General features: G+C 64.6%; 55 protein-coding genes and 2 pseudogenes (2 of these 57 cut by a window edge). 20 read left to right on the forward strand and 37 right to left on the reverse strand.

All coding sequences use genetic code 11. The annotated features are described in order from the left end of the window. Together ACSQ9A_RS36605 and ACSQ9A_RS36610 are read right to left on the reverse strand one after the other, a co-directional pair. A protein-coding gene (locus tag ACSQ9A_RS36605) for a TIGR04325 family methyltransferase (RefSeq protein ID WP_436307606.1) crosses the window boundary here: on the reverse strand, window positions 1-12 show its 5' end (the start). Its footprint begins 756 nt before the window's first position; only the first 12 of its 768 coding nucleotides appear in the window; its start codon is at window positions 10-12; its stop codon lies off the left edge, out of view. 55 nt (window positions 13-67) lie between these two features. Beyond that, entirely contained in the window at window positions 68-205 is a 138-nt protein-coding gene (locus ACSQ9A_RS36610; RefSeq protein ID WP_436307607.1) for a hypothetical protein, read from the reverse strand. 268 nt (window positions 206-473) lie between these two features. Here ACSQ9A_RS36610 and ACSQ9A_RS36615 point away from each other — a divergent pair, with 268 nt between their 5' ends. The 9 genes from ACSQ9A_RS36615 to ACSQ9A_RS36655 all read left to right on the forward strand — a co-directional run bounded on the left by ACSQ9A_RS36615 (window position 474) and on the right by ACSQ9A_RS36655 (window position 9,327). Continuing rightward, window positions 474-599, forward strand: a complete 126-nt coding sequence (locus tag ACSQ9A_RS36615; protein ID WP_436307608.1) for a YHYH domain-containing protein — start codon at window positions 474-476, stop codon at window positions 597-599. Between the two features lie 76 nt (window positions 600-675). Beyond that, entirely contained in the window at window positions 676-1,029 is a 354-nt protein-coding gene (locus ACSQ9A_RS36620; protein WP_436307609.1) for a hypothetical protein, read from the forward strand. A gap of 245 nt (window positions 1,030-1,274) precedes the next feature. After that, the gene (locus tag ACSQ9A_RS36625) at window positions 1,275-2,420 is read left to right on the forward strand and encodes a TolC family protein (protein ID WP_436307610.1); all 1,146 of its coding nucleotides are present in this window, start codon (window positions 1,275-1,277) and stop codon (window positions 2,418-2,420) included. Window positions 2,421-2,488: 68 nt separating this feature from the next. Continuing rightward, window positions 2,489-3,055, forward strand: a complete 567-nt coding sequence (locus ACSQ9A_RS36630) for a hypothetical protein (protein WP_436307611.1) — start codon at window positions 2,489-2,491, stop codon at window positions 3,053-3,055. 44 nt (window positions 3,056-3,099) lie between these two features. Further along, window positions 3,100-4,224 carry an efflux RND transporter periplasmic adaptor subunit gene (locus ACSQ9A_RS36635; protein ID WP_436307775.1) on the forward strand — a complete coding sequence of 375 codons (1,125 nt, stop codon included), beginning with the start codon at window positions 3,100-3,102 and terminating at the stop codon, window positions 4,222-4,224. 13 nt (window positions 4,225-4,237) lie between these two features. Continuing rightward, complete coding sequence (locus ACSQ9A_RS36640; RefSeq protein WP_436307612.1) at window positions 4,238-7,381, forward strand: efflux RND transporter permease subunit; 3,144 nt, start codon at window positions 4,238-4,240, stop codon at window positions 7,379-7,381. 90 nt (window positions 7,382-7,471) lie between these two features. Continuing rightward, window positions 7,472-7,867 carry a hypothetical protein gene (locus ACSQ9A_RS36645; RefSeq protein ID WP_436307613.1) on the forward strand — a complete coding sequence of 132 codons (396 nt, stop codon included), beginning with the start codon at window positions 7,472-7,474 and terminating at the stop codon, window positions 7,865-7,867. Next, entirely contained in the window at window positions 7,864-8,241 is a 378-nt protein-coding gene (locus ACSQ9A_RS36650; RefSeq protein WP_436307614.1) for a hypothetical protein, read from the forward strand. The genes ACSQ9A_RS36645 and ACSQ9A_RS36650 overlap by 4 nt, the downstream gene beginning before the upstream one ends. A 30-nt stretch (window positions 8,242-8,271) precedes the next feature. After that, the gene (locus ACSQ9A_RS36655) at window positions 8,272-9,327 is read left to right on the forward strand and encodes an EamA family transporter (RefSeq protein ID WP_436307615.1); all 1,056 of its coding nucleotides are present in this window, start codon (window positions 8,272-8,274) and stop codon (window positions 9,325-9,327) included. Window positions 9,328-9,403: 76 nt separating this feature from the next. Here the strand turns inward: ACSQ9A_RS36655 and ACSQ9A_RS36660 are convergent, their stop codons facing one another. From ACSQ9A_RS36660 to ACSQ9A_RS36670, 3 genes are all read right to left on the reverse strand, one after another. Then, complete coding sequence (locus tag ACSQ9A_RS36660) at window positions 9,404-9,568, reverse strand: hypothetical protein (protein ID WP_436307616.1); 165 nt, start codon at window positions 9,566-9,568, stop codon at window positions 9,404-9,406. A gap of 308 nt (window positions 9,569-9,876) precedes the next feature. Next, window positions 9,877-11,076, reverse strand: coding sequence for an MFS transporter (locus ACSQ9A_RS36665; RefSeq protein WP_436307776.1), 1,200 nt, complete (start codon window positions 11,074-11,076; stop codon window positions 9,877-9,879). Between the two features lie 60 nt (window positions 11,077-11,136). After that, a complete protein-coding gene (locus ACSQ9A_RS36670; RefSeq protein WP_436307617.1) occupies window positions 11,137-11,763 on the reverse strand; it encodes a Chromate resistance protein ChrB in 627 nt (208 codons plus the stop codon). Between the two features lie 180 nt (window positions 11,764-11,943). Here ACSQ9A_RS36670 and ACSQ9A_RS36675 point away from each other — a divergent pair, with 180 nt between their 5' ends. Both ACSQ9A_RS36675 and ACSQ9A_RS36680 read left to right on the forward strand, forming a co-directional pair. Beyond that, window positions 11,944-12,270, forward strand: coding sequence for a YkvA family protein (locus tag ACSQ9A_RS36675; protein WP_436307777.1), 327 nt, complete (start codon window positions 11,944-11,946; stop codon window positions 12,268-12,270). A 19-nt stretch (window positions 12,271-12,289) separates the two neighbouring features. Further along, on the forward strand, window positions 12,290-12,673 hold the full coding sequence (locus tag ACSQ9A_RS36680; protein ID WP_436307618.1) for a YkvA family protein: 384 nt from the start codon (window positions 12,290-12,292) through the stop codon (window positions 12,671-12,673). Between the two features lie 697 nt (window positions 12,674-13,370). Here the strand turns inward: ACSQ9A_RS36680 and ACSQ9A_RS36685 are convergent. The 8 genes from ACSQ9A_RS36685 to ACSQ9A_RS36720 form a co-directional block, all read right to left on the reverse strand. Then, complete coding sequence (locus tag ACSQ9A_RS36685; RefSeq protein WP_436307619.1) at window positions 13,371-14,471, reverse strand: hypothetical protein; 1,101 nt, start codon at window positions 14,469-14,471, stop codon at window positions 13,371-13,373. 403 nt (window positions 14,472-14,874) lie between these two features. Beyond that, entirely contained in the window at window positions 14,875-15,123 is a 249-nt protein-coding gene (locus ACSQ9A_RS36690) for a hypothetical protein (RefSeq protein ID WP_436307620.1), read from the reverse strand. A 108-nt stretch (window positions 15,124-15,231) separates the two neighbouring features. Beyond that, on the reverse strand, window positions 15,232-15,513 hold the full coding sequence (locus ACSQ9A_RS36695; RefSeq protein ID WP_436307621.1) for a hypothetical protein: 282 nt from the start codon (window positions 15,511-15,513) through the stop codon (window positions 15,232-15,234). Window positions 15,514-15,601: 88 nt separating this feature from the next. Further along, window positions 15,602-15,922 carry a high-potential iron-sulfur protein gene (locus ACSQ9A_RS36700; protein ID WP_436307622.1) on the reverse strand — a complete coding sequence of 107 codons (321 nt, stop codon included), beginning with the start codon at window positions 15,920-15,922 and terminating at the stop codon, window positions 15,602-15,604. Between the two features lie 244 nt (window positions 15,923-16,166). Further along, window positions 16,167-16,862, reverse strand: a complete 696-nt coding sequence (locus tag ACSQ9A_RS36705; protein WP_436307623.1) for a fused MFS/spermidine synthase — start codon at window positions 16,860-16,862, stop codon at window positions 16,167-16,169. A 127-nt stretch (window positions 16,863-16,989) separates the two neighbouring features. Beyond that, window positions 16,990-19,275, reverse strand: a complete 2,286-nt coding sequence (locus ACSQ9A_RS36710) for an NADP-dependent malic enzyme (RefSeq protein ID WP_436307624.1) — start codon at window positions 19,273-19,275, stop codon at window positions 16,990-16,992. A gap of 87 nt (window positions 19,276-19,362) precedes the next feature. After that, complete coding sequence (locus ACSQ9A_RS36715; protein ID WP_436307625.1) at window positions 19,363-20,148, reverse strand: hypothetical protein; 786 nt, start codon at window positions 20,146-20,148, stop codon at window positions 19,363-19,365. Further along, window positions 20,145-20,699 carry a YoaK family protein gene (locus ACSQ9A_RS36720; protein WP_436307626.1) on the reverse strand — a complete coding sequence of 185 codons (555 nt, stop codon included), beginning with the start codon at window positions 20,697-20,699 and terminating at the stop codon, window positions 20,145-20,147. The genes ACSQ9A_RS36715 and ACSQ9A_RS36720 overlap by 4 nt, the downstream gene beginning before the upstream one ends. A gap of 523 nt (window positions 20,700-21,222) precedes the next feature. Here ACSQ9A_RS36720 and fabZ point away from each other — a divergent pair. Further along, a complete protein-coding gene (gene fabZ / locus ACSQ9A_RS36725) occupies window positions 21,223-21,660 on the forward strand; it encodes a 3-hydroxyacyl-ACP dehydratase FabZ (RefSeq protein ID WP_436307627.1) in 438 nt (145 codons plus the stop codon). Window positions 21,661-21,667: 7 nt separating this feature from the next. Further along, a complete protein-coding gene (locus ACSQ9A_RS36730) occupies window positions 21,668-22,033 on the forward strand; it encodes a DUF167 domain-containing protein (RefSeq protein WP_436307628.1) in 366 nt (121 codons plus the stop codon). 45 nt (window positions 22,034-22,078) lie between these two features. Here the strand turns inward: ACSQ9A_RS36730 and ACSQ9A_RS36735 are convergent, their stop codons facing one another. From ACSQ9A_RS36735 to ACSQ9A_RS36805, 15 genes are all read right to left on the reverse strand, one after another. Next, window positions 22,079-22,351 (reverse strand): FAD-binding protein, encoded by a 273-nt coding sequence (locus ACSQ9A_RS36735; RefSeq protein ID WP_436307629.1) that lies wholly within the window; start codon window positions 22,349-22,351, stop codon window positions 22,079-22,081. Beyond that, window positions 22,348-24,099, reverse strand: coding sequence for an alpha/beta fold hydrolase (locus tag ACSQ9A_RS36740; RefSeq protein ID WP_436307630.1), 1,752 nt, complete (start codon window positions 24,097-24,099; stop codon window positions 22,348-22,350). The genes ACSQ9A_RS36735 and ACSQ9A_RS36740 overlap by 4 nt, the downstream gene beginning before the upstream one ends. A gap of 118 nt (window positions 24,100-24,217) precedes the next feature. Beyond that, window positions 24,218-25,891, reverse strand: coding sequence for a LuxR C-terminal-related transcriptional regulator (locus ACSQ9A_RS36745; protein WP_436307631.1), 1,674 nt, complete (start codon window positions 25,889-25,891; stop codon window positions 24,218-24,220). A 69-nt stretch (window positions 25,892-25,960) separates the two neighbouring features. Then, on the reverse strand, window positions 25,961-26,146 hold the full coding sequence (locus ACSQ9A_RS36750; protein ID WP_436307632.1) for a hypothetical protein: 186 nt from the start codon (window positions 26,144-26,146) through the stop codon (window positions 25,961-25,963). After that, window positions 26,143-26,385: a hypothetical protein gene (locus ACSQ9A_RS36755; RefSeq protein WP_436307633.1), complete on the reverse strand. Its 243-nt coding sequence runs from the start codon at window positions 26,383-26,385 to the stop codon at window positions 26,143-26,145. The genes ACSQ9A_RS36750 and ACSQ9A_RS36755 overlap by 4 nt, the downstream gene beginning before the upstream one ends. A 2-nt stretch (window positions 26,386-26,387) precedes the next feature. After that, a complete protein-coding gene (locus tag ACSQ9A_RS36760) occupies window positions 26,388-26,918 on the reverse strand; it encodes an NADH-quinone oxidoreductase subunit B family protein (RefSeq protein ID WP_436307634.1) in 531 nt (176 codons plus the stop codon). Beyond that, window positions 26,918-28,471, reverse strand: coding sequence for an NADH-quinone oxidoreductase subunit C (locus ACSQ9A_RS36765; RefSeq protein WP_436307635.1), 1,554 nt, complete (start codon window positions 28,469-28,471; stop codon window positions 26,918-26,920). Before ACSQ9A_RS36765 ends, ACSQ9A_RS36760 begins: the two co-directional genes overlap by 1 nt. Window positions 28,472-28,475: 4 nt before the next feature. Beyond that, window positions 28,476-29,930: a hydrogenase 4 subunit F gene (locus ACSQ9A_RS36770; RefSeq protein WP_436294337.1), complete on the reverse strand. Its 1,455-nt coding sequence runs from the start codon at window positions 29,928-29,930 to the stop codon at window positions 28,476-28,478. A 1-nt stretch (window position 29,931) separates the two neighbouring features. Next, window positions 29,932-30,594 (reverse strand): formate hydrogenlyase, encoded by a 663-nt coding sequence (locus ACSQ9A_RS36775; protein WP_436307636.1) that lies wholly within the window; start codon window positions 30,592-30,594, stop codon window positions 29,932-29,934. Window position 30,595: 1 nt separating this feature from the next. Beyond that, the gene (locus tag ACSQ9A_RS36780; RefSeq protein ID WP_093110235.1) at window positions 30,596-31,543 is read right to left on the reverse strand and encodes a respiratory chain complex I subunit 1 family protein; all 948 of its coding nucleotides are present in this window, start codon (window positions 31,541-31,543) and stop codon (window positions 30,596-30,598) included. A 7-nt stretch (window positions 31,544-31,550) separates the two neighbouring features. Further along, entirely contained in the window at window positions 31,551-33,575 is a 2,025-nt protein-coding gene (gene hyfB / locus ACSQ9A_RS36785) for a hydrogenase 4 subunit B (RefSeq protein WP_436307637.1), read from the reverse strand. Between the two features lie 3 nt (window positions 33,576-33,578). Beyond that, window positions 33,579-33,857: a ribbon-helix-helix protein, CopG family gene (locus tag ACSQ9A_RS36790; protein WP_436307638.1), complete on the reverse strand. Its 279-nt coding sequence runs from the start codon at window positions 33,855-33,857 to the stop codon at window positions 33,579-33,581. Between the two features lie 71 nt (window positions 33,858-33,928). Beyond that, entirely contained in the window at window positions 33,929-34,684 is a 756-nt protein-coding gene (locus ACSQ9A_RS36795) for a fused MFS/spermidine synthase (protein WP_436307639.1), read from the reverse strand. A 43-nt stretch (window positions 34,685-34,727) separates the two neighbouring features. Further along, entirely contained in the window at window positions 34,728-35,513 is a 786-nt protein-coding gene (locus ACSQ9A_RS36800) for a hypothetical protein (protein ID WP_436307640.1), read from the reverse strand. Window positions 35,514-36,098: 585 nt separating this feature from the next. After that, window positions 36,099-37,319, reverse strand: a complete 1,221-nt coding sequence (locus ACSQ9A_RS36805) for an IS110 family transposase (RefSeq protein WP_436307641.1) — start codon at window positions 37,317-37,319, stop codon at window positions 36,099-36,101. A gap of 224 nt (window positions 37,320-37,543) precedes the next feature. Between ACSQ9A_RS36805 and ACSQ9A_RS36810 the strand changes: the two genes are divergently transcribed. The 3 genes from ACSQ9A_RS36810 to ACSQ9A_RS36820 all read left to right on the forward strand — a co-directional run bounded on the left by ACSQ9A_RS36810 (window position 37,544) and on the right by ACSQ9A_RS36820 (window position 39,607). After that, window positions 37,544-38,038 (forward strand): TerC family protein, encoded by a 495-nt coding sequence (locus tag ACSQ9A_RS36810; protein ID WP_436307642.1) that lies wholly within the window; start codon window positions 37,544-37,546, stop codon window positions 38,036-38,038. A gap of 756 nt (window positions 38,039-38,794) precedes the next feature. Beyond that, a complete protein-coding gene (locus ACSQ9A_RS36815) occupies window positions 38,795-38,992 on the forward strand; it encodes a ribbon-helix-helix protein, CopG family (RefSeq protein WP_436307643.1) in 198 nt (65 codons plus the stop codon). Window positions 38,993-39,346: 354 nt separating this feature from the next. Next, entirely contained in the window at window positions 39,347-39,607 is a 261-nt protein-coding gene (locus ACSQ9A_RS36820) for a hypothetical protein (RefSeq protein ID WP_436307644.1), read from the forward strand. A 243-nt stretch (window positions 39,608-39,850) separates the two neighbouring features. Here ACSQ9A_RS36820 and ACSQ9A_RS36825 read toward each other — a convergent pair whose 3' ends face one another. After that, complete coding sequence (locus ACSQ9A_RS36825; RefSeq protein ID WP_093110230.1) at window positions 39,851-40,273, reverse strand: ACT domain-containing protein; 423 nt, start codon at window positions 40,271-40,273, stop codon at window positions 39,851-39,853. A 135-nt stretch (window positions 40,274-40,408) separates the two neighbouring features. On the opposite strand from ACSQ9A_RS36825, the gene acs reads away from it, so the two are divergent. Next, window positions 40,409-42,466, forward strand: coding sequence for an acetate--CoA ligase (acs, locus tag ACSQ9A_RS36830; protein WP_436307645.1), 2,058 nt, complete (start codon window positions 40,409-40,411; stop codon window positions 42,464-42,466). Between the two features lie 466 nt (window positions 42,467-42,932). Here the strand turns inward: acs and ACSQ9A_RS36835 are convergent, their stop codons facing one another. Further along, complete coding sequence (locus ACSQ9A_RS36835; RefSeq protein WP_436307646.1) at window positions 42,933-44,549, reverse strand: DUF2254 family protein; 1,617 nt, start codon at window positions 44,547-44,549, stop codon at window positions 42,933-42,935. A gap of 91 nt (window positions 44,550-44,640) precedes the next feature. Between ACSQ9A_RS36835 and ACSQ9A_RS36840 the strand changes: the two genes are divergently transcribed. Further along, complete coding sequence (locus tag ACSQ9A_RS36840; RefSeq protein ID WP_436307647.1) at window positions 44,641-45,090, forward strand: universal stress protein; 450 nt, start codon at window positions 44,641-44,643, stop codon at window positions 45,088-45,090. Window positions 45,091-45,602: 512 nt separating this feature from the next. Continuing rightward, window positions 45,603-45,734, forward strand: a pseudogene (locus ACSQ9A_RS36845) (hypothetical protein); the annotation flags it as partial. 53 nt (window positions 45,735-45,787) lie between these two features. Here the strand turns inward: ACSQ9A_RS36845 and ACSQ9A_RS36850 are convergent. The 7 genes and pseudogenes from ACSQ9A_RS36850 to ACSQ9A_RS36880 all read right to left on the reverse strand — a co-directional run bounded on the left by ACSQ9A_RS36850 (window position 45,788) and on the right by ACSQ9A_RS36880 (window position 53,635). Further along, complete coding sequence (locus tag ACSQ9A_RS36850; RefSeq protein ID WP_436307648.1) at window positions 45,788-46,450, reverse strand: ABC transporter ATP-binding protein; 663 nt, start codon at window positions 46,448-46,450, stop codon at window positions 45,788-45,790. Window positions 46,451-46,494: 44 nt separating this feature from the next. Further along, on the reverse strand, window positions 46,495-47,739 hold the full coding sequence (locus ACSQ9A_RS36855; RefSeq protein WP_093110224.1) for an ABC transporter permease: 1,245 nt from the start codon (window positions 47,737-47,739) through the stop codon (window positions 46,495-46,497). A gap of 4 nt (window positions 47,740-47,743) precedes the next feature. Next, on the reverse strand, window positions 47,744-48,790 hold the full coding sequence (locus tag ACSQ9A_RS36860) for an efflux RND transporter periplasmic adaptor subunit (RefSeq protein WP_436307649.1): 1,047 nt from the start codon (window positions 48,788-48,790) through the stop codon (window positions 47,744-47,746). A gap of 279 nt (window positions 48,791-49,069) precedes the next feature. Continuing rightward, entirely contained in the window at window positions 49,070-51,862 is a 2,793-nt protein-coding gene (locus tag ACSQ9A_RS36865; protein ID WP_436307650.1) for a cation-translocating P-type ATPase, read from the reverse strand. A gap of 220 nt (window positions 51,863-52,082) precedes the next feature. Further along, window positions 52,083-52,169, reverse strand: a pseudogene (locus tag ACSQ9A_RS36870) (hypothetical protein); the annotation flags it as partial. Window positions 52,170-53,016: 847 nt separating this feature from the next. Next, the gene (locus ACSQ9A_RS36875; RefSeq protein WP_436307651.1) at window positions 53,017-53,175 is read right to left on the reverse strand and encodes a hypothetical protein; all 159 of its coding nucleotides are present in this window, start codon (window positions 53,173-53,175) and stop codon (window positions 53,017-53,019) included. A 16-nt stretch (window positions 53,176-53,191) separates the two neighbouring features. After that, window positions 53,192-53,635, reverse strand: coding sequence for a universal stress protein (locus tag ACSQ9A_RS36880; protein ID WP_436307652.1), 444 nt, complete (start codon window positions 53,633-53,635; stop codon window positions 53,192-53,194). A gap of 105 nt (window positions 53,636-53,740) precedes the next feature. Between ACSQ9A_RS36880 and ACSQ9A_RS36885 the strand changes: the two genes are divergently transcribed. Continuing rightward, on the forward strand, window positions 53,741-55,698 hold the 5' portion of the coding sequence (locus ACSQ9A_RS36885) for a heavy metal translocating P-type ATPase (protein ID WP_436307653.1). The gene runs 373 nt beyond the window's last position; 1,958 of the gene's 2,331 nt are visible here — the first part of the coding sequence; its start codon is at window positions 53,741-53,743; its stop codon lies beyond the right edge, outside the window.

The following is a 55,698-nucleotide window of genomic DNA, read 5'->3' on the forward strand; positions in this document are numbered from 1 at the left end:
ACTCAAGTGCATTCTTCCTCCTGTGTATGCGCAACGGAGCCGGGTGTAAAAACTGATGCAAACCCACTCAATAGGAGCCCGGCGGCGGTGTCGTCACCGGCTTGAAGCGCCGCGCCGATGCGGTCATGTCGACGAGGCAGGATCGCGTCACACCGACCAGTTGGTCAAGCGCCTTCTTCTCTGCCACATCGAAAGCTGTGGTCATCGCTGGCACCGCGAGATTGCGAAGGTTCGGATTCGCGCCTGCGCAAGCGCCCGTATCGCGTCGCCCCTCTCTTGCGATCGATCACCTGCCACTCCGGATAGGCGAACCGTTCCGAGTCGATGGCGCGTTCATGCAACGAGGTCAAGCTTGCGGGCTTGGGAACGGCAGGAGCGAACTAATGTCACGACGGCATGGGCAAACCCTCAAGAAACAATTGGTGACATTCGGGGATGCTTCATCTCGCCTGCTTTTGGGCAAGGAGATCGATATGAAGAAACTGATGGTCGCCCTCGTCGCGCTGATGATGAGCGTTGGGGTTTGGGCGCACTCCGGCGGCACGGACAAGAATGGCTGCCACCACGATCGGAAGAGCGGCGGATACCACTGCCATTGAGATAGATCGGCGCGTATGCCCGCCAAAATTGCGGGCATGCATCTGGGCGGCGACGACCCTCGGCTAGACTTGCGCGATGCGCCGCAGGCTAGCCCTCGTCCTCCTCCTACTTTCTGCGTTCTGGCAGGCCATCGCCATCGGCGGGCAGGCCACCGCGTTCGCAGAAGTAGAGGAAATGGCCCACGCCGTCCTGCACTGGCAGGACGAGGCGCATCACCATCACGATGACGGGTCCGTGGCGCAGGACGACTCGGACGAGTCTGTCCAACACGTCGTTGCCGATGGCTGCCTGGGCGCGTCCGCGGTCTGGCTCACGGCTTCCTTTTCCTTTGCACCTGCCGAAGCGCCCCGACCGATGATGGTCAACGAGGCGGCCGGACCCTGGCCGCATCTCGACGGTCCTCGACGACCTCCAAGACTGACGACCTGAAAACGCCACTGCTCACCCCGCGTTCGCGCGCGTGGGCCGTTTTCATGTTGGCGACCCTCGCAGGCTGATCCGCATCGCGCGTGCGCGGCCGGCTCGCCGATGTCGCCGTCCCGTCAGTCAGGAGTCTTGTGAAATCCGTTCCATGGCTTGTGTCCTGCACGATCGCAGGAAGCGTGCTCCTTGGGGTCACAGCGCCCGCAGCCGCGCAACCATCCACTTCATCCGTCAGCGCAGTGTCGGCCAGCGTGAGCATCGCCCAGGCCTTCGAAGCGGCCTGGCAGCGCGCCGTCCAATCGCGAGAGACTGAATCCCAGACTCGGCGCGCACGCGCAGAGCAGACGGCGGCGTCCAGCCTCTGGGCGGCGCCGCCTGCCGCCGAGCTCAACCACATCAACGACCGTTGGCATTCGAACGCCGGGCGTCGCGAGACGGAGGTGGGCCTCGTGTGGCCACTCTGGTTGCCGGGCCAGCGCGACGCGCGCGCTGCAGCCGCCGATGCCGAACTGAAGCTCTCGGACCTTGGCCTCGAGGCGGCGCGATTGCGCGTGGCCGGACAGGTCCGCGAAGCCGCCTGGAAGCTGTCGGCAGCCCAGGCCGAAGCAATGTCGGTCGCAGCTCAGACGCGCTATCTGCAAGGCATCGTCGACGACGTGCAGCGTCGTGTCCAGGCAGGCGACCTGGCACGGGCTGATGCCTTGGCGGCCCGTGCCGAGTTCCTGGAGGCCAAGGCTGTCCAGAGCGAAGCCGATCAGCGATTGCAGGCGGCTCGCGCGCAGTGGCGAACACTCACCGGCATCGACGCGATGTCGCAAATGCCGAGCCCGCCGGCGCCGGCTGCTGGAGAGCAGCCGTCGACGACCGGCGAGCATCCCGAACTGCGGCTCGCCACGCAGGCCGTCGAGCGGGCGCGCAAACGCCTGGACGCCGTCAACGTATCGCGGCGCGACCCGCCGGAACTATCGCTTCGGTACCGCGAGGAGGCACCCGGCATGGGTGAGGCGACACTACGTGGCATCGGCATCGGCCTGCGGATACCGTTCGGCACCGACGGCCGCAATGCGCCTCTGCAGGCCGCTGCCTTCGGCGACCTCGATGTGGCGGAGACGACCGAGCAACGCCTGCGCGAGCGGCAAGACACCGAACTCGCGGTGGCGCGTGCGGCCGTGCAAAGCGCCGCGCTGCAAGTCGACAGCACACGCACCCGCGCCGGTCTGCTGCGCGAACGTGCGCAACTCGTCGACGCCTCGTTCAAGGCAGGTGAAACCTCTCTGCCAGACCTGCTGCGCGCAGCAAATGCCGCCGCACAGGCCGACGCCGCGCTCGCGCGCCAGCAAGCGGCGCTGGGCCTGGCCCATGCCCAACTCCAACAAGCACTTGGACTGTTTCCATGATTCATCTCACACACACCTCCAGCCTCAGGCACCGCTGCTGCCTGCTGCTGGCCGTCGCCCTTTCGCTGATGCTGCTGCTGGGCGCCCGCGCCTGGGCCAGCCCGGGGGCCCATGGCCCGAACGGTGAGCACCTCGATGCCCCCGGCCAGACCGTCAGCGGCGGCAACAGCGCTCCGCGCATGGAGGCCAAGTCGGAAACGTTCGAACTGGTCGGCCACCTGCGCGAGGACGAGCTTTCGATGCTCATCAACCGGTTCGAAACCAATGAGCCGGTCCTCGATGCGAAGGTGGAAGTCGAGTCCGGCGCGCTCAAGGCAATCGCCAAATTCCATTCCGATCTGGGCGACTACGCCGTCGACGATGCCGCCTTCCTCAAGGCCCTGAAAGCGCCCGGCGAGCATGCGGTCGTGATCACCGTGCTGGCCGGTGCAGACACGGACCTGCTGGACGCAACCATCAAAAGCGAAGGAGCCGCCGCGGGCTCCCACGGGCACTCCCATGACGACGAACACGGCCACGGCGTCCCCTTGACCGTCTGGCTCGCACTGGCGCTGCTGGCTGCCGGTGCCGTCATCTATTTCCTCAATCGCCATGCCGGCAGCCGCCCCGGCCTTCCGACCGGAGGTGCCCAATGACGCAGCGACTTCAACTTGCATCCTGCAAACCGGCGCCGTATCGCATGGCGGTGATCGCCGCGCTCGCGGTGCTGCTAAGCCTCGTCGCACCCAGTGCAACGCTTGCAGCGGCCGGCGCGCACGGACCTAACGGAGAGCACCTTGACGCACCGAGCAGCAACAATACATCGGGCCTTGCTCGCCTGCCGGACGGCAGCGTTCAGGTGCCAATGCTGGCCCAGCGCCGCATGGCCATCAGGACCCTTGTGGCCACCGAGGGCGAGGCGGCCGCCACCTTGGAGCTGCCGGGGCGGATCGTGATGGATCCCAACGCCGGCGGCCGCGTGCAAGCTGTGCACGGCGGGCGTATCGAGCCGGGCCCGCGCGGCTTGCCGGTGGCCGGCCAATCGGTACGCCAAGGCGAGCTGTTGGCCTATGTGAAGCACCATGCCGAGCCCTATGCGCTGGCGAACCAGCAATCGCAGCTGGCCGAGCTGCGAAGCAGCCGGGAACTGGCGGCGCAGCGGGTGCAGCGCCTGCAGTCGCTGGAAGGCACGGTGCCTCGCAAAGACATCGAAGCCGCGCGCGCGGAACTGCAAAGTCTTTCGGCGCGTGAGAAGAGCATCGGTGCGAGCCTCGGCGCGCGCGAAGCGCTCGTGGCGCCCGTGGCCGGTGTGATCGCGAGGGCCGATGCAGTCTCCGGCCAGATCGTGGAAGCGCGCGACGTGCTGTTCGAGGTAGTCGACCCGAGCCGGGTGCTGGTCGAGGCCACGACCGCCGATCCTGGCTTGCCTGCTCGTCTCGGAGACGCTTACCTGCAAGCCACTCCTGGCGTGAAGCTGAAGCTGCTGGGTGCCGCACGCAGCCTGCGCGACGGCGTGCTTCCACTCACGTTCCGGGCGCAGCCGGACAAGCCTGGCGCAGCCATGCCCTTGGCCATCGGCCAGCCGGTCACCGTCGTGGCGACGCTCACGGAACGCATCAAGGGCTTCGTGCTGCCGGCGCAGGCGGTGGTGCGCAACAGCGCCAACGAGCCCATCGTCTGGATCAAATCCGGCGCCGAGCGCTACATCCCGCAGCCGGTGCAGTACCGTCCGCTGGACGCATCGACCGTGATCATCACCCAGGGACTGGGTGCCGACAATCGCGTGGTGGTGCAAGGTGCTCCGCTGATCGCGCAGATCCGCTGAACGGAGCCTCTGCATGTTCAACTGGATCGTTCACCACAGCCTGCGCGGGCGTCTCTTCGTGCTGGCCGTCGCGGCGCTGCTGCTGGTCTATGGCGCCATCACCGCGTGGCGCACGCCGGTCGACGTCTTTCCGGACCTCAACAAGCCGCTGGTCACCGTGCTCACGGAAGCCGGCGGCATGGCGCCCGAAGAGGTCGAGCAGCTTGTCACCTTTCCCTTGGAGACGGCGCTCAATGGCATGCCGGGCGTGACGCGCGTGCGTTCGACCTCCGGGGTCGGCCTGTCCATCCTCTATGCCGAGTTCGACTGGGACACCGACATCTATCGCAACCGCCAGCTCGTGGCCGAGCGCTTGGCGCTGGTGCGCGAGCAACTGCCAGGTGGCATCACGCCCGCCATGGGGCCGGTGTCCTCGATCATGGGCGAGGTGATGCTGATCGCGCTGCCCCTGGCGGAAGGAAACGGCAAGACGGCCGCGGACCCGATGCGCGCGCGTGAGTACGCCGACTTCGTCCTGCGCCCGCGCTTGCTGTCCATCGCCGGCGTTTCCCAGGTCATTCCGATTGGCGGTGACGTGCGGCAACTGCGCGTCGAACCCGACACGGCCCGCATGGCCCAGTACGGTGTCTCGCTGACCCAGGTCGAGCAGGCGCTGCGCGGCTTCGCGAGCAACGCGGGCGGCGGCTTCATCGACCTCAACAGCCGCGAGTTCCTCATCCGCCATCTCGGCCGCACCAACCGGGTAGAGGATCTGCGCGGAATTGCGGTTGCCTGGAAGGAGGGCCGTCCCGTCCTGCTGGACCAGGTGGCCAATGTGCGTTTCGCAGCCAGCATGAAACGGGGCGACGCCGGCTACAACGGCCTGCCGGCGGTGATCGTCAGCGTGCAAAAGCAGCCCGCCGCGGACACCGTGAAGCTGACGGGCGCCATCGAGACCGCCCTGGGCGAGCTCCAGCAAGGCTTGCCGCCGGGCCTGGCGGCACCCAAGGTGCTGTTCCGCCAGGCCGACTTCATCCAGGCATCGATCAGCAACGTCAGCGAGGCATTGCGAGATGGGGCCATCATGGTTGCGATCGTGCTGTTTGCCTTCCTGCTCTCGGCGCGCACAACTCTGATTTCCCTGGTGGCGATCCCGTTGTCGCTGGCGGTCACCGCGCTGGTGTTCAAGCTGCTGGGCCAGTCCATCAACGTGATGACGCTGGGTGGCCTGGCGATCGCAATCGGCGAGCTGGTCGACGACGCCGTGGTGGATGTGGAAAACATCCTGCGCCGACTCAAGCAGAACCGTGCGGCCGGCAATCCCCTGTCCACGATGGAGGTCGTGCGAAGGGCCAGCGTGGAGGTTCGTTCCGGCATCGTCTATGCGACCGCCATCGTCGTGCTGGTGTTCGTGCCCTTGTTCGCGCTGCCGGGCATCGAGGGACGGCTGTTCTCGCCGCTGGGCATCGCCTACATTGTCTCCATCCTGGCTTCCATGCTGGTGTCGATGACGGTGACTCCAGTGCTGTGCCTCTACCTGCTGCCAACAATGAAGCGCCTGGATCACGGCGACAGCCCGCTGGTCATCCGCCTCAAGCGCTGGGACGAGAAGGTATTGGGCTGGTCTTTCGAGCGCGCCAAGCTGCTGATCGCCATCGCCGCCGTGGCGGTAGCCGCTGCGGCGACCAGCGTGCCGTTCTTCCCGCGCGCCTTCTTGCCGGCCTTCAACGAAGGGTCGTTGGTGCTTGGGATGGTCTTCAATCCCGGCACTGCGCTGGCCGAGGCCAACCGCATGGGATCGCTCGCGGAAACGCTGATCGCCGAGGTGCCCGAAGTCACCCAGGTCGGGCGTCGAACCGGGCGCGCCGAGCTCGACGAGCATGCCGAAGGCGTGCACGCCGCCGAGATCGACGTGGACCTGAAGCGATCCGCGCGCGACCGCGAGACCGTGATGGCGGATATCCGGGCGCGGTTGTCGGTGCTGCCGGCACAGGTGGCAATCGGCCAGCCCATCTCGCACCGCCTGGACCACCTGCTGTCGGGTGTACGCGCGCAAATTGCGCTGAAGATCTTCGGCGACGACACCGATACGTTGCGCGGCCTCGGCGAGCAGATGCGCCAAGGGCTGTCAGGCGTACCCGGCCTGGTCGACCTGACGGTGGAGAAGCAGGTGCTGATTCCCCAGATCACGGTGCGCCTCGATCAGCGCAAGCTGGCGCAGACGGGCTTGTCGCCGGGCGAAGCTGTGCGGGTGCTGCAGGCCTTGACGGACGGGGCACACGGCGCCCAGATCGTGGACGGCCAGCGTCGCTATGACCTGGTGCTGCGCCTGCCGGACGGTCGGCGCAGCCCGCAGGACCTTGCCGCCACGTTGATCGACACCCCGGCCGGCCGCTTGCCGGTCTCGGCGATCGCCACGGTGGAGGAAACCGATGGCCCGAACCAGATCGGACGCGAGAACGGGCGCCGGCGCATCGTGGTCTACGCCAACACCGACGGCTCGGACATGGGACGGGTGATCCAAGATATCCGCAATGTGATCGCCAAGACGCCATTGCCGCCGGGCACCTTCGTGAGCCTGGAGGGGCAGTTCCAGGCCCAGGAGCAGGCGATGAAGCTGATCGTGGGTCTGTCGCTGGTCTCGCTGGCGATGATCTTCCTGGTGCTCTATGCGCGCTACAAGTCCGCGGTGCTGGCCGGAATCATCATGGCCAACATTCCACTCGCCCTCATTGGCAGCGTGGTGGCCATGTGGCTCGCCGGTGTGAGCCTGTCGGTGGCCTCGATGGTGGGTTTCATCACGCTGGCGGGCATCGCGACGCGCAACGGCATCTTGAAGGTCAGCCACTACATCAACCTGTGCCGCTTCGAAGGCGAGAGCTTCGGCATTCCGATGATCGTGCGCGGCTCGCTTGAGCGTCTGACGCCGGTGCTGATGACCGCGCTGGTGGCCGCCTTCGCGCTGACGCCGCTGCTGCTGGCCGCCGATGCGCCGGGCAAGGAAATCCTGCACCCGGTCGCCGTGGTGATCTTCGGCGGCCTGGTCAGCTCGACCGTTCTCGACACGCTGCTCACGCCGGTCCTGTTCTGGCTGCTTGGCCGCCGCGCCGCCGAGCGTTTGCTCGAAGTGGAGGTGCCCGGACCTGGCCTCCGGCCGGTCCCGCAGGAGTCGTACTGAGGTGAGCTGCACGATTCTTGTTTCCATTCCCCAAGGCTTTGCGGCGCCGCCTTGTCAAAGCGCGCCATCCCCTGACCAAAGGACGATCCGATGATCCTGAAAAACTCTCCCTTGCGCCTTCTCGCCGCCGCTGTGGTGCTGACGGCATCGACGCTGAGCGTGAACAACGCGTTTGCGCACGGTGCTGCGAAGCCGCAGTACGGCGGCATCGTGCAAAGCGCGAGCGACCTGTCTTTCGAACTGGTCGCAGCCGGCGACGGCGCCACGATCTACGTCCTCGACCACGAAGACGAGTTCGATACGGCCGGTACGAGCGGCAAACTCACGGTGCTCAACGGCGCAGAAAAATCGGAAGCCGCTCTGAAGCCGGCGGGCGGCAACAAGCTCGAAGCGAAGGGTGTCAAGCTGGGCAAGGGGTCCAAGGTGGTGGCCGCGCTGAAGACGGCGGACAAGAAGACCATCACCCTGCGATTCACGCTGAAGTGATCAGCAGCACGCGGCGGCGCCCTCCAGAAGGCGGCGTGGCGTTGGCACTCGTCGTGCTCAACGGCCTGTTGCAAGGCTGCGCCGGTCTGCTGGACGAGCGTGCCCGCTTCCTGGAAGGCTGGCGGCCGGGCAGGGTCGTGCAGATCGATCAAGGGGCCGCCATCCACGTGCGGATCGCCAAGGATTGCCGCAAGATGGTGGCGCCCGACGCCGCGGCGCGAGATCGCTACGTGCTGGTTCGCTACTCCGAGACGCCCAGCCGCTGTGCGTATCGAGTCGCACCGTTGTCCGGCGCTGAAACGATCGAAGTTGGTGATCGGGTTCAAGTCAACATTCAGCACTGTCATGCTCCGCTGGCAATGATCGGTGGCTGAGGGAAATAATCTTTCGAAGGTGGTCGGCGCATGAAGCAACCCCATGCTCATCTACCCGCATTGCGCGGAGGCCTCCTGGCTCTGGTGGCGGCGGCGCTGTTCGGCATCAGCACCCCGCTGGTTCAGCGATTCGGGGCAGGTCTCGGGGCATTCACGACAGCGGCTTTGCTCTATGCGGGTGCTGCTGTCGTGGGAGCGTTTTCGCGACAGCATGTTGAAAAGGAAGCTCGGCTCAAGCGTGGCGACCTTCCACGCCTGCTGTCGATGGCGGCCTTCGGCGCCGTGCTGGGGCCCGTCGCGTTGGCATGGGGCCTGCAACACACCAGCGGTACCGGTGCTTCGCTGATGCTCACCCTCGAAGCCTTGTTCACCGCCTTGCTGGCGCGCGGCTTGTACGGCGAGACCATGGATCGACGCGTCTGGGCCGCCATGCTGCTCCTGCTCGCCGGCGGCATCGCGCTGGTGCTGGACCAGGGCCGCCAGGGCGGAAATCAGCTCTGGGGAGTGCTGGCGGTGCTGCTGGCCACCGTGGCCTGGGGCGCAGACAACACGCTCTCGCGTGCGCTGGCCGAGCGCGACCCGGCACAGGTGGTGCTTGGCAAGGCGGTCCTCGGGGCTGCCGCCACGACAGCGCTGGCGATGCTGTTCGGTGATCCGCTGCCCACGCTCGGCGCGGCGATCGGGCTGCTGGTAGTAGGCGCGACCGGCTACGGACTGAGCCTGCGTTTTTATCTGCTGGCCCAGCGGGCCTTCGGCGCGGCGCGCACGGGTTCTGTGTTTGCGTTCGCGCCATTCATAGGCGCCGCGCTCGCGATGGCGTTGGGGGACCGCAGCGGTAGTTGGATCATGGCGGTGGGCGGTCTGCTAATGGTGCTGGGGGTGGCGCTGCACTTGGCGGAATCGCATGGGCATGCGCACGCGCACGAGGCGTTGGAACACGAGCATGCGCACCGGCATGACGACGGGCACCATAACCACGCGCACGAGGTGATGCCGGCGGGCCCGCACAGCCATCGACACGTGCACGAACCGATGAGCCATGCGCATCCGCATGTGCCGGATGCGCACCATCGGCACGAGCATTGACGGCGAATAGGAACAAGCTGGTCACACGTTTGTCTGATCTGGTTGACCAGCAAGCGGGTGCATCGAGGCCTGCGGCTCAGTCGAGCGTCACCACTGCGACGTACAGTTCCACCACCAGCCAGCCGATCAACGCCGCAGCGCCGATGGCCAGGAGCACTGAAGCAGCTCTGCCCTCAATGCGTCGAAATGCACTGCTTGCCATTGGGCGACCGGTCCAAGAATTACCTGATAGGCGCTTCATGGAACGATTGTTGATCGCTTGGCGCGCAATGTAAAAGGCACGCTGGGCGCGAGGTTTCGCCGCGCAATGAGAGGAGCTTCGCATAGAGCGTGTCAACCGTCAGCACGCTCGGATGCACCCATTGCGCCGGAAAGAAGGCGCTGCTATGGCCACATCTGGGCGACTCTTGCGGGTCTTGTTCATTCAGCTGTACCCGCCGATCAGCAGTAGTGCGGTAGTGCGCGTGCTCCAGGTAGGGCCTCGCACAGGGGGTTTTTGTGGTGTGAGCCGGCTACCAGACACTTCGCGGGCCGGCTCGGCGCATTGACTCAAGCGCCCAAAGGACGCTGGCATGGACGCCACAACAGTCCGCAGAGTGCAATCAGGCAGAAGGCCGCCCCGGCATAGAAGGTGGCAGACGCCCCGAGCCGATCCCACAACAGCCCGGCAACCACGCTGGCGACCAGCATCGCCGCTCCGCTCACCAAGTTGAAGAACCCGTAGGCGGTGCCGCGCAGATCTGCGGGCGTGGTATCCGCCACCATGGTGGCTAGCAAGCCTTGCGTGATGCCCATGTGCACACCCCACAGGGCGACGCCTGCCAACACGACCCACCAATGATCGCTGGTGGCGAGCACGACGTCGGCCGCGATCAACACGGCCAGGCCGAGCGCCAGCAGTTTGGTGTGGCTCATGCGGTCGGAGAGCTTGCCAAAAGGATAGGCCGACAGCGCGTAGATCAGGTTCATCGCTACCATCACGAGGGGCACCAGAGCGACCGCAATGCCGCCTTGCTGTGCTCGCAGCACCAGGAATGCCTCGCTGAACCGCGCCAGCGTGAACACGGCACCGATTCCCACCACCCACCAATACGGCGGGCCAAGCCGCTTCAGGTTTTCTCGGCGGATTGGATTGGTCCGCTTCTCAACCTGATGATGTTTCGGCTCCCGAAGGCCGAACAAGAGCAGTGCGACAGCCATCAAGCCCGGGACCACTGCCACCCCGAAGACGGCCCGGAAATCATTGGCCCAGAGCAGCATCAAGCCCACCGCCAGCAGCGGACCGAGGAAGGCCCCCACGGTGTCGATCGACTGGCGCAGCCCGAAGGCGGCGCCGCGCAAGTGCGGCGGCGCAATGTCGGCGACCAAGGCATCACGGGGTGCACCGCGTACCCCCTTGCCGACCCGATCCAGCAGCCGGGCCGTCAGCACAATGCCGATCGTAGGGGCCAGCGCGAACAGCGGTTTGGACAGTGCCCCCAAGGCGTAGCCAAACACGGCCAGCCCTTTTCGCTTGCCGAGATAGTCGCTAAGCGCCCCCGAGAAGACCTTGACGATCAGCGCCGTGGACTCGGCCAGCCCTTCGATCAGACCGACCGCCGAAGCGCTGGCGCCCAAGGTCGAGACCATGAACATCGGCAGCAGGCTGTGGATCATTTCCGACGAGATGTCCATCAGCATGCTGACAAAGCCGAGCACCCAAATGCCGGCCGGAATTTGATGCAGGGTGCTGCTGCTTCTTGTGGTCATGGGTTCCGGCGCAGCATTGCTGTCAAAGAGCATGTCAGGCGTGATGGGGGTTGGACCCACTCAGGGCTTGGCATCTCGTTTGGCAGGCCGCTTTGCGGTCGCTTTCTTTGCCGTTGCGGGCCGTCTCGTCGGTGCGGTTTTCGTGTTCTGCTCCCGCTCGAAAACCTCATTGGCATAGCTCTCCAGCAAGGCCTCGCACTCGACCAGCTGCTGTTCGGCCGTCGCGCGCGCCGGCGCGCCATAGAAATCGACGACCTTGATTCGCTCGAGCCAGTTCTTGAGCTTCTTCAGGTCTTCGTCGTTCTCCTTGATCTCGGCGAAGCTGTAGTGGCCAGCCTTGACCTCCTTCTCGATCTCCTTCTTGTAGTCGTCACACTTTTCGAGAAACTCCTCGTAGTCCTGCTCGCGGTCGCGCTTGAAATAGGCCACGACACGCTCCTCCTGCTTGGCGTCGAGCGCGTGCGTTTCGAAGATCACCGCTTCGCCGCCCGCTTGCTCGATATCGCTTTGCACCGTGCGCAGCTGACGCTGGTGCTCGCTGCTGGTGGGCAGTACACAGATGCTGTTCTGCAGGTAGACGGCGCCCATGCCGCGGATGCGCCTCCAGATGCCGACCCGCAATTTGCTCGGCTCGGCGGGCACCTTGTAGGTCAGGAGAAGCCAGGACGAGTACTTGTTCGGATTCATTGCTAATGTAGCGGTGGTTACATCACAACTGTAGCAGATTAGAATCGAATCTGTGATTTCGACGAAGGTGATGCATGAACCGTGAGGACGGACGCGTTCAGGCGCGCGAGAAAGACAACCCGAGCCTGTTTCAGGTTCTAGCTAGGTGCCTGGGCCACACGCCTCAAGCGTGACGCCGTGATGCTCTGGTTCGCTTGCAGACATCAACGCACGCCCTGGGCCGCAAAGGCCCTTGGTGCGTTCGTCGTCGCCTACGCCTTGATTCCCATCGACCTGATCCCGGACTTCATCCCCATCCTCGGCTATGTGGACGATGCGCTGTTGCTGCCCGCGTTGATCTGGGTGGCGATCCGCATGCTGCCCCCGGACGTTGTCGAGGATTGCCGCGCACAAGCGGCGGCGTGGATGAGCCGGGACAACGGCAAACCGCGCAGCGTATGGGGCGCCGTGCTCATCGTCGCGATCTGGATCGGCTTCGCAGTGGCCCTTTGGCAGTGGCTGCGGTAACGCGCAAAATGCGGCGGCGATGAACATCGAGCGCATCAGAACATGGGCCTTCCGCTCGGCACGCAATCTCATTGCGCTGTGGCCGGCAGGATTTCATCGAGGGACACCGCGATCGGCCAAGACCATCGCGATCTTCGTCGTCCTCTATGCCACGCTACCGGTCGACCTGATCCCAGAGTTCCTGCCGCTACCGAGCTATCTGGACGATTTGGCGATGCTGGCCGGCTTGTCCTGGGTGGCAATCCACCTGGTCCCTGCAAACGTCTGGGATGCCAGTTGCGCCCAAGGGGATCATTGGCTCAGGCGCACGATCGGCTGGATCCAAGTCAGAAGCGACAACGTGATTCTGTGCATCGTTCTCGCAGCACTCGCCCTGTGGTTCAGGTTCTGGTTCGGAGGGTGAATTGGCCGGCGACGCCCCTGGATTTCCCGATCAACGACAAGCTCGCGGTTGGCAAGAAGGTCAACATCGAGTGCGTTCACAAACATACAAGGAAAACGAGTCTTCGCGGCCCGTTTTTTCTTTCGACCCCCACCCGGTCCGGGCGAGCGCCGAAGCAACCTCTACCAGCGCCTGCCGACTGTCAGGATGAATTGTGAAGTGCGACGGTGAAGCAACGATTGCAAGACCCAACGCCTCTTGCAACCGCAGTTGGATTTCGCGCTTCCTTGTCGGCGGGCCCCGCTGAGCCGCTCGGCGGCTCCGCAAAGCCGGGAACCGGCGCGCTCAGGCTGGAAGATTTTCTTGTGATCGGCGCTCGAAACGCGAAGCGGGCGTGCCATGCGTAGCGAGCCAAGCCTGCCGTTCCAACTCGCAAGCCTCACAGGTCGCGACTTCAGAGTCGATTTGCGTGACCAGGTCATCGTCCGAACCGTAGCGAGCCCGGAGATCGCCGACGAGCGTGACCAAGTCGTGAAGGTGCCGGGACGTAGAAGGCATAGACATTGCGTTCTCCTCGGGGGACGAAGCTTAGGTCATGTCCTCGGCGCTTGGCAAATCAAGAGACGATTCGTTTCACCTCGCTCCTTTGCGCGTCAACCGTGGCGGCGCGCTACGACTGCCCTGCAGGCGATGGCGCAGCCGTTCCGCGCCCCGCGGCTCAGGGCGCCGGCACGGCCTCGCGGTTGCCGGGCACGATCATCGGCTGGTACGAGAAGACATCGCGGCTCTTCGGGTCCACGACGACCTTCAGCCACTGGACGTCGTTGTTGCCGTTGGCCGCGTTGTCGCCGAAAGTCTCGACGCGGGTGAAGTTCTCGAGCCGGCGGCCGCGGACGTCGAGGAACGGCTTGTCGATGCGGAAGTAGTGCGAATCGCCGTGCACGTACGCCACCGGGCGCCGGAACGCGATCACCTGTTCGCGCAGGGCCAGAAGGTATTCCTTGTAGCCGTCGGGCGCACCGTCGGTCTGCTCCAGCGTCAGCGGGTCCCGCACCGGCGCGCGCGTGGGGTCGCTCTTGTCCCAGCCGGGGTTGGCCTGGGCAATGATCATGAGCGCCACCGAGCCCGTTTGCGCCGCCGCCGCGAAGGACTCGCGCAGCCACCGGATGTTCGCTGCATTGCGCGCCTGGAACTCCGCAGGGTCCGGGGCCGTGTCGCACAGGTTGTTGCAGGAGCCTGGAATGTTCAGCGTGACGTAGGTGACCCTGCCCACTTTCCAGCGTCGATTCTCGACGCAGGGCACGGCCCCGGCCTGGCCGAGGCACAGGGCTTCGGTCTGGACTTCCTGCACGATCGGATCGCGGCCCATTGAGAGCGGCGTGGAGAAGAACACCTGGCGTTCGCGGTCGAGCCGTTCGCGGGAGTTGAAGCCGCCGTTGGCCGTCCGGTCGCAATCGGTCCAGTCGTTGTCGCCTGGCGTGAACATGGCCGCGCCCTGCAGCGTATTGAACCAGCCCACCGCCCGGTGGAAGAGGGCGTCGTCGCACAGGCTTCCCGAGCCCTGCTTGAGGTCGCCGTTGTGCACGGTGAACGTCAGCTTCTGCGCGTTCATGTCGGCCAGCAGGTTGGGCAACCCGACGGCTTCCTGGACGGGGGAGTAGGGAAGGTCGCCCCAGAGTCCGATCGCATATGCTGCGTTCGCCTCCCCCTGGTCGGCGTGGGCCGGCAGCGGGACGCAGGCGACCAGGCCGAGGGTGATCAGTCCTGCGCCCAGCCGCGTGGCGGAGCTGTGCAGGCGTCGAAGCAGCGAGCGGGTCATCGGGTGTTCTCCTTCAACGGGCCGGCGGGATCGCCGGGGCGCATCTTGGGGTTCACTCGGTGACGCGCCGATGACATTCGCGGCGCCGCCGCCGTGCGGATCGATCACCTTTACCTTGCTCCAGGACCGCTTTTTTTCACGGCCATTGAAGTCGCAAACAGGCCAATAGAGTCGCAACGCAGCGGCCAAGCAGGGCGAGAGGGTGGGGCGTTGCCGGTGCGCAGCGCGCGGCTCAGAAAGCGACCGATGCGCGCGACCGTTCACGCGATTGAGACCGCGTGCCACGGCAAAATCACCCAATGACTGAGCCCGGTGAACTCTCCGACGCTGATCTGCGGGAGCGCGCTCTCGCTTGGCGCCGGCAGGCCCTCGGGGTGCGTTGCACGCACGGGCATCAGACCGACTACGGACTGGCGCTCGGCCGCGAGTTGCCGAACCACCGTGCCGCGTTCTCAAACTCCTCGTGTGCAACCTCAGTGGGGTCACGGTCGGCTTTTGAAGGGTAGATCTCGATGGCCCAGTACGCGAGTAGCTCCAGTGGGGCTACTCCATTGGAAAGCCTGGAAAACTCCTGCGTGAAGCCGCGCAGCCCTGCTTCTGCCGGCGAGAGGGTGTAGCCGGCGATGACGATAGGCCCGGCAAGTTTCCACATGGCTCCTGGCCCTCATGCCATCAGACCATTATGCCGTGAGACTGTTGATTGGTCAGATTTCGTTTTCGTTGATCTCCGATGATTTGTCTGAGCAGTGAGCGCAGGCGCTCAAAGAGGCTCCGTATACGCAAAGGCGATTCGATCGTTGGCCGCCTCGAGCTTTGGCCGCTTCAAGATTTCGATCAGGCCCAGGTTCAGGAGCGCCCGCGACGCGGCGACCGGATCTTTCAGCGGAGAGAGTTGATGAAGGTGCTGCAAAGCAGTATGGCCGTTGACTCGCAACAGCAGCGAGCGTTCGTCCAAGCCCAGCGCAGACGCGCGGAACAACACCTCACGCTGGCCACGAGTGGTGCGCGCCAGGACAATTTGCAGATCTTCTGTATGGTTCATAAAGTTCCAGGGTACGTGTCAGAGAGGCGCAATGCTGGCTGATGTTGCATGCGCGTTTCCCGAAGCGCAGCATCAGGGCGCACGGCAGTCAACTCGCCTTCTTGACCCATGCACTGCACCAACCGTTGGCTGCCACCAGCTTGCCCGGAAACAAGGGGCAGCCACCTGTCGCTTCTTTCGGCTTGCCCTGGAATAACTGGCAGTTCGCGCAGGTTTGCGAGACCACGTGCTTGGGGTATTTCTTGGGGTCCACCTTGGTAGTGTCTTGCTTGTAGCCGAGCGCCGTTGCCTGGGGATCGCTTTCTTCCAGCTTGGGCCCCGTAGATTGGGCGTAGACGCCAGTTGCCGCGAGTGCTGAACCTGTGGCGACGACTTGAAGCATGAAGCTCCGACGATTGCTGCTGTTCATGGAATGACTCCGGGTGATTGAAAAATGTTCGGGCAAAAGTTTGCGTGTAAGCGGCGGCAAGTGCCGGTGTCAGGATCGGGGTAACGGCGCACCTCGCGTCGCGACTCTTGCATTCGACGCATGACGGCCGCGAACCGTGCGCACCCGAGCGCGATGCTCAGCATCGCAATGCCCCAGTCCGGCCTCCGTCCGCCTTTCCAGGTGGGAGATGCGAAATATCGTCCGTTGCGGGCCTCCCGTGTCCTTAAGGCATCCCCTGGCTATGCCATCTGCCGAACCGCTTGATCATGGAAAAGCTGGGCGCCAGTTGCGCCCATGCTTCAGGCGCCAGCGTCGATGCGCAGCGTTGCAGGTTTGCAAGCAGCGGCGGCGTGGGCGTTTCCTTGAATGCGAAGGCAATGGTGTTGCCATGATCAAAGTCATTCACGGTGACGACACGTCCAGCAAAGCTTTCTTTAATCCGCTCAAGGTAGACCGGGAAGTGCTCATGATGGGAGTGGAGGTTTGCCACCAAAACCCCGTTGGGCTCCAGCATGTCAAAGCAGTTGTCGTAGAAAGAGCGCGAGCAAAGACTCGCAGGCACCCCGTTGGCATCGAAGCCGTCGGCCACGATCACATCGTAGCGATACTGGGCAGTACGAACATAGTCAGCAGCGTCCTCCTTGCGGACATGAAACCGGTGATCGTCTCTGGGCACCTCAAACTCATCGCGAAGCGCGATGACATAGGGATTGATTTCGATCACCTGAATGCGCGAATCTGGCAGATACCAGTAGCAGAACTTCGCCAGTGACCCGCCACCCAGACCCACCATGGCGATGTGGCGGGGGTTGGGCGCAAACAGCAGGAAGCCCATCATGAGGCGCGTGTAAGCCAGCATGAGGTTGTTGGGCCGGTCGATCTGCATCCGGCTTTGAACGTCGCAGATCGAGAAATGCATGGTCTTTGAGTTCAGCGATTTGTCAACAAGAGGTCGCGGGTGCCGGTTGTACTCGAGGCGGTCTGACATCAATGATTCAATGAGATGAAAAAGAAGGGTGGGCGGAGCGGGCGCGCGCTTGGAAGGACTACTTGTCGCTTGGGATCTCGGCGACAGTCAGGGCAGTCATGTTGAAGATGCCGCGCACCGTTGCCGACGGTGTCAAGACATGGATAGGCCGTGCTGCGCCGAGCAAGATGGGACCGATGGTGATTCCACCCCCCATGGCAGTCTTCATCAGGCCGTAGGAAATGTTGGCGGCGTCGATGTTCGGGAATACCAGCAGGTTGGCGTCGCCGGCCAGCGCACTGTGCGGCATGACGGCGGCGCGCTGCTTGCCGTCGAGCGCCACATCGCCCTGCATCTCGCCGTCGACTTGCAGCCAAGGCGCCTGGATCAGAAGGGCGTCGAGCGTCTGACGCATCTTGATAGCGCTCGGCTGGTTGCTGCTGCCGAAGTTGGAATGCGACAGCAGCGCCGCCTTCGGCTTGAGGCCGAAGCGCATCATCTCCTCGGCCGCCATGGTGGTGATCTCGGCGAGCTCCTCGGGCGTCGGGTCGTAGTTGACGTGCGTGTCGACCAGGAACACCTGGCGGTCAGGTAGCAGCAGGCCGTTCATGCAGGCGTAGGTGGAGACGCCGGCGCGCCTGCCGATCACCTGGTCGATGTAGTGCAGGTGCAAGGCGGTGGTGCCCCAGGTGCCGCAGATCATGCCGTCCACGTCGCCCTTGTGCAGCAGCATGGCGCCGATCAGCGTCAGGCGGCGGCGCATCTCGATCTTGGCGGTCTGCACCGTCGTGCCCTTGCGCTCGGTCATGCGGTGGTAGGTCTGCCAGAAGTCGCGGTAGCGATGGTCGTGCTCGACGTTGACGATGTCGTAGTCCAGCTCTTCCTTGAGGCGCAGGCCGAACTTCTCGATGCGCTGGGCGATGATCGCCGGCCGGCCGATCAGCGTGGGACGGGCGATGCCTTCGTCCACCACGATCTGTGCCGCCCGCAGCACGCGCTCTTCCTCGCCCTCGCAGTAGGCGACGCGCTTCTTCGGCGCGCGCTTGGCGGCGTCGAAGATCGGCTTCATCGCGGGGCCCGAGGCGTAGACGAAGCTCTGCAGCTTGTCGCGGTAGGCATCCAGGTCCGCGATCGGCCGCAGCGCGACGCCGCTCTCCGCAGCGGCCTTGGCGACCGCGGGCGCGACCTTTATCATGAGCCGCGGGTCGAAGGGCTTCGGAATCAGGTACTCGGGACCGAAGCTGAGCTTTTCGCCGACATAGGCGGCAGCCACGCGCTCGCTCTGCTCGGCCTGCGCGAGTTCGGCGATGGCATGCACCGCTGCGACTTCCATCTCGTCGGTGATGGTGGTCGCGCCGCAGTCGAGCGCGCCGCGGAAGATGTAGGGGAAGCACAGGACGTTGTTGACCTGGTTCGGGTAGTCGGTGCGCCCGGTGGCCATGACCACGTCGCTGCGCACGGCATGCGCGTCCTCGGGCGAGATCTCGGGGTTGGGATTGGCCAGCGCGAAGATCACCGGCTTGGCCGCCATCTTCGCCACCATCGCGGGCTTGAGCACGCCGCCGGCCGAGAGGCCGAGGAACACGTCGGCGCCTTCGATCACCTCGGCCAGCGAGCGCGCCGAGGTCTTTTGCATGTACTGGCGCTTGTCGTCGTCCATCAGCTCGGTGCGGCCTTCGTAGACCACGCCGGCGAGATCGGTCACGAACACGTTCTCGCGCTTCAGGCCGACCTTCAGCAGCAGGTTCAGGCAGGCCAGCGCCGCGGCGCCGGCGCCCGAGGTGACGAGCTTGACCTGCGAGATGTCCTTGCCCACCACCTTCAGGCCGTTGAGCATGGCGGCCGCCACCGTGATCGCCGTGCCGTGCTGGTCGTCGTGGAAGACCGGGATCTTCATGCGCTTGCGCAGCTCGCGCTCGACGTAGAAGCAGTCCGGTGCCTTGATGTCTTCGAGGTTGATGGCGCCGAAGGTCGGCTCCAGCGCGGCGATGACCTCCACCAGCCTGGCCGGGTCCTTCTCGTCGATCTCGATGTCGAACACGTCGACGCCGGCGAACTTCTTGAACAGGACGCCCTTGCCTTCCATCACCGGCTTGGCGGCCAGCGGCCCGATGTCGCCGAGGCCCAGCACGGCGGTGCCGTTGGTGATGACCGCGACGAGGTTGCCGCGCGCGGTGTACTTGAAGGCGTTGACCGGGTCCTTGACGATTTCCTCGCAAGGTGCCGCCACGCCGGGCGAGTAGGCCAGCGCCAGGTCGCGCTGGTTGAGCATTTGCTTGGTCGCCGCGATCGCGATCTTGCCCGGGACCGGATGCCCGTGATATTCAAGCGCGGCAAGGCGAAACGGATCAGTGGGGTTGGTCATAAGGTTCCTGTTCTGGCGCTTCATACGGAGCCGAGATACGCTCCCCGCCAGCTGAACGCGCTGGTCGTCGAGGTCGGTGGGGCAACTTCATGACGACAGTGGCGTAGCCCACACCAGCCGAACCAACCCGTTGGCGATGTGTGGCAGCCGCATCCCCGTCGCGAGCACGCTGGTTGTCAGCCGGAGAGGTAGCGCGCCCTTCAACTGAGCGAATACAAAGAACGAGACTTCCGAGTCCGAGCGCAGGCGAAAAAGCCGATCACTCTCCACAAGCAACTGGGGGACCACGCGACTCGGACGCGTATCGCGATCAAAGTAGATGCGTACGAGCCGGTCGTCAGGGAGGAGAAGTCGCGCGCACTCGCTCGAACCCTCCTCAGATATCAGCTCTAATGGAAGGCCCTTGAGAACGGCATGCTCCTTGACGAGGTGCTCCAAGGTCAGGTTCACAACGGTCCGAAGCATCTCGACATCCAGCAACTGCGCTTGGTTCTCTCCTTCCAGCAGGCTGGCGAGATCCCCGCCACGATCCGGTCCTTCGTACCGAACGCAGCTCAACCCCAGGCCCGGTTCTGTCTGGCAGGCCTGTGCAACGTCCAGTAGCTCGCGCGCAGCGCTGCAAACTGACTGCAGCCAGGTGATAGCGGCAGCGAAGTGATCAAATTCGTATGTGGCTTCTGGAAACCGGTCAACGAAGAGCTTCGGGTCCAACACGTCATTGAGTCTTCGTGTGATCGGTGACGTCCACCGGACTTCGTTGCCCAGTTGCCAAACCGCACCGAAGGTGCGGCTTGCACCTCCCGATGGAGGCTGGTAACGCAGCAGCTTGATGTGTCGGCTGACGGTGCGGTTCGTTCCCGCAGCGGCTTTCACGAAACATCCCCCGTAGATCTGTCACCCATCGACCTCAAGTCTTGCAGCATCGGCGGTGCAGCCAACGTCACCAGCACGGCGGCAAAGAGCACCGCCGCCGCAAAGCCCACAACCGTGAAGGCGATGACGCCGACAACGCCTCCGCCCACAAACAACCCGAGGATCGTCGTATAGAGAGCCACCTTCTCGGAGTCGGCCTTCACCATGCGTTGGCCATCGACTCCTCGAGGATCGTCACCGTGGATCCATCGACCCAGCTCAACGCCCAGGTCCGTGATAACGCCAGTCATGTGTGTCGTCCTGATCTCGGTCTTCGAGATCTTGCTGACGATCGCGTTCTGCAGCCCCATGATGAAACAAAGGAGCAAAACGGTGGACGGAACGAACCATTCGCCAAGCAGCTCGAGATTGGCGCCCAACAAACCAAACAGCAACAGCAAGACCGCCTCGAGCACAAGGGGGTGCGCGAACTCGCCCTGTAACCGCCGGCGGCGCGCACGAGTGGCCAGCGCTCCGGTGGTTGCCGCTCCGCAAATAAATGAAATGAGCAACGCGACTCCGGCAAACGCCCAGGCGACGACGCGAGCACGCCTCCCAGCTGTCGGTTTGTTCGTTGGGTCCGAACCAACTGGATGAGTTCTTGAAGAATGTTCGCTCGCATGGACGGTGGGGGCGTCGCGAGCTCATCGGGCTTCACGGCGGAAGCGCGAATATAGTTTTCATTGTGTATCATTGCAATTACCATTTGATTAACATATTTTGCGATCACCTCAGCGCGACAGGTACGCCCGTCGAAACACCGCATCTGCGACGCTTTCGCCTGAGGCTCAATAGATGCGAGTGCTCGAATGGCCTGTTCAGCGCCGCGGCGTCACACTCCTCGCAGCCGAGCGCCAGCTATTCAGCAGTCCTTAAGGGAGCTGACGGAGTTTTTTCTGCGGATTTCGGTCTGCGTGGCGGGATGAACGGCCGAGATTTGGCCGAGAGGAGCTGGGCGATACGACCCAGCCTCAAGGTGCTGTTCGTTACCGGCTATGCCGAGAGCGCCGCGTTTGGCAAGGGGTTTGTGTGAAGTTGGACATCTACGAAATTCTGAAGAGGCTTCCCCACCGCTATCCGTTCCTTTTGGTGGACCGCGTCGTGAATCTCGAGAAGGGCATGCGGATCGAGGCGCTGAAGAATGTCACGATCAACGAAGCGTTGTTCCAAGGTCACTTTCCTCACCGTCCCGTGGTGCCCGGCGTACTGCTGCTGGAAGCGCTGGCGCAGGCGGCTGCATTGCTCGCATTCGAGACTTTCGGTGAAACACCTGATGACACGAAGATGTACTACTTCGGTGGAATCGATGCAGCGCGGTTCAAGAGGCCGGTCGAACCTGGGGATCAGTTGATGATGGACGTTCGACTGCTGCGCAGGAAAGCGGGGGTCTTCAAGTTCAAGGGGAGTGGCTTTGTAGACGGTCAACTCGCCGTTGAGGCCGAGTTGCTGTGCACGCGTGTGGTCATCGCGTGATGTTTCGATGCCGCGCGTGCCGCCTGACCCGGCGCGTGGCCCCCCATTGAAAAAGAGCTCGTTCTACAGGTGGGAGGGGGACATCTTGGTCCTCAACATTCTCGGGACACCCGGCGCAGCAAAGGACGCCATCGGCAAGGTCAAGGGCAATCAGTTGAAAGTCAGCGTCACCGAGGCGCCGCGCGTGGGCCGTGCAACGGACCACATGGTGCGTTTCCTGGCCGGCGAGTTTGGCGTATCGCGCTGCGCCATCGAGGTTGTGTTCGGGCGCAAGAACGTCAACAAGCAACTGCGAATCAAGGCTCCCTCGAGGTTGCCTGCATGCATCGAGCCGCCTGCCATGGTCTCGCCAAGTTCGGTTCGACCCAAATAGGACGGTCCCGTCGATAGAGCGCGGCTTGCCAATCGGCATGGAGTATCAATGAGCGGGAATGGCCGGCCGACTCCTGTCTGGCACCGCGGCTGCGACGCGTGGTGGGGCCGCCCGTCCAGATGACATAGGCTCCTGTCGACGGACGCACAAACCCGGAGCCTGCAAGGCACGCGTTGCATTGCCGACGAGGTACAGCCCGGCGCCGGGGATTGCCCAGTTGCTTGCGCACTCGACGATGGTCACCGACAACCGCTGCTCGCGCAGGGCGATCGCAAGCGCCAGGCCGGCGAGGCCGCCCCCGACGATCAGCAGCTTCAATTCGTCTCCACCGTGGTCGAGTCGAATGACTTGGTGCCGACGCCGATATGGATCGGCGCTGTCAACACGGCCGGGCCCGCGCCGACCGCGCGCTCTCGGACCATGTCGTCCAGCGTCTGCTGGACCCCAACGAGCTGATCCTGCGTCAGGTGCAGGTGTCCTAGAACCTCCCCGACGATAGGATTGCTGTGCACCAACCAGTCCCACATGTGCTCGCCGGACTCGAACGCCGTTTTCTCGGTGACCGTCTCCACGCTGACCTGTTGAAGTCCGGCTTTCGTGAGCTCCTGGCGCAGCCTTTCGGGATCCTTCAGCTGAAAAGGCAGCGGAAGAGGATCCATCGTCGGACCTTCGAAGGACGGGACCACGGACCGTATGGCGGCCACGAAGAAGCCAAAGAATTCGATCTCGTGCGGATCGCCGTACACGGTCATCAGCACCCGCCCCGTCGGCTTGACGACGCGCGCCATTTCACGGATTCCGCGCGGCATGTCCGGAAACAGCATGACGCCGAACTGCGATCCGGCGACGTCGAAGCTGCTGTCCTCCAGCGCAAGGGCATGGCCGTCCATGACGCGCGTCTCGATGGCGAGCCCTTCCTTGCGTGCGCGCGCATCGAGGTGCTCGAGCATGGCCGGCGATTGGTCCGTCGCCAGGACCTGCGCGCCGAAGCGCGCTGCGGGAATGCTGAGCGCGCCGCTGCCTGCCGCCACGTCCAGGAAACTCATGCCGGCGAGCACGCCGGCGCGGCGCAGGCCTTCGTTGCCTACCCACATCTGCGTGGGCGTGTTCGTGCGGTCGTATCCCTTCGCGATCCTGTCCCAGGCATCCCGCGTTGATTCCGGGGTGTTCAGAGAGTCGGCGAGCGCGGCGCGCACCGCACGCACAAACGCTTCCGGCTGTTCGATCGCAGGATCGTCGTCGGCGTCCTCGATCACATGCAACGGCCATCCGTAGCGCGCGCTCGACGCCTCGGCAACGGGTAGCCCCGTCACACGGTCGTACCGCCCCCAGATCAGGGTCGTGGGGACGGCGATTCGCGCGAGATCCGCCGACGGGATCGCCGGCAGTCCGAACAAATCCATCAATGCGCCCAGAGCAGCCTGTACTCCCGGTGTCCGGGCACGATCGAGGTTATAGGCCTTGAACGGCTCCAAGAGCTCACCCATGCGTTGTCGCACGTCGTCCAGGTCGAGTGCGCAGTACTGCCACAAGCGATCGTGCGTATGCTCGGTCGGTTGCGCAATGAAATCGTTCAACGCGAGCCCGAAGACCTGCGCAGGCTGGAACGGGCTCAGGCCCAGGGTGTCGACGAGCACGAGCCGGTCGAGCCGATCGCCGTGCTGGCTGGCAAAGCGGGCTGCGATGGCGCCGCCAAGTGCGTAGCCCACCAGCACGGGTGGCGACGGGCAGGTGCGCGCGATCAACTCGCCGAGCCAGGCGAACACGCGATCGGCGTCCAAGGGGCCCTCGTCCACCTCCGAGGCGCCCTGGCCGGGCAGGTCGGGGGCCACGACGCGATGGGTTCTCGCGAGGTCCGGGATGACCTGCAACCAGTGAGCCGCGTTGCCGCCCGGACCATGCAGCAGCACCATCGACGGGCCGTCCCCACCCTCGAGCATCGCCGTCGAGACGCCGGCCAGCCGAAGTTGCCGCTGTGTGACCGGTAACCCCGCCAGCAACTGCTCGCGGGCGTCCGCGTCGGCCGGGGGACGGATGCGTTGCTGAGTTTCTTCGCGGGTAGTCACGGCTTGCTCCTTGTCGATGGCTTCACCATACAAACAGGTGCAAGACGGCGCGTCGGGCGGATCACCCAATTTCGGCCACGCGGCGGCATGGGTAGTCTCACCCAGTAGACCCGGCGGGTCAGGCGAGCTGGTGCTGGTAGGCGTAAGCGGTGGCGGCGCTGCGCGAAGCGACGGCGATCTTGTCGAAGATGTTGCTCACATGCCGGTCGATCGTCTTTTCGCTCACGAACAGCTCGTTCGCAATGGTCTTGTTGGTCCTGCCGGTGGCGATCAGGCGCAGCACCTGCAGCTCACGCGGGGTCAGGCCATGCGCCTGCGCCTTCGCCGCGCGGCACATCTGTGCGTCGATGCCGGCAAGGTCGGGCGCGGCGCCCAGTTGATCGAACACGGCACGGGCCGCTTCGAGCTCGAGCCTGCATCCTTCGTCGTCGCCGAGTGCGCGACAGGCCAGCCCCACCATCACACGGACGCGGGCGGTCATGTACGGAGCCTCGACTTCCTGCCACACCGCCGCTGCGCGACGCAGCGAGCCGAGCGCGGCCTGCGCGTCGCCGTCGGCCAGCTCGAGGGCCCCTCGGGCGTGCGCGGCCATCGCATCGAGCACGCCCGTGTCGAAGCTCCGGGCGACCTCCTGCAGCTCGCGGCAGGCGCTGCGCGCCTGTTCGATGTCGCCCACGGCCAGCATGATGTCAACGCAAGCGGGCAGCAGGCGCATGCGCTGGCGCCCCGTGGTCGCGCCCACGACACGGCGGATCGCTGCGGCTGCCGTGTTCGCGCGTCCCTGGGCGAGCCGCAACAGCGCAAGTCCAGGCTGCGGTTCCTGCCCTGACTCGCTCGCGCTGCGATACGCCTCCTCCGCCGCCGCAAACTCCCCGCGAAGCCGATGCACTTCGGCCTGCTGATAAAACGCGGCGCCTACCGCCTGCGCGTTTCCAGCCTGAGAGCAACGGCTGCGGGCGCGGCGCGCCTCCTCGATCGCCTCCGGCCAGGCGCCGCGCAACTGCATGATCTCCGAGCGATGCACCCGGCAAACGCCCGAGAAAGCGAGCATCTCGGGTTGCGCCTCGCACCACTGCGCCAGTGCAGTGGTCCACTCGCGGGCACGGTCCAAGGCGTAGACCTGCTGACAGCCTTCGATCACGCTGCAGTAGATCAAGCCGGTGACCAGAGGCGACAGCTCGCCTGCGGTCACGGCGACCATGGCCTCGTCCAGCAGCGCGAGGCCCGCCTCGACCTTCCCTTCGTGGATCAGGACCAGGCCCTGCAGGTGCCGTGCACACGCGACCAGATCGACTTCGCCGAAGCGCTCTCCGATTCCGGCGGCATCGGCCGCGCTCGCGTAGGCAGCGCGGCTATCGCCCGCATTGAGCTGTTGCCGCGCGACCGGCAGCATCAGGTAGCCCTGCTCGACGCACTCCCGTCCCTCGCGTTCGAGCAGCCGCTGGGCGCGCGCGAGCCATCCGGTCGCGCTGCCCGTCTCGCCTCGAAACAGAAGACGCAGGCCCAGCCAAAACGCGCAGCGAACAGCGCGCGCGCCTTCGCCTGCGTTCAAATGAGCCTGGTGTGCGCGAGCCAGCGCCTTCAAGTAGTCTTCATCCCGTCCGACCAGGTATGCCGAGATCGCCAACGACTCGAGATCCTCGGGTCCCAGCGGCGCAGTCTGGTCAGCGGCAGCGAGCGATTCGCAAGCACCCGCCCAGGCTCGTCGGCGGAAGCATTCACGGCCGCGTTCGAGTTCATCACAAAACAGCGCGGCGCGGGCGTCTGGGCAGTGTTGGTCAGGGTCGCTCATTCGCTTCAATCCCGTCTGCAGCGAATCTAGCAGACAGGTGATGCCATATTCTGCGCGTGTGTTCTGCTGCTACCGCTGCGTCTGTCGAGCGCGTGATAGTGCCGTGCCCAGCGCGATCCGTTGGGGCGCGAGGATGTGCAGCCGCTTGACATCCGCCATGGCCTTCGCGGCTGCGATCTCGAGTTCGCAGGCCGACAGCCGATCCTGCAAGGCCTTGGCACGGGGGCCTGCGCGCTCCAGCACCCAGACGTTCATCTCGCTGTGGACAGCGCGGATGCACCGACCACGGCGTCGTAGAGGCGCCGGGCCTTGAGGATCTGTTCGGATGCGGCGGCTTCGCAGTGCTGGTCCAGGCGAGCACCGAACTCGTAGACCACGATGTCCGCGGGCGCCGAAATCCAGGGTTCGATGAGGAGCGGGCGGGCGGTGGACGCAGGCGTGGCGCCAACCTCGGCGCCTTTCGCCTCAAGCAGGAACGCTTCTGCAATCTTCATGGCTAACGCTTGCCGGGCTGCGCCTGACGTTGTCGGACGGCGCTGAGGATCCCGCGCAGGATGTCGATCGGCGGTGGAGGACAGCCCGGTACCGCCACATCGACAGGAATCACGTTCGCCACCTTGCCACAACTGGCATAGCTCTCGCCGAAGATGCCGCCGGTGCAGCCGCAATCACCGACGGCGACCACCAGCTTCGGTTCCGGCGTGGCGTCGTAGGTGCGCCGCAATGCCTCTTCCATGTTGCGCGACACCGGCCCGGTGACCAGCAGCATGTCGGCATGGCGCGGACTGGCGACGAACTTGATGCCGAGTCCCTCGATGTTGTAGTAGGGGTTGTTGAGTGCGTGGATCTCGAGTTCACAGCCGTTGCATGAGCCGGCATCGACCTCGCGGATCGTGAGCGCCTGGCCAAGGATGGCGAGGATGTCGCGCTGGATGCGATCGACCGCGGCGTGTTCGGCATCGTCAACCTGCGGCGCCGGCTCGGTGACGATGCCGGTGCGGACGATCTGCTTGAGGATGTGCCACATCAGAGGTCGTGCCCCGAATAGCTGAGGTTGAAGGACTTGTTGATCAGCGGGAAGTCCGGAACGATGTTGCCGATGATGGCGTGCTCGAGCACTGGCCAGTTCTGCCAGGACGGATCATGGCAATGGCAGCGCACGATGCGACCATCGCCCCCGATCTCCAGTGCGACGAAAACCTCGCCCCGCCAGCCTTCCACCCAGCCCGCACCCAGCGATGCCGAGGCCGGAGGCTGAAGCTCGGCGCGAGCAGCGCCGTCCGGCAAGCCAGCGCAGATGGCGCGGATGAGCCGCAATGACTCGAAGGCCTCTTCGAACCGCATCGTCACGCGCGCAGCGACATCGCCGTCGCTGGAGGTGGCCATCGCAACCTTGAGCCGATCGTAAGGCGGCCATGGGAAGCTGCAGCGCAGATCGGCCGTCTGCCCGCTGGCGCGTCCCGCAAGGCCCGAGAGGCCGAGTCGCGCGGCCAGTTGGGGCGTCACCCGCCCGGTGCCGACAAAGCGGTCCTGCAGGCCCGCATGTTCGTCGTACACACGTCGCAGCGCGCGCACCTCTCGCTCGATCACATCGCACTGCATGCAAAGGCGATCCCGCTTCATTGGCGTCAGATCGATCGCCACGCCGCCGGGCACGATGGCGTCCATCATCAGGCGGTGGCCGAAGATCTCCTTGGACAGGCGCAACCAGTCTTCGCGCAGGCGCGAGAACTGCGCCAGGCCGAAAGCCAGGGCCGCATCGTTCCCAAGAGCGCCGAGGTCGCCCAGGTGATTGGCCACACGCTCGCGCTCCAGCATCAGCGCACGCAGCCAGGTGGTGCGGTCCGGGACCTCGCCGCCCCAGGCCGACTCGAGCGCCATGCTGTAGGCCCAGGCGTAGGCCACCGTCGTGTCGCCCGAGATGCGTCCCGCGAGGCGGTGCCCCTCGAGCGGCATCAGTTCCGTGAACCGGCGCTCGATGCCCTTGTGCGTGTACCCGAGGTGCTGTTCGAGCCTGAGCACCTTCTCGCCCACGACGGAGAACCGAAAGTGGCCGGGCTCGATGATGCCGGCATGCACGGGCCCGACGGCGATCTCGTGCACGCCGTCGCCGTCGACGCGCACGAAGGGGTAGTCGGCAGGTAGCGCACCGGCGGTAGCAGCTGCTTCGGGCTGGGGTTTGTGTTGCAGTGGCGATGATCCGGGCGGCCACACCCCGTGGTCGAGCCAGGGGCGATCGTCACGGCTACCCTCGGCCCGGATGCCTGACAGGTCGGCCACGGCGCGTTGCATGCGCGCCGCGCACGGGAATGCGATTGCCAGATCGGGGAACTCTTGCGCTGCATCGTCCAGCTTCAGTTCGAGCCAGACCAGCCCCTCGGAAACGGCATAGGCTGCACACGCCGCCATGGCCTCGCCGGATGCGCTGCGATCGACGCCCCAGACTGAGATCAGGCGTCCACCCGTGTCCGCGATGCTGCGCGCCATTGCGCTCCATGCGTCCCGACCCACCCGCCCATGCCAAATGGGCGTCGGCGCCGACAGGCGCCGCAGATCGAGTCCGAGTTCCGGCCGTGCCATTTGCTCAGTTCCCCAGCATCGCCGCCGCCTGGACGTACCAGGCGTTGAGATAGGGTGGGATGTAGACGCCGAGCATCAGGCCAAGCGCCAGATGCACGAACACCGGAACCAGGGCCGGCGGATGCGCCAGGGGCTTGACGTTGGTCTCGCCGAAGACCATCGGCTGGACCCGGCTGAAGACGGATGCAAACGCCAGGCCCAGGGCGATCAGCAGGAACGGAGTCGCCCAGGGCTGCTCGCGCATTGCGGTCGTGACGATCAGGAACTCGCTGGCGAAGACCCCGAACGGCGGCATGCCGAGGATGGCGAGCGATCCGAGCATCAGTCCCCAGGCGACCGTCGGGCTGACCTTGATGAGCCCGCGGATGTCTTCCATGATCTGGGTGCCCGCCTTCTGCGTGGCATGGCCGACGGCAAAGAAGATCGCGGACTTGATCAGCGAATGCACCGTCATGTGCAGCAGCCCGGCGTAGTTGGCGATCGGGCCGCCCATGCCGAAAGCGAAGGTCATCATCCCCATGTGCTCGATCGACGAGTAGGCGAACATGCGCTTCACATCCTTCTGCCGGATCAGGAAGAACACTGCCGCCACCACCGACAGCAGGCCGAAGCCCATCATCAACCGGCCGGCCAGAGGATAGTGCAGCGCACCATCGGTCAGCACCTTGCAGCGCAGGATTGCGTAGAGTGCGACGTTCAGCAGCAGGCCCGACAGCACGGCCGACACCGGCGTCGGACCCTCGGCATGCGCGTCCGGCAGCCAGTTGTGGACCGGCACCAGCCCGACCTTGGTACCGTAGCCGATGAACAGGAACGCGAACGCCAGCGTGATGATGTTCGGGTCGAGCTGGTCCTTCACTGCATCGAGGTTGGTCCAGAGCAAGGCGCCGCCCTCGGGGCCGATCACCTTTTCGGCCGCCATGTAGAGCAACACCGTTCCGAACAACGCCTGGGCGATGCCCACGCCGCACAGGATGAAGTATTTCCATGCGGCCTCGAGACTGGCCGCGGTGCGATAGACGCTGACCAGCAGCACGGTGGTCAGCGTGGCGGCTTCCATCGCGACCCAGATGATGCCCATGTTGTTGGTCGTCAATGCCAGCAGCATCGTGAAGCTGAACAGCTGGTACATGCTGTGGTACAGGCGCAGGCGCGGCGGCGTCATCTTGCCGTGATCGCGCTCCACGCGCATGTAGGGGCGCGAGAAGATGGAAGTGGTCAGGCCGACGAATGCGGTCAGCGTGACGAGAAAGACGTTCAGCGGGTCGATGTAGAACTCGCGGTCCCACACCAGCATCGGCCCGCTCTTGACGATCTGCGCCGTGAGCACGCAGGCGGCGACGAAGGTGCCCAGGCTGAAGGCGACGTTGACGTCGCGCGCGTTGTCGCGATGGCCGACCAGCGCCAGCACCAGTCCGCCGGCCAGCGGAGTTGCGAGGAGGAAGGCCAATGCGAGCACCTCAGTCGTCCTTCAGATTTTCGAGGTGGCGGATGTCCAGGCTGTCGAATTGCTCGCGAATCTGGAACATGAACACGCCCAGGATCAGCACGCCGATCAGCACGTCCAGCGCGATGCCGAACTCGACCACCATCGGCATGCCGTAGGTTGCCGACGTGGCGGCAAAGAACAGGCCGTTCTCCATCGCGAGGAAGCCGATCACCTGCGGAACCGCCTTCGCACGCGTGATCATCATCAGGAACGACAGCAGCACGCAGGCCAGCGCGATGCCCAGTGTGCCGCTGGCCAGCGCTGACGACAGCTGGGAGATCGGTATCGCCAGATTGAACGCGAAGATCACGACCCCAATGCCGATCAGCATCGTCGTCGGGATATTGATCAGTGTCTCGACGTCCCAGCGGATGTTGAGACGGTCGATGACCCGGTGCAGCAGGTACGGGATCAACAGCACCTTGAGCACCAAGGTCAGCCCGGCCGACAGGTACAGGTGGTGCTGGTCGGTCGCAAAGCCGACCACGGCGGTCGCGAGCGCCAGCGCAGCACCCTGCATCGTGAACAGGTGAATCAGGGTGAGGATGCGCCGCTGCGAGATCATCGCGAATGCGAGCATCAGCAGCACCGCACCGAGCAGGTTGACAAGTTGGGTCAGGATGCTGCTGCTCATGTCACTGGTTGAGCAGCAGGTGCACCAGCATGCCGATCACCGCAAGCAGAAAGGCGGTGGCCAGGAACTCGGGCACGCGGAAGATGCGCATCTTGGCGCTTGCCGTCTCCAGCGCAGCAAGCAGAAAGCCGCCCACGGCGAGCTTGATCACCAGCACGGGCAGCGCCAGCAACATCTCCAGCGGCGCCTGGGCCTCGGCAACGCCCCAAGGGAAGAACAGGGCCAGGCCGATGCACGAATAGGCGAACAGCTTCAGGCTGGCCGCCCATTCGATCAGCGCCAGGTGGCGGCCCGAGTACTCGAGGATGAGCGCCTCGTGGATCATCGTCAGCTCGAGGTGCGTGGCCGGGTTATCGACCGGGACGCGCGCGTTCTCGGCCAGCGACACCATCGTGAATGCAACCCCGGCAAAGGCCATACCGGGATAGATCGCCAGTTCGCGGTGCGCCAGCGTCTCGACTATCGTGGTGAGCGAGGTCGACTGGGAAATCAGCGAAGCCGAGAACAGCACCATCAACAGGGCGGGTTCGGCAAGAAAACCAACCAGCATCTCGCGCCGCGCACCCATGGTGCCGAACGCGGTGCCGATGTCCATGGCGGCCAACGAGATGAACACTCGCGCCAGGGCGAACAGGCCGACCAACGCGATCGCATCGGCCGCTGGCGCCAACGGCAGATCGGTCGACAGCGTGGGGATAATGGCGCAAGCCAGCACCATGCAGCCGAACATCACATAGGGCGCGACGCGAAACAGTCGCGATGCATGGTCGGCGACCATCGACTCCTTGTTGAACAGCTTGTGCAGCATCCGGTAGGGCTGCCAGAGGCTGGGCGCGGACTTGTTCTGGAGCCACGCGCGCCACAGGTTGACCCAGCCGGTCAGCAGGGGCGCCAGCCCGATCGCGATGACGATCTCCAGCAACTGCGACATGAAGCCGGCGAAGCTCATGGCGACCTCATCGCATCACCACGAGCAACGTGGCCACCAGCGTCAGGAAGCTGTACAGCAGGTACACCGAGATCCGCCCTTGCTGCATGAGGCCGATCAGTCGCGCGAGGTACGCCGCCAGATCGGCGATGGGCACATAGAGCCAGCGCCAGAAGTGATCCTCCACCGTCACGCGGTAGCGCGGTTTCGCGTCGAAGGGCGTGGGCAGATCACGCCGCATCAGGAAGAAAGGTTCGAAGATCTGGCGGATCGGCTGGCCGAATCCTTCGGCGGTGTCCTGCATGCGTGCTGTGCTCCACGGGAAGCCGCAGGCCCAGGGCAGGCCGCGACGCACGCGGCCGTGGTAGAGCTTCCGCACGAGCAGGAAGGCGAGCGCAAAGCTCCCCAGGATGCCGAGCAGGAAGATCACGGGGCCGTAGCTGGCCTGCGCTAGACTGTTCGGCGCCAACAGCCAGCCATTGGCTGCTACCTTGGCGCCGAGGCCCGACTCGACAAGCTGCTGCGTCACGGGGTCTATCAGCTGAATGAATTGTGTCGGCAGCAGTCCGAGCGCGATGCAGCCGAGCGCCAGCCACACCATACCCATGCGCTCCCAGCGGCCGCCATCGTGGGCGTGGGTGAGCTTGTCCTCGCGCGGCTGCCCGAGGAAGATCACGCCGAAGAACTTGACCATCGTGTAGCCGGCCAGCGCGGCCACCAGAGCGATGAGCGCGGCGACCACCGGGATGAGCATGGTCAGCAACGGCACCGGCAGCCCCGGCGTGAAGAGGAAGCTCTGCAGCAGCAGCCATTCCGACACGAAGCCTCCCAGCGGCGGCAGACCCGCGCTGGTCAGCACGCCCAACAGCGTGAGCCAGGCTACCCAGGGCATGCTTCGGATCAGGCCTCCCAGCTTGCCGAGGCTTCTCTCGGAAGTGGCATGAAGCACGCTGCCGGTGCCGAGGAAGAGCAAGCTTTTGAAAAAGGCGTGGCTCGCGACGTGATAGAGGCTCGCGGTCAGCGCGAGCGCGGCCATCGGCTTCATGCCGTAGGCCGAGAAAATCAAGGTCAGGCCCATGCCGACGAACAGCAGGCCCATGTTCTCGATCGACGAATAGGCCAGCAGCCGCTTCATGTCGGTCTGCACCGCCGCGAAGATCACACCGAACAGGGCGGTCGCCAACCCGACTGCCAGCAGCAGCCCACCCCACCACCACAAGTGCGTGTGCAGCAGGTCGAAAGACACGCGCAACAGACCGTAGATGGCCGTATTGAGCATCACCCCACTCATCATGGCCGAGACCGGAGATGGCGCGGCGGGGTGGGCTTCGGGCAGCCACACATGCAAGGGCAGGATGCCGGCCTTGGCGCCGAATCCCAACACGGCGAGCAGGAAGCCGGCCGAGGCCCAGAACGGCGACAGTGCCTGGGCGCGCATGTTGGCGAAGGTGTAGTCGCCCGTGTTGGCCTGCAGCACACCGAAGCACAGCAGGACAGCGATCGCACCGATTCTCGCCATCGTGATGTAGAGATAACCGGCGCTGCGCACCTCGGCCATGCGGTGGTTCGCGGTCACCAGGAAGAACGACGACAGCGCCATCGTCTCCCACATCACCATGAATGAATACGCGTCGTCGGCGAGGATCACCCCCACCATGCTGACCAGAAATACGTGGTACTCCAGGCACAGCAGGCCGGGTGGCGTGCCTTCGCCCTTGCGGAAGTATCCGGCCGCAAATGTGGAGATGCCGGCTGACGCGCCACCGACCACCATCAGGAAATAGGCCGACAGGCTGTCCAGGCGGAGATGGAACGGCAATGCCGGCAGCCCGATGGGCAGCACGGCGACCTCGGGGGGGCCAAGCAGTGCGTCCAGGGCCAGGCCGAAGAGCGCCAATCCGAGCAGTGCCCCGATAGGGAAGAGCACTTGGGACACCAGGCTGAATCGATGCAGGGCGAAGATCCCAGTGGCCCCCACGATCAACCAGGCCACCGTCACAACGAGTATCCAGTCGAGATGGAGCCATTGCGCGACGGGAGGCAGGCTGCTCATGACTCAGGCCTTGGGGCGCACGGCTCGACGCCTCACGGCCGAAGGAGCGGCGTCCGGCGAGCCCGATTTCGGCCACAGCGCCGGTAAGTCAAAGCGGGCGGCGAACTCACGCGCGCTCACGCCGCGCGCCATGTATTGGACACCGTGCTGCGCGAGATAGTCACGGGTCAGCTGTCGCACCATCTGCGACGCCGTCCGATCCTGCGGCGCACAAAGCCGCTCGAAGGCTTCCTTCTTATGAGGATCAATGAGCAGAGTCAGGCGCGCAGTTTTGAGCTCCATGGATCCTCAGCATGGCAATGCAACAGGTACCCGCGACACATAGTATATGAACGCCATGCAATTGGAGAGGTCTAGCTTCGCTGGTCTCTCAGCACCGATGCGATCAGTGCAAACCCTGCGAGCAACTGGCTGGCGGCGCCTGGGTCGAGGTTTGGCGGCCTGCGAATCGCTCCCAAGCGGTACGTCTCGAGGGCATCACCTTTGCAGGCAAACACGATGCTATGGCTCTCCTCGCCGTCATCGACCACCAGGACCGAGCCATTGAAACTGCGACGGATGTGAGCCAGGTGCTCGTCGGTTTCAGGGTCACCGTACTGCAAATTGACCACCATGATTCCGTCGGGCTGGAGCGACTCGCGGCAGTCGTCGTAGAAGCTTCGAGAAGACAGCTGCGCGGGCAGTCCCTCAAGGTCATAGCCGTCGACGATCAATACGTCGAAACGATTTGGACCACGGCGTACAAAGTCCGCCCCATCGGCTTGAAAAACGATGAACCGCGCGTCATCGCGCGGTATGTGGAACTCCTCGCGCAACGCGATCACCATCGGATTGATCTCGGCGATCTGGATTCGAGCGCGGCTCAAATGGCGGTAGCAGAATTTGGCCAGCGACCCGCCGCCCAAGCCGACCATCCCAATGCTGCGCGGCTCCGGCTTGAAAAGCAGGAACCCCATCATCGTGCGTGTGTACTCGAGAGCGAGCGCGTACGGGTCGTTGAGTCGCATGCGGCTTTGAGTGTGACTGATACAGAAGTGGAGAGCCTTGGAGCTGACGGTCTCGTAAATGAAGGGTTTGATGTGCTGCGCAGATGCGGAACTGTCGGACATGGGCAAGGTTGGTCTACTGTTTCTTGATTGGGGAGCTCTGGTTTCAGCGCGTGGCCATATGTACCAGCGAGGCACGAACGTGATCAGTGTCCATGTTGGTGATCACCACGCGCGGGGTGAGGAACGTCGGCTGGTTGATTTGGAGATTGGGCACTACGAGCAGACATTGGGTCCGTGCATTGTTCGGGGCAGTCATCCTGTGGTGGGCCAGCACCCCTTGACGTACGACGTCCGTCGAGGCGATGTCCGCGAGCAAGGTGACAATCACCACTCGATCCAGCCCGAGGTCCAGCGTTGCGACGTCGTCCCCCTTTTGAGAGGTCGATTCGATCTGACCTGCCACCAGCTCAGGGTCGTTCTTCAGGATTTGCCTGATCATTTCCAGCAGGCAATCGCGCATGATCGCCTCCGGGAATGCGCCGGCTGTCTCCGCAGCCCGAATCAGGCCTGCCAGCCCCAACAGGTTGGCATCGCCTCCGTCGTACCGCACGCATCGCAATCGCCACTCGGGGTGCTGTTGACATGCGGTATCAACCTCGCGCGGGTCGGCAGCGCCATAGCACGCTGCATCCAGCCAGGTCATGGCTTCTTCGAAGGCATCGATCGACGCCAAGGCATTGGGAAACTGTCGTGCATAGGACTTCGGGTCCCGAACACCGTTGCGTGCGCGCATGAGCGGCGCTGCGAGGTGTACACGGTCACCCTCGCGCCAGAGTGCTGCACAAACTCGTGGTTCCCCGCCGGGCGGCAGAAACTGCACCAGCATCAGGTTGTGGTTGAGATGTGATCCGCCGGCCGCGGCGGGCTTGTTGAAATGCTGTTGGGGCATGGTGTCGCCTCAGGCCCCTCGAACGACGTTGATCAACCGTCGTCTCGGTGAGCACCGCCGGCCAACTCGAACTGCAATTGCCGTCGCTGCCAGAACAACAACAAGAGTCAGACGAACGAACCCCACGTCATCGAGCCTCCGCACGGCAAGTGTGGCCAGCGACGCGGTTTCTCGGCGCTGGGCTAGCCAACGCGCTCAAGGAGGCATAAGCTTCAAGGCAAATGTAATGCGTTGAATGTGTAATTGCAATGGTAATGATATTACCATGTTTGGTGGGCACGGAGGCCGGATCGCTGCAGGCGTGGCCAACCGTGATGCGGCGATGCAGCAGAGGCGTTACCCGTCGCCGCCCGTACGGCCGACAACAACAACGAGAAGGCGCCGGAATGTTCAAGGCCTTGATGGATCGGCTCGATCACCACAACATCGACGTTTCGGGCATCGTCAACTAGAACCTGGGAGACCGAAGCAACAGCTGTTCCGTCAACGCACCCCTCCAACGGCTTGCGAGAGCGGCCTTGTCTCTCCCACAAAGTCCGCACCCCTGCGATGAAGTCGACGAGACAGGAGATGAAACGACCTTCTTCAAACAGGTGTGACCTGCACGGCGTAGCCGATTTGTTGGAGCCGTCGGATGAGGCGGTTGGCGGTTTTATGGGCGTCTGCGTGGTCGAAGTGTGCGGCGCCGAGGTCGTGCCATTCGGTACCGTCGCGCAACATGTGCCAGGCGGCTGTGAGCATCGAGGCGGCCACGCCGATGATGGCCTTCTTGGCGCCGCGGCGGGCACGCAGACGGTGGAACTGCGCTTGCAGGTAGCCACCTTTGACCCTCACGGCGGACCATGCGGCCTGCACCAGCGTGGTCTTGAGCCATTTGCCGCCGCGGCGCAGCCGGGTGCTGCGGCGCTTGCCGGCGCTCTCGTCGTTGCGCGGGCACAGGCAGGCCCAGGACAGCAAATGGCCGGGTGTGGCGAAGCGCGACATGTCGATGCCGATCTCGGCCACGATGACATGGGCGCTGACAGCGCTCAGGCCCGGCATGGTGCTCAGGAGCCTGGCGGCTTGTCGAAACGGTTGGAGCCCCAGCCCCACCTCCTTTTCGATGTCGGCGATGGCCTTGTCCAGCGCGTCGATGTGCCCCAGGTGCAGCTTGAGCATGAAGCGGTGGTGCGTACTGACGCGCCCGCGCAGCGCCTCCAGCAACTCGGCGCGGCTGGCCTTGACGCGGCCAATGCAGGAGATCAGGCGCTCGGGGTCGTCGTGGCCGTCGATGATGGCCTGCAGCACCGCGCGCCCGCTCTTGCCCAGGATGTCGCTGAGCACGACGCTGAGCTTGAGGTTGGCGTCTTCGAGCACCTTCTCGATGCGCTGAGCATGAGCGCTCCTCTCGCGCACGAACTGCTTGCGCGTGCGCGTGAGGGTGCGCAGCTCCTGCACGGCCACCGGCGGCACGAAGCTGGCGCGGATCAAGCCGTGGGCCAGCAGATCGGCCAGCCACATTGCGTCGTTGACATCGGTCTTGCGCCCAGGCACGTTCTTCACGTGCGCAGCGTTGGCCAGCACCAGTTCGAAGTGGCCTTCGAGCACGTGCCACACCGGCTTCCAATAGACGCCCGTGGCCTCCATACCCACCTGCTCGACGCCGAACGAGTCGACCCAGTCAGCCAGGGCCAACAGACCCGAGGTGCTGGTGGCAAAGGTGCGCACCTCCTGCAACGGGGGGCCGTCGCCGGCGATGCGAACGCACGCCACCACGGTTTGCTTGTGAACGTCCAGGCCCGCGCAGCGCGGATAGATGACTTCCATGATCGCCTCCAATGTGCGGCGACATCGGCGTGCGGCCCACGTCATCGAAGTCTGAGATGCGTGCTCAGGGGCGAAACGCCCCAGGCGACAGTAGGGGGTGCTCGTGGAGCCGCGGGTCCAACTGATATAAGGGTTCGAGGCACCAAGGACAAACCGACCTCTTTGCCGGACGCCGCCCCTCAATTACAACAAGGTTTCATGCGTCGTGGGTCGCGCCAGGCGCGGTGGAGCAACTCATATGGATCGGGGTCAGATTGGTGCTCCCGCAAGATAAAGGCAGTAGGCATGCGCATATCGGGAGCACCGAGCAACTCGGCAGAGTCATACGGACCGTGATCACCGCCGACTTGGTGATGAGTATCGACAACGTGTTGGCGATTGCCGCGGCAGCTGAAAGCACCGCCATCCGGCACAAGATGCCGATCGTAGTGTTCGGGCTGCTGGTAAGCATCCCCATCATCGTTGTCGGCAGCCGCTTGGCATTGCGGCTGATGGATCGCTACCCGATCGTCGGGACCGCAGGTGGATTACTTCTTGGCTGGATCAGCGGTGTCATGCTGGCCACCGATGTCGGGATCGCGTGGATGGTCCCGCAGAATGCCATTGCAAGGTACGTCTGCGGCGCGGTAGGCGCTGTTTTAGTGGTCATGCTCGGCAGACTGTCGGCTGCGAGAGCTTCCAGGACAGCTCACGAGACCGAGCCGGGCGGATGCGGGTGAATCGTGGTTCAAATATCTCAGCTCGCAATACCAAGCAGGTCGAGCACCCCGCATACGAAAGTGAGCGGATGAGGCGGACGAGAAGCCATGCGGCCGGAGCTGCGGTCTCCCAGCCACGCAGGAAGATCAGTGCATGATCCGCGGTGTAGACGAGCACGAACGACAAGGCCATCAGGTTCAGCAGTGCGTAGTGCACCCCCAGATGCCGCTTCGATGTGAAGTGCGGCCCCAGGTAGCCGACCGCATAGACGCTGCCCAGCAAGGTCATCGGGAGTGACCAGGCCAGGAAGAAGGCGCCGAGTGCGTCCAACCGTACCCGCAGCGCGCCCGCCGGCTAGGCCCAGGCCAGTTCGCCGACCACGGGTGCTCCACCGGCCAGAATAGGTGTCACCGTTGCACAGATCAAGGCCGTTGCGACCACTTGCGACAATATCCCGATGCCAGCATGCGTGGCGCTGCGCACGGGCAGCAACAGGCTGCGGCGCCCAGCACCAAGACGAATACGGCGGCGCTGAGGGCCGTCATTGGTGTTCCAGAGCCTTGGGCGCCGCGAAGCCGTCTCGAACTCGTCCGGTTGCGCGCTTCAGCGAACCGGACGGCCAAGCCGCGTGCGGTGCGCAGGAATCAACGAGACAATGCAATGAACAGCTCCGGCATCTCGGCCAAAGCGGGCATCAGAAACGCCTTGGCCTGGCTTGCAATTCGATTGCGCTGGATGATACTGTTATTATCATGAAACTGACATAGGGATAGCTCATGGAACTCAAGACAGCGCGCCTGACGGTGCTGATCGATCCCTCGAAGAAAAAGGCCTTCGAGGCACTTTGCGCCCGCCAGGATGTCACGCCTTCGCAGGTCGTTCGACGTCTGATTCGCGACTACTTGGCGCACCACGGCGTCACCTTCGTCCCAAGCGGAATGGAGCAAGACGAGGAAATGGCTGCGAAGCCCTGATCGACGCTGACGCGAGCGAGAGCATTTGAGAAAACTGTCGGACGGTACAGTGGTTGGTGTCGGCGGCCCGAAAATCTTTGCCCAGTTCGGATGCTGGGCGCATGCATTTTTCTCGGGGACGGTCTGCGAAGCGCGATCTGGTCCCAATGGCTCTGGTCGATACGTGCTGTCGGTGACGGGGACTGCGAAACTTCGAGGGCCGCTCGCGGCGGCCCCCGGTCAGCACGAGAGTCGCCGAGCCACATGGCGATCCTCGGCCTTGTGCGCAACTCGACGATTGAAAGTGTCAAGCCCAGCGGCGGCCATGACAACGCGGCGGGCGGTATTTTGCGTAGCCGCCTCATCAGGCACTGAATGTCTTCTCCCAACGAAATAGAGAAACGAGCAGACGTGAATGACCGCGTGCCGCCGCATGAACTCGACGACGATCAATTGGCCGAGTTGGCCCGGGAATGGCGCAGTCGGGCCGCACGCGGGGATGAGCTCGCCTTTGGCCTCGCGCATGCTTTCGAGGCCGAACTTCGTCGCCGCGTGCGGGACAGCCAGGTCTCGCCTCTCGCGACGCCCGAGCAACCGAGCAGCCCCGAACCGCGGCCATGGTGGAAGTTCTGGTGAAGCATCAGTTTGATGCGTAATCCGACAGTACCGAATCGCTATCCACCCGCTCTGTCCCGCCTCATTTCTGTAAACACCCCGAGCCTGCCTTTTTCCGGCACGCGTTTCGCGTCGCAGGCTCGACTTACAGCTTGACCTCAACCGGCTCAATGCCGAACCAGCGGGAGCAAACGCGCGGCAGCTGTACAGCCGTGCCCGCACGCAACCACCGCATTTCGTGCGCCAGATCCCCTCGTCGCGATCTCAGACCTTCGACAGGATTTCCATCGCCTTGTTGGCGTCGCCCAGGGAGTCGACCGCGATATAGGCCACGAACTGTTTGCCGATCACGGAGGCCGAGAAGCCGCGAAGATTGATTTCCCCGGCGGCAAGCTTTTGCGTCAACTCCGCAGCGATGCCCGGGCGATCCGGGCCCATGACTCGAACCGAGTGAAGGCTTTGCGTCACGTTGAAGCCTACCTGTGCCGCCGCACGGATTTCACGGTCGTTCTGCAGCGGCGTGACATAGACGACCCCCGTCGCGGGCTTGTCCGGCCTACGCCTCGCAACGATGAATTGCAGGTCTGCCCCCGCTTCGCGCAGCGTATCCAGCACCTCGGCAAGGCCGCCGGGCCGGTCCTGGATGTCCGCTGCCCATACATCCGTACGTTCCACGAGAAGATCCATGATTGATCCTCCTTTTCTGCTGGTGACGCGTCCAACCAGAGGCTAGGCCAAAACCTCCGGGTTGACAAGCATGGGTAGAGTGGTGTAGTTGTTTCTGTTTGGAATTCGATCTGCCCGAAAAAAGGAGTGATCGTCATGACTGAACACAGGTCGCCTCGCCATGCCGCGGAGCAGCAGACTGTCGATGTCTCCGAGGCACAGATCGCGGTGCATTGGCCGGAAGAGGACTACGTCGCGCCGCCCGGCGGATTCATCGCGCAGGCCAACTTGACCGACACCGGCATCTTCCAGCGCTTTGCCCTTGACAAATTCCCCGAGTGCTTTAAGGAGTTCGCGGACCTTCTCGACTGGTACCAGCACTGGCAGACGACGTTCGACGCCAGCAACCCGCCGTTCTGGCGCTGGTTCGTCGGCGGCAGGATCAACGCCTGCCACAACTGCGTCGATCGCCACCTCGTCAAACACAAGAACAAGACCGCGATCCATTTCGTGCCCGAACCGGAGAACGAGCCGGTACAGCACCTGACCTATCAAGAGCTGTTCGTCCGCGTCAACGAGTTCGCGGCGCTGTTGCGCGACTTCTGCGGACTCAAGGCAGGCGACCGCGTGACCTTGCATATGCCGATGGTGGCGGAACTACCGATCACCATGCTCGCCTGCGCGCGGCTCGGCGTGATCCACTCGCAGGTGTTCAGCGGCTTCAGCGGCAAGGCTTGTGCCGACCGCATCTGGGATTCCGAGAGCCGCGTGCTGATCACGATGGACGCGTACTACCGTGCCGGCCATCTGCTCGATCACAAGGAAAAGGCTGACATCGCGGTGAAGGAGGCCGCCAGCCTCGGCCAGCAGGTCGACAAGGTCCTGGTCTGGCAGCGCTACCCGGGCAAAACCTCGAGCGCCAAGCAGCTGGTCGAGGGGCGCGACGTCATCGTCAACGACCTGCTCGGTAAGTTCCGCGGCCATCGTGTCGAGCCCGTGCCGATGCCGGCCGAGGCGCCGCTGTTCCTGATGTACACGAGCGGCACCACCGGGCGGCCGAAAGGTTGCCAACATTCGATCGGCGGCTACCTCGCCTACGTCACCTGGACATCCAAATACATCCAGGACATCCACCCCGAGGACGTGTATTGGTGCATGGCCGACATCGGCTGGATCACGGGCCATTCCTACATCGTCTACGGCCCGTTGGCGCTCGCTGCTTCAACGGTCGTGTATGAAGGCGTTCCGACCCATCCGGATGCCGGCCGGCCATGGCGCATCGCTGAACAACTCGATGTCAATATCTTCCATACCTCGCCCACGGCAATCCGCGCGCTGCGGCGCGACGGACCCGACGAGCCAGCGAAATACAGCCACCAATTCAAGCACATGACGACCGTTGGCGAGCCGATCGAGCCAGAGGTGTGGAAGTGGTACCACCGCATGGTCGGCAAGGGCGAAGCCGTCATCGTGGACACCTGGTGGCAGACCGAAACCGGCGGCTTCCTCTGCAGCACGGTGCCGGGCATCCACCAGATGAAACCCGGCAGCGCCGGGCCCGCGATTCCCGGCATTCATCCGGTGATCTACGACGATCAGGGCAAGGAGCTCGCCAGCGGTTCGGGCAAGGCCGGCAACATCTGCATCCGCAATCCCTGGCCGGGCGGCTTCCAGACGATCTGGAAGGATCCCGAGCGTTATGTGCGCCAGTACTACTCGCGCTACTGCAAGGACCCAAAGAGCAAGGACTGGCGCGACTGGCCCTACCTGGCGGGCGACGGCGCGGTGCAAGCGGCCGACGGGTACTACCGCATCCTCGGCCGCATCGACGACGTGATCAACGTTGCCGGCCACCGCCTGGGCACCAAGGAAATCGAATCGGCTGCGCTGCTCGTGCCAGAGGTCGTCGAGGCGGCCGTGGTTCCGGTGGCCGACCCGGTCAAGGGCAAGGTGCCCGACCTGTATGTCGCGTTGAAGCTGGGGCTGGCACCTTCCGCGGAGATTGCCGACCGTGTCTCGGCATCGGTGGTGTCCGAAATCGGCGCCATTGCGCGTCCGCGCCGGGTGATCGTCGTTCCCGACATGCCCAAGACGCGCTCGGGAAAGATCATGCGGCGCGTGCTCGCAGCGATTTCGAACCGTCAGGATCCAGGCGACGTGTCCACCCTCGCCAATCCAGAGGTCGTCGACCGGATCAGGGAGCTGGCCAAATAGAACCTAGAACCGCTCTGTCGCCCGCGACCAGGCATTGAGCTGTTGCGTCTCATCCGAAAGGGCCACTTCAATCTCGGGCGACTGCGCTTCGGGGCCAAACTGCGCCTGCAATCTGAACGCGGTTCTGTCGGCCTGAAATTCGGTCGTTCGCCAAACTTGCCGCCATCATCGCCTACCTGAGGGTGCAGCCCGCGTCAGGAATGAAGTACCCAAGTCGAAATACAACATCCGTCTGCCGACCAGTTACGGCCCGGTCGTCAAGAGCGTGAAGGCACCGGCCACCAGCAAGAAGGTGAAATACGGGGAGTACCTCGCCAACGTCGGCCACCGCATGGAATGCCACACCCCGCGCGACGTCAAGGGCTTGCTGCAGCGCGTCAGCCTGGGCGTAGGCGGCGTTGCCGATCATCGGCTCTTGGTCGAATGGCGGGCGCGCATCGTTTGTTCGATGACGCGGTCCCGGCAGTCAGCTTGTGTTGGCCTTCAGCCGTTCGAAGACTTCGGTCACCCGCGTCCGGCGCTGCGGTTCGACGAAGTCGAAGTTGAGGCCGCGGTCATTCAGTTCCCAGAACACTCGGTCCTGCACGGAAAGGATGCCGTGCTTCGCTTTCTCGATGACAGCCGGCGTCACGCCCCGCAACGAGGCCTCCACGAGCTCCAACTCCTGCGTCAACCCGCACTCGAGGAAATAGGCCGCGAGAATTGCACGCGACTTGACCAAGCCTACGCTCTGCGCGGCGCCGTCGAAGGCGAGCACGGCATCGAGCAGCTCCCGCGCTGGCGCAGCCTTGCGCTCGTAGGCGCGCTCGGTCAGTTCGCTCAACTCGTAACTGACCAGTTCATAGATGAAAGGCAGCCCCTGCATGCGCGCGTACTCGGCGTAAAAGCGCAGGTAGCGTACCAGTCGAGGAACCTGCTCGGGACGGTCGCTGAGGAGGCGACGGATCAGGGCCTTGTACGAGTAGACGACATTGAAGACGGAGGCGTTCTCTTTCTTCTTGATCGCCTCGCGCGTGAAACAATTCAGCATGCGCACGAGCAGGTCGAAGACAGCATCGTTGCGCCGGCACGCCTCTTCGTGCGCGGCGTTCTTGACCGCCTGGGCCATGGCGCTCACGCCGTCCGGCATCTTCCCCAGCACGCTCTTGAAGGCCAGGACCAACTGAATGGCAATGCGGTGCTCCATCCAGATGCGGGCCTCGCTGAGCATGTCGGTGGCGTCGCCGGACAGGCCGACGAGCAGGTCGTTGCTGACCTGGAAGAACTTCTCGGGCAGCCGCGTCTTCACATCGCGCAGGCGAGCCAGTTCCAGCATGTGTGTCTGGATTGCGTCGAACGTCACGTCGCGATCAGCTCGATCCGCCGCGCGCAGCAGCACGCTGCCGAGGTTGGCGATCTTCTGGTTGACGCGATGCTGGGACACAGCCACCGAATACTTGCCGGCGGCAGCGTCGTCGAGTTCGTGCATCAGGCTGTTGCGCACCCGCTTGATGATCGTCAGCGGGTCAATGAAGCTGACGACATAGAAGTAGTACGGCAGTAGCAAGAGCCAGCCGAAGATCGCACCGGCAACCGCAATCGCGAACGGCAGTTGTCCGGTCCATTGGTCGAACGAAAGGCTGAAGGCGAACAGGTTGTGGGCGGCGAGAATCGCGCAGGTGCAGAGCACGAACAGGTTGATACGGTCGCGGATGAAGATTTCGATCAGCTTTGGCGTGTAGAGATTGGCTGTGATCGGGATGGCCAGGGAGATGAAGGTCAACAGCAGGGCGATCAGTGTGTTGTAGGCGCCGGCGAAGGACGAAGAGAGTGCGCGCACCATCGCCGGCGTCGCTCGAAGTTGCGACAGCCGCACGGCCTCCCCGGTGGCTGGGTCAATCGCGTGCGACAAATCCCATGCGGCTTCCAGCCAGAAGAAGATCAGCGTGATGAAAAACAGGGCGACCAGCAGCCTCAGGGCGAATTTGACATGGTCCATGGTGGAAGGGTCACAAGCGATAAGGGCTTTCGGCCAGCATCCCAGCATTCTGGAGCGACACGACGTACTTGTCCGCTTCGCGTCCGCGTCGAACTCAATCTTCACACTCCACTGCGGAGGGGATTTGCCCGGCGCCCGCCGGCACGCAAGATCTGGGTCAATCGGGAGTAATCTTCGCTATTCTTGGAGAATCGCCATGTTCAAACGCATTCTTGTCGCTACCGATGGTTCCGCGCTGTCCGAACAGGCCGTCGCCAAGGCGATCGACCTGAGCTTGCTGACCGGGGCCGAGCTGTTTGCAGTCACTGTGGCTCACCTCGAACCGCACAGCTACTTTGACGGCTCGACCGTGTTGTTGAACGACCGGGAGATCGAAGAGTCGCGTCATCGTTCGGTCGCTGCCGCCCAGAAGTTGGTCGACGCCGTCAAAAGCGCCGCGCACGCCAAGGGGGTTCGCAGTGCGGAGGCCGTGGTCATGAAGTCGAACCTGGTGGCCGAGTCCATCGTCGACGTCGCCAAAACCCACGAGTGCGACTTGATCGTGATGGCTTCGCACGGGCGCCGGGGCCTCACGCGGCTGCTGATGGGTAGCGAGACGCTGCACGTCCTGACCCACTCGCACACGCCCGTTCTGGTACTGCGCTAGTCAGGGCTGCCTGCCACGCGGGCTTTGCGTGCCGGCCACGGACTGCTGCACACCTTATTCTTGCACCATCGTCGCTATCGGCCTGTTTCTTGGGAAACGTGCCGGCGTGCAAGCGCGACCCCCATGGCAGCCGCGATTCGCTCACTCACACCAGCGGCATGCCCCGTATGGCGGCCGCTCGAGCAATTGCGCCTTCCTGTCCGTGATCTGGTTGGGAGGCACGTCGTGCTGCTGGGCCAACGCGACCAGCGTCGTGTCACCACGGACGGCCCCCAACGCCGCCAAGGCCCAAGAACGCTGGTGAGTGATCGCGGCATGGTCTTTGGCTCTTGGTCTCTACGCCTCGTACACCCGCTTCGCAGCTGCGTTTATGGGGCAGAGTTGCCATTCATCGCGGTGTGGGGCCAGCGATCCAGACGGCGCGCTCAACCCTTCGATCGAGACCGTGATCCGCAGCCACAACGAGGGCGAGGCCGATTGCTCATCTAGGAAGCGTCATCGTCCAAAACGCAATGCGGCGCGCCCTGGCAGACGGTGCACTGAAGCCGATCGAGACTCAGACCATCCTCCTCGACAGCGATGGCGTCCGGTTCGTCGTGCGCACGGTGTCGAGCCTCGCGCGCAGGGACAAGGCGCGCCATGGAAGCAAACTCAACATGTGCGCGCGAACCGTGGAACAGCGGCCAAGCGGCTGGCGTCAATCCGGCCGCCATGCCATGTCGATGCGGCCATCGACGATGCCGATGCGCCGGTCTGCCACAGAGGCAAAGTTGGCGTCGTGCGTGACGGCAACCACGGTCTTATCGAACTCGTGGGTCAGGTTGCGCAGGATGTCGCGCACGTTGGTGCTGGCGACCGAATCGAGGTTGCCGGTCGGCTCGTCGGCGAGGATCACGAGCGGGTCGTTCGCCAGCGCACGGGCGATCGCGACGCGCTGGCGCTGGCCACCCGACAACTGGCTCGGCCGCTTGTGGTGCTGGCCCGCTAGGCCGAATCGATCCAATAGCTCGGCGGCGCGCGCCCGGGCCGCTTCGTCGGACACGCGGCCCAGCTTTCGCATGGGCAGCGACACGTTGTCGAGCGTGCTGAACTCGGCTAGCAAGAAATGGAACTGGAACACATAGCCCAGCCGCAACAGCCGAAAATCCGTGAGCCGGTCGTCGTCGAAGCTGCTCGTATCTTCGCCGTCGATCCAGACGCGTCCACGCGTGGGCACGTCGAGCAGCCCCAGCAGGTATAGCAGGGAGGACTTGCCCGAGCCCGAAGGCCCCATCACGCAGACAAACTCGCCGCGCTCGATCTGCAGGCTCACGTCGCTCACCAGCGTAACCGGCACCTCGCCTTGGAGCGTGCGGGTCACGTGTTCGACGCGAATCGCCGGGCCAGACGCCGATTCACCGCCACTCATGCCGCACCCCGCAGGATGTCCACCGGATTTACGCGTCCGGCACGCCGCGCCGGAAGATACGAGGCCGCCAGGCACGAAAGCATCGCAAACGCCGCCGCCAGCGCGTACTGTTCGGCGCCCCAGAACATCGGCAGGTGCACGACCTCGGTCACGCCGGGCGGACGGATCTCGATCTGCTCCAGCAGCCGCATCAGAGACAGGCCGAGCAGTTCGCCTAAGGCGCTGCCGATGAGTCCGACGATCAGCCCTTCGAGTAGGAAAATGCGGCGCAGGTCGCGCGCGTGGAAGCCCATCGACTTCATGATCGCGATGTCGCGCGTCTTTTCCATCACGATGGTCGAGATCGTGTTGTAGATGCCGAACGCGGCCACCACCAGGATCGCCGAGACCACGCTGTACATGATGATGTTGCGCACCAGAAGCAGGCTCAGCAGGTCTTCCGAGGCCTCGATCCACGACACCGACTTGTAGCCCGTGGCGGCCTCGATGGTCTGCGCCACGCTCTGCGCCGCATACGGGTCGGCGACTTGGATGACAAAGCGGTTGACGCGGTTCTCGCGCCCCAGCAACGACTGCGCGCGCTTGAGCAGCACAAAGGCCTGGGCCTCGTCGTACGTGGCGTTGCCGGTGCGAAAGATGCCGACCACGCGCAAGGATCGGCTGGTGCCGTCGGCGGCCAGCACGATCAGCGTACTTCCCAGGCGCAGGCTGAACTTGTCGACCAGGCCGCGGCCGACGACAACCCCGTTGGGGTCGGCAGCAAGCGCTTCGAGCGAGCCCTCGAGCATCTTCTCTTCGATGGTCGTCACATGCTTCATCTTCTCTGGCACCACGCCGGACAAGGTGACGCCCTGCTGGCGCCCAGCGAAGGTGAGCACGGCTGCGTCGGCGAGCACCGGCGCGGCGCGCACACCCGGCAAAGCCTCGATGACGGCCAGCCGCTGCGACCAGCCGCGTATGCCGCGCGTCTCACGCGGCGGCCGCACGTTGTGCACGCTGACTGCGCCATCGGGCCAGCGCATCGCGGCCGGCTGCGCGCGGCCGTGGCGCATCTCGTCGTAGACGGTGATGTGCGGGCTGTTGTCGACCAGACGCTTGAGAAAGTCTGCCTCCGAGCCGCGCATCAGCCCCGACACAGCGAGGAAGAAGGCCACGCCGAGCACGACGCCGGTGAGCGAGACCAGGGTCTGCCGCTTGCGACTAGTCAGGTGAGCCAGCGCGACGTCGAGTGCGATCGCCATGGCGTCACCGTTGGGTCGATGGTGCCGAGGCAGCCGAGGCGGGCGCGCTGCGCGCGCGCTGCCCGTCGCGCAACGCGTCGGGCGGCGACAGCACCACTTCTTCGCCATCCGCGAGTCCGGTGACGATCTCGGTGCGCTCGCCGCCGACCACGCCCTTGTTCACCGTGCGCCGCTTCACTCGACCCTGCGCCATCACCCACACGGCGTCGCCCTTCAGCGCGCGGTTCGGTATCAGTAGCGCCCCTTCGCGGCGCGACACGATCAGGTTGGCGTCCATCGTCATGCCGCTGCGCAGCGGGCCGGCATCGACGGCGGGCGCGTCGGCGAGGCGGACGCGCACCCGGTAGCTGCGCGACACCGGATCGCCCTTGGGCGTGATCTCGGCCACCTCGCCGTCGAACAGGCGCTTGGGCAAGGCATCGCTGCGCATCGTGACCTTCTGGCCGACCGCGACACGGGCGATGTCCTCTTCGTCGACCTCAGCCGTCACACGCAGCGGCGCGCAGCAGGCCAGCGTGAACACCGCCTGGCCGGCAGGCACGAACTGACCGGCTTCGCCATCGCGGCGCAGCACCATGCCGTCGGCCGGGGCCACGAGTTGGTTGTAGTCGCGTTGGGCTTGGGCCCGCTTCGCAGCAGCCTGCGCGACCTGTAGCTCGCTGCGCGTGCGGTCGAGCTCGGCCGGCGCGACGAAGCGCTTCTCCACCAGGTTGCGGGTGCGCTCGAACTGGGCGCGCGCCAACTGTTCGCGCGCGCGCATCTCCAGCACGGTCTGATCGAGGTCGATCGACTCGATGCGCGCGAGCACCTGGCCGCGCTTTACCGGCGCGCCTTCCTCGGCCTCGATCGCCACCAGCCGTCCGCCGGCGCGCGGCGCCACCGGCACCATCACCGTGGGTTCGACCGTGCCCGTGGCGTACACCGCCTCGATCGCCGGACCGCGCGTGGGCAGCGCGGTTTCCACGCGCGCGGGCCACTGCCACCAGACGATGGTGACCGCCCCAGTCGTCAGCGCGGCGAGGGCGATGGCGATTGCCGTCTTCCGTTGCAAGCGCATTCCGGTTCGCATGAGTGCAAGGGGGTTCACTATCGCACGCCGGTGAATTCATGGGCTAGGGGTCTTTGGCATTTGCGATGTCCGGTCTGGCCCGACTGCCGAAGTTAGCAGCAGTCGCATCGACCGGTTGAAGCCGCACTGCAAACCCGGCCGGACGCGTCATGCGGCCGCAGCCTCATGTCGAAGAGAAATGTCTCGGCAGAGTACAGATTGATCGCCACTTCCGCGACCCTGTCCCAAGCCGTCTTGTACGAGCGAGTGGCGATCCGGTTCTCATCGGCCCTGTGCGCGTTTCACCAGCTTGCGAAGCTCGCTGAACCACAGCACCACGCTGGCCATCGCAGCGCACACCAGCCATTGATCGACAGCCAGCGGCACCGTGCCAAAGGCGAGGTTGAGGAAGTCGAGATTGACAACCGCCACCTGCAGCAGAACCGAAAGCGCAATCGCCCCCCAGAGCCAAGGATTGACGAACAGATGCGAGAAGGCACTCGTGGTTTCGGAGCGCGCATTGAAGCAGTTGAACAGCTGGGCGAAGACGAGCACCGTGAAGCCCGCGGTGCGCGCAGTGGCGAGGTCGTGCGTGCCCTCGATCAGCCCGCCGGGCAGGTGGATGTCGATTGTCAGCAGCGTCATCGCGGCCATCACGGCGCCGATCTGGATCACCCCTGCCCACATTCGCGCGTCGATCACCCGTTCGGTGAGCCGCCTCGGCCTTCGGGCCATGACATCGTCGGTGGGCGGGTCGACACCCATCGCCAGTGCGGGCCCCGAGTCGGTGATCAGATTGATCCAGAGAATTTGCGTCGCCAGCAGCGGCAGCACCACCGCCTCGCCGGAACCCGTGAGCCCGATCACGCCGGCTCCCACGACACCCAGGAAGACGGTCAGTACTTCGCCCATGTTCGAGGACAGCAGGTAGCGCAGGAACTTGCGAATACCGTCGAAGATGGCGCGCCCTTCGCGCACGGCCTCGACGATCGTGGCGAAGTTGTCGTCGACCAGGATCATCTTGGCGGCTTCCTTCGTGACCTCGGTCCCGGTCACGCCCATTGCAATACCGATGTCCGCCGACTTCAGCGCCGGGGCGTCGTTGACGCCGTCACCCGTCATCGCGACGACGTTGCCGTCGGCTTGCAGCGCATCGACGATGCGCAGCTTGTGCGCGGGCGCCACCCGGGCGTAGACCGAGGTCTTGCGCACTGCCTCGGCGAAGGCCGCATCGTCCAGCCCATCGATCTCGATGCCGGTCAGCGCGCTCGCGCCGGATTCCACAATCCCGAGATCCGTGGCGATGCGCACAGCCGTGCGGGGATGGTCACCGGTGATCATGATCACCCGGATGCCGGCGCGCCGGGCCTCGTGGATGGCCACGGCCGCTTCCTCGCGCGGCGGGTCGATGATGCCCACGGTGCCGACGAACACGAGATCGCGTTCGAGCGCGTCCGTGATCAGCGGGTCTTCTTCGGGCCCGAGCGGGCGGTAGGCCACGGCCAGCGTGCGCAGCGCCGCGTCGGACAGCGTTTCGACGTCGGCCAGGATCCGCGCCCGAAGGGTGTCATCGAGAACCACCGCGTCCATTCCCACCCGCGCCCGGGTGCACCGATCGAGCAGGACGTCCGGGGCTCCCTTGGTGATCAGCACGACTTCGTCGCCGTGCTCGTGGTCGCGCTCGATCGTCGACATCATCTTGCGCTCGGACGTGAACGGGATTTCCCCGATGCGCTCGAAACGCCGCTCGCGCCGCCCGCTGACGCCCAGCTTGCGCTCGGCTACCAGAAAGGCCGCCTCCGTGGGATCGCCCTGGATCTCCCATTGGCCATCCGGTCCTTGGCGCAGGTCGGCATTGCCGGCCAGGCTGCCGCCGCTGAGCACCACGATGTGCTCCTCGCGCAGCGCCCCGGGCTCAAGTTCGACGCCTTCGTGCTCGACCCGTCCCTGCGGCGCGTACCCCACCCCGGTGACGCGGGAACTGCCCGAGGCAGTGATCACCCGCTCAACGGTCATCTCCGCCCGGGTCAACGTTCCTGTCTTGTCCGAGCAGATGACCGACGCCGACCCGAGCGTCTCCACGGACGACAGGTTCTTGACAATCGCGTTGTGCTTTGCCATCCGCTGCACTCCCAGGGCGAGCACCACCGACAGGATCGCCGGCAGCCCTTCGGGCACGGCCGCCACCGCCAGCGAGACGCCGAGCAGCAGGACGGTGATGACATCTGCGGCGCTGCGGATGTCGGAGATCAGCAGGATGGTCCCCACCACCAAGACGGCGATGATGACGACTGCGATGCCCAGCATGCGCCCGATGCGCCCGACTTCCTTCTCGAGCGGCGTCGGCTCCTGGGCGGTGGCCTCGAGCATTTCGGCGATCGCGCCCATCTCGGTGTCCATCCCGGTCGCCGTGACGACGGCGCGGCCGGTTCCCTGCGCGACGGCCGTTCCCTTGAAAACCATGTCGAGGCGGTCGCCGAGTGCAGCGCAATCCTGAAGCGTGGCGGCGTCCTTGAGCACCGCTTCGCTCTCGCCGGTGAGAGAGGCTTCCTGCACGCGCAGCGATGTGGCCTGAATCAGGCGCGCGTCCGCCCCAACGGCGTCACCCTCGCCGAGGACGAGCAGGTCCCCGCACACCAGTTCGGCGCTGGGAACGCGCAGCGACTGCCCGTCGCGCACGACGGCCGAAGTCGCGGCGGTCATCCGGGCCAGCGCGGCCACGGCGTTCGCCGCCTTGGCCTGCTGCAGGTAGCCCAACACGGCGTTGAGCAGGACGATCGTCGCGATGACGATCGCATCCACGGGCCAGCCATCCCGACCTTCGATCGCCCAGGCAATGAGCGCGATGGCGATGGCGGCCAGCAGCAGGTAGATCAGCGGATCCTGGAACTGCGACAGGATGCGGCGCCAGGTCGGCGTCTGCGGGCTGGCGCGAAGTTCGTTCGGACCGCTTTCCGAAAGTCGGCGTGACGCCTCCTGCGAAGTGAGCCCTTTGTCGACGTCCGCCCCGAGCGCACGCGCGACTTCGTCGATGTCCTTCGTGGCCGGCTCGTCGAGGCGGGCTGCCTTTGCCATGGCGTCAGGCCGCCTGGGTCATATATCCCATCCATGACCAGTACGTCAGCGCGAAGATCCCCAGCAGAACGGTCGCCGCCAGCATGTTCTGCGGCGCATTCACCGGCAGGATGAAGCCGAAGCTCACCACGAACTGCAGCAGCATGGTCATGCCGGAGGTCTGGACCCTGTCTCCAGGCTTGAACGCGGAAACACCCGGACCCACGGCGTCGCCGATGCCCACGCCTTCATGGCGCGGTACGGTTGCGGGTTGGCAGCTCGGCGCGTCACCCTTGAGGATGTGCAGGTCGGTGCCGCAGATGGTCATCTTCGTGATTCCTGATGATCGCGTCGGTGGGCCTGCTGATGATCGGCTTGGAGCGGACTTCCAGCGTCTGGCGACCTGGGCCGTTGTACACGAGGGCTTGAATGAGGATCTCCTTTGCAATCGGCCTGATGGCTGGTACGGGTGAGAGCGGACAAGAACCCACGTAGCCTAGGTTTCGCGCTTGCGCTGTGGCTTGCGCTGAATCAACGCAGCGTTTTCGGCCGGCGTGGCAAAGCTTGATCGAGCGCAAGTGCCATGTCCCGGCTGCTCGCTAGTCTCAGCCATTGTCCACGGAGAAGTCATGACACGACCATCATTGAAATTCAGATTGGCTGCGGCTTCTCTGCTGCAAGCGCTTCGAGACGGTGAGCGCGAGGTCTCGTCGTTTGGCGCCGGCGGACGATCGCGCGATGACGACGCCATCACGGCTCAAACGAAAGAAAGATCAACTCGGCGCAAGCGGCCCGGCTCAAGCGCCGGCAAGACCCCCGGGCGACTGCGAGCCCCTTGAGGGGGAACTCTCATTCAATGGCGCCGTGGGCGCTCGTTGTCTCACGCGCGGCGCCATGGGGCCGCGTTCTGGGGAATTTCATGGTCCTTCCATCGACGAGCTCAAGTGCTGGGCATCCCAACACTTTGGATTCATCGAGAACCTGCTGGATGGTGCGCCAGGTCAATGAGCTTGAATACGCGGATCAGATGTCAGCCTCGGATCGATCCGACGCCCCTTCCATGGGCTTGCCTCTCGCGGATCCGGCTGCGAGAGATAGATCGGGCTTCTGACGGTGCTTGAAGAGGCCAACAACACCCATTCGTCGGCAGCTAGATGGCTCGTGTGGATCGCCCCTCAACGGGCATTGACCGGCAGACAGATGATGCAAGCGCTCGTCGCGGCCGCCGGCTGCGGCTCTTCGGCAAGACCTGCGGCCACCAGCAGGGCTGTCGCTCCAAGGGTTGCAAGAACGAAGGCCAGCGCCTTCAGCGTTCGGGTGTGCCTCGAGATCATGGGGTCAACTCCTCATTCAACGAAGCACCAATACCGGCAACGCCGAATGGGTCAGCACGTGCTGTGTCTCGCTCCCGAGCAACAGCCGCTTGATGCCCTTGCGGCCGTGCGATGCCATGACGATCAAGTCGCTCTTGTGCTTCTTTGCGGCGGCGATCACTGCGTCCCCCACGAGGTCCGAGTTGATGGTTGCCGTCTTGCTCCTGACACCCGCTGCCTCTGCCAGCGTAGTGGCTTCGTCCAACGTGCCCTGCGCGGTCTCGGCCCACTGCCGCTCAATGCGCGCGACCTCGTCGTGCGAGAAGACCATCGCGCCGTCGAAATAGGTCTTCGGATAGCGAGGCACTACCGTGACTGCCACGAGGTCGGCATTGTTCTGAGCCGCAAGGGCGACGGCGCTTTTCACGGCCTTCTTCGAGAGCGCGGAGCCATCCGTGGCGACCAGGATGCGTTTGAACATGATCTTTCCCCTATGCGGTGAATGTCGCAAGCGTACGGAACGGGGTGTGATGGGGGTTTGATGCAGATCAAGGCCGCCCTGCATGCGTGCCAATAGCCTTGCACAATGCAAGCCGCAGCTGCGTTCAGCCCGCCCGCCCGCCACGACCCCACGTCCGCCGATCTCGCGGCACAGGCGGACTGCTCGCTGCTGGACGATGCGACCGAGTGGCCGGCATTTGGGCGTTCGCTCGACGACCAGCCTGCGGCGGGGCGCTGGGAATCGCAGGTTGTGGTCGAGGGCATGCATTGCGCAGCCTGCGCCTTCACGGTCGAGGCGACGCTGGCACAGGTGCCGGGCGTCGAGAAGGCCGAAGTCAATGCCGCAACCCGGCGCGCACGTATCGTGTGGTCGGCCGCGGCCGTGACGCCCTCGCGCTGGTTCGCGGCCTGCGCGGCCGCCGGCTACCGGCTCGTGCCGGCCGGCGACATGTTCGTGCGTGCTCGGCGTGCGCGTGAGGCGCGGCTCGCGCTGTGGCGCTGGCTGGTCGCGGGCTTCTGCATGATGCAGGTGATGATGTATGCCTACCCAGCGTACATCGCCAAGCCCGGCGACATGACGCCCGATGCCGCGCAGCTGCTGCGCTGGGCCTCCTGGGTGCTCACCCTGCCGGTGATCCTGTTCTCGTGCGGCCCGTTCTTTCGCAGCGCGCTTCTTGACCTACGCCACCGCCGCATCGGCATGGATCTGCCGGTCGCACTCGGCATTGCGATCACCTTCGTCGTCAGCACGGCGGCCACCTTCGATGCCTCTGGCCCGCTGGGCGGCGAGGTGTACTTCGACTCGCTCACGATGTTCGTGTTCTTCCTGCTCACCGGCCGCTGGCTCGAGACGCGCTTGCGCGACCGCACGGCGGGCGCGCTCGAAGCTTTGATGAACCGGCTGCCCGACAGCGTCGAGCGGCTCGGCGCCGACGGCATGTTCACTCGCGTGGCCGTGAGGCGCCTCGCGCCTGGCGATATTGTCCGCGTGCTGCCGGGCGAGGCTTTTCCAGCAGACGGCATCCTGACTGCCGGCGACACCACGGCGGATGAGGCCTTGTTGACTGGCGAATCGCGCCCGGTGCCGCGTCCCTGCGGCACGCGCGTCTTGGCCGGCAGTCACAACCTGTCGTCGGCGGTGCAGATCCAGGTCGAATCGCTGGGCCAGAACTCGCGCTTCGCGCAGATCATGGCGCTGATGGAGAGCGCGTCGCTGCAGAAGCCGCGGCTCGCTCGGCTCGCGGATCGCGCGGCGCGGCCCTTCCTGGTGGCTGTTCTGGCCGCAGCCTTCCTTGCCGGGGCGTTCTGGTGGCCGGTCGATTCGGGCAGGGCGTTGATGGTCGCGGTGGCGGTGCTGATCGTCACTTGCCCCTGCGCGTTGTCGCTCGCCACGCCGGCGGCGATGCTCGCGAGTGCCGGCTTCCTGGCCCGCCGCGGCGTCGTGGTGCGCAATCTGCAGGCGCTCGAGGCGCTCGCCTCGGTCGACACCGTGGTCTTCGACAAGACCGGCACGCTCACGCGCGATGTGCCCCGACTCGACCGCGTCTACTGCCGGCACGGCATGCGGCCTGGCGACGCGGTGGAACTCGCCGCGGCGATCGCTGCGCAGTCGCTGCATCCCGCAGGCCGTGCCCTCGTCGCGGCCTGGAGTGCCCAGTTCCGCACCGCGCCAGCGTGGGAGATCCTTCAACTGACGGAATACGGTGGGCTCGGACTCGAAGCACGTGTTCGCCGAAATGCGGCGATGGACGACACCGCGCGTTGCGTGCGCCTCGGCTCGGCAGCCTTTTGCGGGGTGCCCCCGCTGGAGGTCGAGGCGGTGCAGGTGCATCTGAGCGATGCGCAGGGCTGGCTGGCGAGCTTCGTACTGGCCGAGGATCTTCGCCCCGATGCGGGCGTCGCGGTGGCTGCGCTGCAAGGGCAGGGCCTGTCAGTGCAGCTTCTCTCGGGCGACCGCGACGCAGCCGCGCGCCAAGTCGCCGCCCGCTGCGGCATCAAGCAGGCCAGGGGCGACTGTGCGCCCGAGGAGAAGCTGCGCGTCCT

This window comes from Variovorax sp. LjRoot290 (genome assembly GCF_964253985.1).
GTDB lineage: Bacteria > Pseudomonadota > Gammaproteobacteria > Burkholderiales > Burkholderiaceae_C > Variovorax.

What these genes read in the sequence shown, in the direction of transcription:
- ACSQ9A_RS36610 (WP_436307607.1), bottom strand. Translation starts at nt 205, where the DNA reads ATGACCACAGCTTTCGATGTGGCAGAGAAGAAGGCGCTTGACCAACTG.
- ACSQ9A_RS36615 (WP_436307608.1), top strand. Translation starts at nt 474, where the DNA reads ATGAAGAAACTGATGGTCGCCCTCGTCGCGCTGATGATGAGCGTTGGG.
- ACSQ9A_RS36620 (WP_436307609.1), top strand. Translation starts at nt 676, where the DNA reads ATGCGCCGCAGGCTAGCCCTCGTCCTCCTCCTACTTTCTGCGTTCTGG.
- ACSQ9A_RS36630 (WP_436307611.1), top strand. Translation starts at nt 2,489, where the DNA reads ATGCTGCTGCTGGGCGCCCGCGCCTGGGCCAGCCCGGGGGCCCATGGC.
- ACSQ9A_RS36635 (WP_436307775.1), top strand. Translation starts at nt 3,100, where the DNA reads ATGGCGGTGATCGCCGCGCTCGCGGTGCTGCTAAGCCTCGTCGCACCC.
- ACSQ9A_RS36640 (WP_436307612.1), top strand. Translation starts at nt 4,238, where the DNA reads ATGTTCAACTGGATCGTTCACCACAGCCTGCGCGGGCGTCTCTTCGTG.
- ACSQ9A_RS36645 (WP_436307613.1), top strand. Translation starts at nt 7,472, where the DNA reads ATGATCCTGAAAAACTCTCCCTTGCGCCTTCTCGCCGCCGCTGTGGTG.
- ACSQ9A_RS36655 (WP_436307615.1), top strand. Translation starts at nt 8,272, where the DNA reads ATGAAGCAACCCCATGCTCATCTACCCGCATTGCGCGGAGGCCTCCTG.
- ACSQ9A_RS36660 (WP_436307616.1), bottom strand. Translation starts at nt 9,568, where the DNA reads ATGAAGCGCCTATCAGGTAATTCTTGGACCGGTCGCCCAATGGCAAGC.
- ACSQ9A_RS36665 (WP_436307776.1), bottom strand. Translation starts at nt 11,076, where the DNA reads ATGACCACAAGAAGCAGCAGCACCCTGCATCAAATTCCGGCCGGCATT.
- ACSQ9A_RS36670 (WP_436307617.1), bottom strand. Translation starts at nt 11,763, where the DNA reads ATGAATCCGAACAAGTACTCGTCCTGGCTTCTCCTGACCTACAAGGTG.
- ACSQ9A_RS36675 (WP_436307777.1), top strand. Translation starts at nt 11,944, where the DNA reads ATGCTCTGGTTCGCTTGCAGACATCAACGCACGCCCTGGGCCGCAAAG.
- ACSQ9A_RS36680 (WP_436307618.1), top strand. Translation starts at nt 12,290, where the DNA reads ATGAACATCGAGCGCATCAGAACATGGGCCTTCCGCTCGGCACGCAAT.
- ACSQ9A_RS36685 (WP_436307619.1), bottom strand. Translation starts at nt 14,471, where the DNA reads ATGACCCGCTCGCTGCTTCGACGCCTGCACAGCTCCGCCACGCGGCTG.
- ACSQ9A_RS36690 (WP_436307620.1), bottom strand. Translation starts at nt 15,123, where the DNA reads ATGTGGAAACTTGCCGGGCCTATCGTCATCGCCGGCTACACCCTCTCG.
- ACSQ9A_RS36695 (WP_436307621.1), bottom strand. Translation starts at nt 15,513, where the DNA reads ATGAACCATACAGAAGATCTGCAAATTGTCCTGGCGCGCACCACTCGT.
- ACSQ9A_RS36700 (WP_436307622.1), bottom strand. Translation starts at nt 15,922, where the DNA reads ATGAACAGCAGCAATCGTCGGAGCTTCATGCTTCAAGTCGTCGCCACA.
- ACSQ9A_RS36705 (WP_436307623.1), bottom strand. Translation starts at nt 16,862, where the DNA reads ATGCATTTCTCGATCTGCGACGTTCAAAGCCGGATGCAGATCGACCGG.
- ACSQ9A_RS36710 (WP_436307624.1), bottom strand. Translation starts at nt 19,275, where the DNA reads ATGACCAACCCCACTGATCCGTTTCGCCTTGCCGCGCTTGAATATCAC.
- ACSQ9A_RS36730 (WP_436307628.1), top strand. Translation starts at nt 21,668, where the DNA reads ATGCCGCGCGTGCCGCCTGACCCGGCGCGTGGCCCCCCATTGAAAAAG.
- ACSQ9A_RS36745 (WP_436307631.1), bottom strand. Translation starts at nt 25,891, where the DNA reads ATGAGCGACCCTGACCAACACTGCCCAGACGCCCGCGCCGCGCTGTTT.
- ACSQ9A_RS36750 (WP_436307632.1), bottom strand. Translation starts at nt 26,146, where the DNA reads ATGAACGTCTGGGTGCTGGAGCGCGCAGGCCCCCGTGCCAAGGCCTTG.
- ACSQ9A_RS36755 (WP_436307633.1), bottom strand. Translation starts at nt 26,385, where the DNA reads ATGAAGATTGCAGAAGCGTTCCTGCTTGAGGCGAAAGGCGCCGAGGTT.
- ACSQ9A_RS36760 (WP_436307634.1), bottom strand. Translation starts at nt 26,918, where the DNA reads ATGTGGCACATCCTCAAGCAGATCGTCCGCACCGGCATCGTCACCGAG.
- ACSQ9A_RS36765 (WP_436307635.1), bottom strand. Translation starts at nt 28,471, where the DNA reads ATGGCACGGCCGGAACTCGGACTCGATCTGCGGCGCCTGTCGGCGCCG.
- ACSQ9A_RS36775 (WP_436307636.1), bottom strand. Translation starts at nt 30,594, where the DNA reads ATGAGCAGCAGCATCCTGACCCAACTTGTCAACCTGCTCGGTGCGGTG.
- ACSQ9A_RS36780 (WP_093110235.1), bottom strand. Translation starts at nt 31,543, where the DNA reads ATGAGCTTCGCCGGCTTCATGTCGCAGTTGCTGGAGATCGTCATCGCG.
- hyfB (WP_436307637.1), bottom strand. Translation starts at nt 33,575, where the DNA reads ATGAGCAGCCTGCCTCCCGTCGCGCAATGGCTCCATCTCGACTGGATA.
- ACSQ9A_RS36790 (WP_436307638.1), bottom strand. Translation starts at nt 33,857, where the DNA reads ATGGAGCTCAAAACTGCGCGCCTGACTCTGCTCATTGATCCTCATAAG.
- ACSQ9A_RS36795 (WP_436307639.1), bottom strand. Translation starts at nt 34,684, where the DNA reads ATGTCCGACAGTTCCGCATCTGCGCAGCACATCAAACCCTTCATTTAC.
- ACSQ9A_RS36800 (WP_436307640.1), bottom strand. Translation starts at nt 35,513, where the DNA reads ATGCCCCAACAGCATTTCAACAAGCCCGCCGCGGCCGGCGGATCACAT.
- ACSQ9A_RS36805 (WP_436307641.1), bottom strand. Translation starts at nt 37,319, where the DNA reads ATGGAAGTCATCTATCCGCGCTGCGCGGGCCTGGACGTTCACAAGCAA.
- ACSQ9A_RS36815 (WP_436307643.1), top strand. Translation starts at nt 38,795, where the DNA reads ATGGAACTCAAGACAGCGCGCCTGACGGTGCTGATCGATCCCTCGAAG.
- ACSQ9A_RS36820 (WP_436307644.1), top strand. Translation starts at nt 39,347, where the DNA reads ATGTCTTCTCCCAACGAAATAGAGAAACGAGCAGACGTGAATGACCGC.
- ACSQ9A_RS36825 (WP_093110230.1), bottom strand. Translation starts at nt 40,273, where the DNA reads ATGGATCTTCTCGTGGAACGTACGGATGTATGGGCAGCGGACATCCAG.
- acs (WP_436307645.1), top strand. Translation starts at nt 40,409, where the DNA reads ATGACTGAACACAGGTCGCCTCGCCATGCCGCGGAGCAGCAGACTGTC.
- ACSQ9A_RS36840 (WP_436307647.1), top strand. Translation starts at nt 44,641, where the DNA reads ATGTTCAAACGCATTCTTGTCGCTACCGATGGTTCCGCGCTGTCCGAA.
- ACSQ9A_RS36855 (WP_093110224.1), bottom strand. Translation starts at nt 47,739, where the DNA reads ATGGCGATCGCACTCGACGTCGCGCTGGCTCACCTGACTAGTCGCAAG.
- ACSQ9A_RS36865 (WP_436307650.1), bottom strand. Translation starts at nt 51,862, where the DNA reads ATGGCAAAGGCAGCCCGCCTCGACGAGCCGGCCACGAAGGACATCGAC.
- ACSQ9A_RS36875 (WP_436307651.1), bottom strand. Translation starts at nt 53,175, where the DNA reads ATGATCTCGAGGCACACCCGAACGCTGAAGGCGCTGGCCTTCGTTCTT.
- ACSQ9A_RS36880 (WP_436307652.1), bottom strand. Translation starts at nt 53,635, where the DNA reads ATGTTCAAACGCATCCTGGTCGCCACGGATGGCTCCGCGCTCTCGAAG.